Source organism: Rhodococcoides kroppenstedtii, from assembly GCF_900111805.1.
Classification (GTDB): Bacteria; Actinomycetota; Actinomycetes; order Mycobacteriales; family Mycobacteriaceae; genus Rhodococcoides; species Rhodococcoides kroppenstedtii.
Map to the genome: position 1 here is coordinate 1 of NZ_FOJN01000015.1, position 57,671 is coordinate 57,671.

A 57,671-nucleotide genomic window follows, 5' to 3' on the forward strand; every position below is an offset into this window, starting at 1 on the left:
TGGCGGGCCACCCTGCTGGTCCGCGAAACCGCCTGCCTCACCGCCGAGGACCGACGGCTCGTCGACGAACGCCTCTGCGCCGACCCCGCCACCCTCACCGGCCAGGGCGACAGCGCCGTCGCGGCGATGGCCGCACGGCTGGCCGCCGAACTCGACGCCGCCGCCGTCGCCCGCCGCAAGGCCCGCGCCGCCCAGCAGCGCCGCGTCACCGTCCGCCCCGCCCCGGAGTTCATGGGCCACCTCGGCGCCCTGCTGCCGATGGACCGCGCCGTGTGCCTCTGGGCCACCCTCCGCCGGGACGCCGACACCATTGTCGCCACCGGCGACGCCGACGGCCGCACCCGCGACCAGGTCATGGCGGACCTGCTGGTCGAGCGGACCATCGGTCTCGCCCCCACCATGAGCCCACCGGTGGCGGTGCAGGTGGTCCTCTCCGACGAGACCCTGCTCGGCGGCGGTGAGATCCCCGCCGAGGTCCACGGCTACGGGCCGATCCCCGCCCCCGCGGCACGGGCATGGATCCACGACGCCGTCGACACCGACACCGACACCGACACCGAGGTGACGCTCCGCAAGCTCTACGCCCGCCCCACCGACGGGCAGCTCACCGCCGTCGAATCCGTCGCCCGCTGCTTCCCCACCGGCCTCGCCCGGCTGATCGACCTGCGGGACCGCACCTGCCGCACCCCCTGGTGCGACGCCCCCATCCGCCACCACGACCACATCACCCCCCACGAGGACGGCGGCCCCACCACCGCCGACAACGGCCTCGGCCTCTGCGCCGCCTGCAACCACGCCAAACAAGGCGACGGCTGGACCACCACCAGAACCGAGAACCCCGACGGGACCGACGGGACCGACGTGCACAGCGTCGAGTTCCGCACCCCCACCGGCCACACCTACCGGTCGACCCCACCGCCGCAACCACTTCCGATGCGACACCGGAGAGCGGGGTGACGCGGGCGGTCAGCCCATCAGCGAGGCCGCGACGGTCGCACCCAGTTCCCAGCACGCCTCGAGGTCCTGTGCGGTGGGCTTGTTCGAGATCGCGACGTACTCGGCCGCCTTCGTCCACCCGAGTCCGGTGGTGATGGAGTCGATCGCACGTTCCGCGCCCTCGACTCCCTCGTTGCCGTGCAGGTAGAGCCCGAACGGACGGCCTCGGGTGGAGTCGAGAATCTGGTAGTAGGACCCGTCGAAGGCGTGCTTCAGGGCGCCGGAGATCGAGCCGAGGTTCGCGGGGCTACCCAGCACGTAGCCGTCCGCCGCGAGGAAGTCGCTCGCGGACACCGACAGCGCAGCACGCCGGACCACGTCGACACCCTCGATCTCGGGATCGGTGGCGCCGCGGAGCACGGCCTCGAACATGGCCTGGCAGTGCGGTGACGGGGTGTGGTGCACCACCAGGAGGGTGCTCACGCGCCCTCGGCTCGCTCGAGTTCCACGGCGCGGCGCATGATGTCGCGGGCACGCGACCGGTCACCGGCGTAGTCGTAGGCGCGAGCCAGCCGGTAGTTGGTGAGCCAACTGTCGGGTGCCGCTTCGTATTCCGCTTTGACGCGCGCGAACAGCTCGTCGGCGGCGTCACGCTGGATGCGCCCGGACGGCATCCGGGGAAGGTCGTCGACGTCGAGTTCGCGGCCCTCGTCACGGGCGCGCTGGGCCAGGTGCTGGTGGCGAAAGCCGGCCATCAGCGTGGCGCCGACGATCCAGAGTCCGATCAAGGGCAACAGCAGGACGCCGATGCCGAGCCCGATGCCCACGGGCGTGCCGAGTCGGATCAGCTCGATACCGCGACCACCGAGCAGGACGAAGTACACGCCGAGAACGACGACGAGCACCGCGATGACGGTGACGACGCGCGTGTTCTTGCTCATCGCAGGTCCATGAGCGGCTCGATGCCCAGGGTTAGGCCGGGGCGCGACGCGATGTTCCGGACGCCGAGCAGGACACCCGGGGTGAACGACGTCCGGTCCAGCGAGTCGTGCCGGATCGTGAGGGTTTCGCCCTGCGTTCCGAGCAGTACTTCCTGGTGCGCCACCAAGCCCGCCAGTCGCACGGAGTGCACCCGCACCCCGTCGACGTCGGCGCCGCGCGCTCCGTCGAGTTCGCTGCTGGTGGCGTCCGGGCTCGGCCCGACGCCGGCCGCGGCCCGCGCCTCCGCGATCAGCGCGGCCGTCCGGTACGCGGTGCCGGAGGGAGCGTCGGCCTTGTTCGGGTGGTGCAGTTCGACCACCTCCACGGAGTCGAAGAACCGCGCGGCCTGCTGCGCGAAAGCCATGCACAGGACGGCACCGATGGCGAAGTTCGGGGCGATCAGCACACCGGTGCCGGGGGACGCCTGGAGCCAGCCTCGTACGCGGTCGAGCCGCTCCTCGTCGAATCCGGTGGTGCCGACGACGGCGTGGATGCCTGCGCCGATGAGGTACTCGAGGTTGTCCATGACCACATCGGGGTGGGTGAAGTCGACGACCACCGACGCGCCCTGCTCGGCGAGCGATTCGAGGCGGTCGCCCTTGTCGACCCGGGCGACCAGGGTGGTGTCCGGGGCCGCGTCGACCGCCTCGCACACGGCGGTCCCCACCTTCCCGGCTGCTCCCAGAACTCCGACGGCGATGGTGTCAGCCACGTGGTATCGATCCCTTGCGTTGGTGAACGGTCGACGGTCAGCCTAGTGGCCGTCGGCGGCCGGGAACTCGATGACCTGCCGGATCGCGCGGCCGTCGGCCAGCTCGTCCATGCCCTCGTTGATCCGGTCCAGCGTGATCCGGGACGAGACGAGCTTCTCCACCGGCAAGCGCCCCTCGCGCCACATCCGTTCGTACAGGGGAATATCGCGTTCCGGCACCGCGGACCCGAGGTAGCTGCCCACGATCGTGCGGGCCTCGGCCACCATGGTCAGCGGTGACAGCGACGAACGCGCGTCGGGCGACGGCAGTCCCACCGTCACGGTGGTGCCGCCGGGAGCGGTCGCGGCGAACGCCGTCTCGAACGCGCGGGCGTTGCCCGCGGCCTCGACGACGATGTCGGCGCGAATCCCGGCCTCCGCCAGACGATCCGGGGTGTAGACGGCGGTGGCACCGAGCTCCGTGGCGGTCGTGAGCTTGTCCTCCATCGCATCCACGCCGATGACGTCACCGTGGCCGAGGGAGGCGGCCGTGAGCACGGCGGCCATACCGACTCCGCCCAGTCCGACCACCATGATCGACTTCCCCGGCGCCGGGTCCGCCGCGTTGAGGACGGCCCCGCCGCCGGTGAGCACGGCGCAGCCGAGCACCGCGGCCACGGCGGGTGGGACGTCGTCACCCACCGGCACCACCGACCGACGATCCACGACGGCGTGGGTGGCGAACCCGGAGACGCCCAGATGGTGAGCGACGGTCTTCCCGTCACGACGCAGCCGAACGTCGCCCGCGAGCAGGGTGCCGGCGTTGTTGGCCGCGCTGCCGGGAATGCACGGGGTGCGGCCGTCCGACCGGCACCCGGCGCACTCGCCGCACCGCGGCAGGAAGGTCATGACCACTCGGGTGCCGACGGCCAGGTCGACCCCGTCACCGACGTCCTCGACGATGCCCGCCGCCTCGTGCCCGAGCAGCATCGGCACCGGCCGGACACGGTTGCCGTCGACCACCGAGAGGTCGGAGTGACACAAGCCCGCGGCCTCGATCCGCACGAGGATCTCCCCGGCGCCGGGCGGGTCGAGTTCGAGACTCGAGACGGTCAGCGGACGGGACTCGGCGAACGGCCGGCTGCGGCCGATCTCCTCGAGGACGGCACCGTGGATCTGCATGGCGCCACCGTAATACGTATCCGCGCGGGGTCAGGCGGAACCGGTGGGCGGGGCCGGGACTCGCGGGTTGAGCAGGTGCGCCACCAGTGCCGTCCATCCGGTCTGGTGGCTCGCCCCCAGCCCCTCGCCGGTGTCGCCGTCGAAGAATTCGTTGAACGTCGGGTGTCCCGACCACAGCGGATCGGGCGACGACTCGATGCGATCGCCGTCCGCCGGACGACGCCCGTCGACGGGTCGGAACAGGTCGGTCAGCCCCGTCTCGATCACCGTCGCCGCCTCGGCCAGCGTGTGCGCCTGCCCCGATCCGGTGGGGATCTCGACGGTGAAGCTGTCACCGAAGTAGCGGCCGTACGCGCGCAGCTTGTCCGCGAGGAGCACGTTGACGGGGAACCACACGGGCCCACGCCAGTTCGAGTTGCCGCCGAACATCTCGGTTCGCGACTCCCCCGGTTCGTACTCGATGGACAGTGCCCGCCCGTCGACGTCCATCGACAGCCCGTCGCGATAGGACGCGGACAGCGAGCGAATCCCGTGCGGAGACAGGAACTCCGCGGGGTCGAACATGCGCTCGAGCATGCGTCGCAGCCGCACCGGATCGACCAGGGCGAGCAGCATGCGCCACCGTCCGGACTCGTCCCGTCGACTCATCATCGCGCTGGTCAGCCCCGGCCGACGATGCTGGAGCCACCGCAGGCGCGCCGCGAGGTCCGGGCATTCGCGTCCCACCCAGTCGGGTACCTCGGTCGCGCCCAGGATCGGCAGCAGTCCCACCATCGACCGCACCCGCAACGGGACCGGGTCGCCGTCGGGCGGGGCCAGGACGTCGTAGAAGAACCCGTCCTCCTCGTGCCACAGCGACAGTCGCGCGGAGCCGAAGGACCGCACCGCGTCCGCGATCGAGAGGAAGTGCGCGAAGAACTTGGTCGCGGCGTCGTCCCATGCGGAGTCGTACCTCGCCAGTTCGACGGCGATCTTGAACATCTGTTGGCAGTAGAACGCCATCCAGCTGGTGGCGTCGGACTGCTCGAGCCGGAACCCGGGCGGCAACGGTTCGGATCGGTTGAACAGCCCGATGTTGTCCATGCCCAGGAAGCCGCCCTCGAAGATGTTCGAGCCGTCGGCGTCCTTCCGGTTGACCCACCAGGAGAAGTTCAGCAACAGCTTGGTGAAGACGCGCACCAGGAACTCACGGTCGCGGTGACCGTCGATCCGGTAGACCTGCCACACCGCCCATGCATGGACGGGCGGATTGACGTCCCCGAACGCCCACTCGTAGGCGGGCAGTTGACCGTTGGGGTGCATCGCCCATTCGCGACACATCAACACCAGCTGTTCCTTGGCGAAGTCGGGGTCGACGTGCGCCAGCGGAATGGTGTGGAACGCCAGGTCCCAGGCGGCGAACCACGGGTACTCCCACTCGTCCGGCATGGACACGACGTCGGCGAGCGAGAAGTGCGACCACGCCGCGTTGCGGGCGGTGGGCGTTCGACGCGACTCGGGCGCGGGCGACCCCACCGGGTCACCCTCCGCCCAGTCGGCCACGTCGTAGCGGTAGAGCTGCTTGCACCAGAGCAAACCTGCGTAGGCGCGCCGCGCGACGTGCCGGTCCTCGTCCGAGAGCGCCGGTCCGATCACGTGGTCGTAGAACCGATCCGCCTCCGCACGGCGGTCCGCGCGCACCATCTCGAACGACGGGCCGAACGTCGCGGCGTCGGGAACGGACGTCGACAGGCGGAGGGCGACCCGCCGCGTCTCCCCCGGCGCGACGTCGTCCATCGGGTAGTGGAACGCGCACTTCGTCCCCACACCGTCGGGATTGACCGCATCGGCCTCGCCGCGAACGATCGCCCGGTCGATGCCGTCCTTGGTCCACCGCGACCGATTGCTGTCCGCGCCGAACAGACCCACCGCGTCGGTTTCGTTGTCGCAGAACAGCACTCGTGGCGAGCCTTCCGCCGCGAGGAAGTAACGACCGAGGAACTCGTGGTCCACGCGCACCGCGGCGAGCGCACCGGGGAGGACGTCCTCGGTCGCGTCGACGATGGACGCCGTACGATCGTCGCGGCCCCACGCCCAAGTGTTACGCAACCACACGTGCGGCAGCACGTCGACCGACGCCGCGTCCGGACCGTGGTTGGTCACCGAGATCACGATGCAGACGTCGTCGGGCGAGGCCTTCGCGTACTCGACCACGACGTCGAAGAACCGGTTCTCGTCCAACACCCCGGTGTCGGCGAGTTCGTACTCCCGCTCCATCCTCGTCCGCGCGGCGTTGACGGTGCGCAGCTGCTCGTACGGGTACTCGGCCTGCGGATACCGGTAGAGCCACGACATCCAACTGTGGGTGGGCGTGCCGTCGAGCGCCCACCAGTACTCCTTGGCGTCCTCGCCGTGATTGCCCTCGCCGTTGGTCAGACCGAACAGCCGTTCCTTCAGAATCGGATCCCGCCGATTCCACAGCGCGACAGCGACATTGAGGAACCCGAAGCGATCGCAGATGCCCCCGAGTCCGTCCTCGCCCCATCGATAGGCGCGCGATCGAGCATGGTCGAAGGGAAACGAGTTCCAGGCGTCGCCGTCCGCGGAGTAGTCCTCGCGGACGGTTCCCCACTGGCGACCCGCCAGGTACGGGCCCCACGTGCGCCACGCACCGCGGTCACCGGGCGATTCCGCGAGGCGCGCGTGCTCGGCGGTGGGATGCGTCGACTCCGTGGTCACGGGAGACAGTGTGCCCGGCGTCTCCGCCGGTTGTCAGTGCGCCGGAACCGTGATGTCGGCAACGGCGCGCTCGATCTCCCGCGCCACCGACTCGACGTGCGGTTCCCGCAACAGGTCGGTGTGCGATCCGGGTACGTCGGCGATGCTGATGCGCCCCGTGACCACCCGACTCCACACGCGGTCGTCCTGCTCGTTGCCCGCGGTGCGCAGCACGGTCACCGACCCCGGGTACGTCCGGGGCGTGTGCCCCTTCAGCATCCGGAGGCCCTTGTTGTAGAACAACATCCATTGCGTGATCGGCGCGAAGGTGACGTATCCGGCCACCATCATCTGCAGCCGGATCCGCAGGAGCGCCGGCAGCGAGAGGCGCAGCTTCTCGTACACCGCATCGGGATCGACACCCGCGCTCTCCGGTGCCTCCTCCGCTGCGGCGTCCACGCCGTCGAGCAGGGCGGTGGTCAGACGACTGTCCACCACGACCACCTCGACGACGTCCTTCCCCGCATCGTGCAGCATCGACGCCATCTCGAGTGCGACGATGCCACCCATCGAATGCCCGGCCAGTGCGTACGGTCCGGTGGGGCGGGCGCGACGGATCTGCTCGACGTACCGCCGAGCGGCCGCGCGCACGGTGCGGTCCGGCCGGGCCCTGGATTCGAGCCCGTGTGCCTGCAGTCCGTACACCGGCCGCTCCGGATCGAGCCGACGAACCAACGGGATGAGCGAGACGGCCGGCGCCCCGGCCCCGGTGACCACGAAGAGGGGCACGCCCGTCCCCGTCTCCCGCAACGGCACCAGCACCCCGGTGCGCCGTCGGCTGCGGGACCCGGCGCGGGTGGTCTCGTCGATCAGGTCGGCGATAGCGCGGACGGTCGGCTCGGCCGCGACCCTCGCGGGGTCGAGGTCGACGTGGAAGCGCTCGCGCACCATCGTCGCCATGCGCACGAACGACAGCGAATCGGCGCCCGCGGCCACCAGATCGTCGTCGAGATCCACCGTCACGCCGAGTGCCGTCCCGACCAACTCGGACGTGGCCACCACGGTCAGGGAGGACGACGTGCGGGTCCGTGCGGACGGCGTCGTCACCTTAGGGGCGGGCAGCGCGGCACGGTCGACCTTTCCGCGCGTGGTGCGCGGAATGCGCTCCAAGGGCACGACGAACCGCGGAATCATCCACTGCGGCAGTCGGTCTCCCGCGGACGCGCGAACGGCCCGCACGACCCGCTGCACGTCGTGGCCGCGAACGCACGCGACGTAGGCCACGAGCTCGGTACGGTCGTCCACCTCGGTGGAGGTCACGGCGACGTCGGCGACGCCCTCGACGCCGGCCACGGCGGCCGCCACCTCACCCGGCTCCACGAGGTAGCCGCGAATCTTCACTGCGTCGTCGAGGCGGCCGAGCAGATGCAACAGTCCCTCGTCGTCCACACGGCCTCGATCGCCCGTGCGGAAGAAAGGGACACCCTCGGCGTCGACACCGAACCGGTCCGACTCCCGGCCGAGGTAACCGACTGCGGGTCTCCCGCCCCGCACGATCACCTCGCCCGCGGATCCGGGAGCGACGGCGCGACCGTCCTCGCCCACGACGTCGAGACGGCGGCCCGGAACCGCGCGACCCGCGCGGACGCGTCCCTCGGGAACGTCGTCGGTCGGCGAGACGCGGGACCAGGCGACCACACCGCATTCCGTCACGGCGTACCAGTTCACGATGTCCGCTCGCGGCGCGAGAGCATCGCGGCATCGGACAACGTCGACGCCGAGCAGCGGCTCGCCGTAGGTCACCACGGCCCGCACGGTCTCGACGACCGGCCGTGGTCCGTCGGGCGCGGACAGCGATCGCACCAGGGCGACCGAGGCGTGCATCGTGGTGGCGCCGACGGCGCGGAGCCAGTCCCCGAGCGCCGCCGGGTCGGACACGCGCGGATCCCACAACGCCACCGTCGACCCGGACAGCAGCCCGGCGAGCAGGGCGGTCGTGCCTGCACCGAAGGACACGGGCAGCAGGCAACCGACGACGTCGGACGGCGTCAGACCGACGGCTGTGCGGAGATCGTCCGCCTTCCCCGCCACTCCCCCGTGGTCGAGCACCACGCCTTTCGGGTCACCGGTCGATCCGGACGTGAAGCACACCATGGCGGTCCGTCCCCGATCGACGCGGGTGACCGGCGGCGAGAGGACCTCGACCGCGGTACCCGACAGGGGACGGTCCGCGACAACAGCGCCGGCGGACGCGAGCACGGCGGCGCGCTTCTGTCGGGGAAGACGGTCGTCGACCAGGACGAGAGGATGCCCCGACGCCAGAACTGCGCACGCCGCGATCACGGTCTCGACCGACGAGTCCGCGATCACCGCGATCGGCACAGCGGTCGGACCACCCACACCGTGTGCGCTGCACAACGCCGCCGCGCCACGCCGGGCGGCGGCGACGAGTTCGCCGTAGGTGATCGACCGGGTCGACGTCGTGACGGCACGAGCGGCCGGATCGCGGCGGGCCACCCGCGCGAGGCGGGCGAACACCGATGGGTCCGTCTCCGCCGTGTCCGACACCCGCGAACCGGGCACTCTCGTGTCCGGCGTCGCCGCGGACCCGCTTCCGCCGCGGGCAACGTGAGCGCCGTCGAGACTCATGAGAACCACCGATCATCTGTCGATTCGACTCGAATGACCGGTTTATCGTACCGAAAGATTGTTTGTTACGTACTCGTTCGATCAGCGGCTTGTTTCAGGGCGCGAAACCAGCCGAGCCTTCGACGCGCAAATGGCCGTCAGCGGCATCTCACCGCGACTCGCGCCACCCGATCACCGTGGCGCCGGCGGCGAGTCCGGCGAACAGGGACACCAGTCCGGTGAGGGTGGCGGTCGACGCGGGCAGATCGAAGGCCGCGCCCGGTTGCAATGCGGCGCGCCGGGCGAGGTCGACGGCGGCCACGTGTATCTCCTCGTGCGTCCGCGCGCGGCCGGATCCGGCCGCGCCGACGACGGCGGCCGCACGCCACCAATCCAGCGGCGTCGGGGCCCCACCGCCGTCCTCGTCCGGCCCCCAGTGCACCTCGTCCCACCACATCGCGTGCGTGGCGACTCCGGAGTCCTCGTCCACCGACGTGGGGCCGAGCGGTACGGCGCCGTGCGAGGCCGCGACGGCGGCCCGCCCGGCCTGCGGCCAGGAGTCGTCGAGAATCAGCGCGACGTGGCCCGCGGACAGGACGGCGAGCAGATCGGCGAGAGCATCGACCGACGGATGGGCCGTGACGCACAGCGGCACGGACGGCGACGCGCCGTGTCGGCGTCGCACCTCGGCGGCGCGGCGGCGGACGAGGGCGAACAGTTCGCCGTAGGTGACGGCGTCGTCACCGTGGACGTAGGCGGTGGCGGACGCGTACCGACGCGCCGATGCGTGCAGCGACACCGTGGACGCGCCGACGCGCCGATGGACGGCCGCGCGGGTGGCGCCGTTCGTCGTGATGGACATGTGGTGGTCACTCTCGTCGTCCCGCGAACCGTCTCGAGGACGGTTCCGTGGTCGGCGAGTGTACTCACGGTTTGTTTCGATCGTCCAGGCTGCTGCGGAACCACTCCGCGCGCGGGGCGCCCGTGTGGGTCCACACGTGCTTGAGTTGCTGGTATTCGTGCAGACCGGACGGACCGAGTTCGCGGCCGTGCCCGGACCGGCCGAACCCGCCCCATTCCGCGGCCGGGGTGTACGGGCCGTAGTCGTTCACCCACACCGTGCCGTGCCGGAGTCCCCGCGCCAGGCGGTCGGCACGCGCGGGGTCCGCCGTCGCCACCCCGGCGGCGAGGCCGTAGCGGGTGTCGTTCGCCAGACGGAGCGCCTCGGCTTCGGTGGTGAACCGCTCCACCGTGAGAATCGGGCCGAACGTCTCCTCACGAACCACCGTCATCGTGCGATCGCACCCGTCGAGCACGGTCGGCGAGAAGAACGCACCGTCGCGCAGACTCTCGTCGCCGGGTGCGGCGCCGCCGCACCGCAGCACGGCGCCCTCGGTGATCGCCCCCTCCACGTACCGCTGCACCTTCTCGCGATGGGCCCGCGAGACCAGCGGGCCGGCCTCGCTCGAGGCGTCGAGTCCGGGCCCGAGCACGATGCGCCGCGCACGCCGGACCACCTCGTCCACCACACGCTCGGCCACCGTCTCCTCGACGATCAGCCGGGTGCCCGCGGAACAGACCTGACCGGAATGCAGGAAGGCCCCGGTGAGCACGCGGTCGACGGTGGCGTCGATCCGGTCGGGGGTGACCGCGTCGGCGAAGACCACGTGCGGGTTCTTGCCGCCGAGCTCGAGCGCCACCCTGGTCAGCAGCGGCGCCGTCGCCGTGAGAACGGCCGTGCCGGTCGCGGCCCCGCCGGTGAAACTCACCAGATCGACGTCCGGGTCCGTGGTCAGCGCGGTCCCGACGTCGGCGCCGGGTCCGTGTACCAGGTTCACGACGCCGTCGGGCACCCCCGCCTCCACCAGCGCCCGAACGAACAGCACGGTCGACAGCGGGGTGACCTCGCTGGGCTTGAGCACCACCGTGCACCCTGCGGCCAGCGCCGGCGCCACCTTCCAGGACATCTGCAGAAGGGGGTAGTTCCACGGAGCGATGGCCACGCAGACCCCGGCCGGTTCGCGGACCACCCGCGACAGCACGGCGGCATCGCCGACGTCGACCACCCGGTCCGAGGGCCGCTCCGCCAGGTCCGCGTAGTAGCGGAGCACCGACACCACGTCGTCGACGTCGACACGACTCTCGGCGAGGGTCTTCCCGGTGTCGAGCGTCTCCACCTCCGCAATGACCTCGCGGTCGCGCTGCAGCACGTCCGCGGTGCGGCGGAGCACCGAGCAGCGGCGAGCCTGCGCCGAGACCGCGGACCACTCGCCCGCGTCGAACGCCGTGCGCGCGGCACGGACCGCCGATCGGGCGTCCTCGACAGACGCGTCGTCGAGCTCGACCAAGGTGCGTCCGGAAGCCGGATCGACCACCGGACGAGCGCGGCCGGAGCTGCCGGAGAGCCACGTTCCGTCGACGAGGAGGGGCCGCGCGAACACAGCCAGGTCCAGGCGCCCGGCGGCGGCCTCGTGCGGGGTCGGGTCGATCACGCAGACCACTGTCGCAGCCCGACGACCCGGCGGCGAAATCGGGGACAGTCCCCGTTTCATCCGCTGTGACAAACCGACGGTGCGTTGACTGTGAGTGTTCGGAACAACCCCGCGGGTGCTCGTGGCAGTGACGACGGCTCGGTACCTTCGCGGGCATGACCGCCGAAACCCTGGCCGACGCACCCGCTCCGGAGGAGTACGACCCCGCGCAGCACGCGATGGACATGGTCGGCTACCACTACCGCGCGGACGACCACTACGAGGTCGGCCGCGAGAAGGTGCGCGAGTACGCGAAGGCCGTCCGGGACTTCCACCCCGTGCACTGGACGGAGGACGGTGCCGCCGAGCGCGGCTACGACGCCCTCATGGCCCCGCCCACCTTCTTCTCCCTGGTCGGGATCCTCGCGCAGCAGAAGCTGCTCGGCCGCATCGCCGCGGGGTACGACCTCACGCGCATGCTGCAGACGGACCAGTACGTGGAGTACTACGGCCCCGTCCTCGCCGGCGACCGCCTGACCTGCGACGTCTCGCTCGACTCGTTCCGCAAGGTCGCCGGGCGTGGCTCCATGGTGACCAAGACGGTCCTGACGAACCAGCGGAACGAACTCGCCCAGATCACCTACACCACGTTGCTCATCGACCGCCCGTCCGACGACGACCGGAGGATCGAGGACGCCGCGCGCGGGATGGTCATGGCCGGAATGTTCGGCCCAGACGCGGCGTCCGCCGACACCGAGACCAATCCGGACGGCGACGACCTCGAGGCGTCCTACGACCCGCCCGTCCGGGTGCCCTTCCGGGGTGCACCCACCCGTCGCTTCGAGGACGTCACCGTCGGCGAGGCCCTGCCGCAGCGTGTCGTCTCGCTCACCCGCGGCGACCTGATCAACTACGCCGGCGTGGTCGGCGACAACAACCCCGTGCACTGGAGCGATTCCTTCGCCGCCATGCTGGGCCTCGAGACCGTGGTGGCCCACGGCATGCTGACGATGGGCCTCGGCACGGGCTTCGTCTCGCAGTGGGTGGGCGACCCGGGTGCGCTCAAGGACAGCACCGTCCGCTTCACCAGCCCGGTGCTGGTGCCGCCGGTGGGCCACACCGAGGTGACCATCGACGGCGTGGTGAAGTCGCTCGATCCCGAGACCCGCACCGCCGTCGTGTCCATCGACGCGCGCTGCGCGGGCAAGCGCATCCTGGGCCACAAGGCCACCGCGACGGTGCATCTGGCCTGACGGCCGATCACCGCCGGCGTACTGCTCCCCGCACCGTCGCAGGGAGTTCCGACACACGGTCGTAGGGCCCGACGACGGCGGCCGCCATCGGCCGCCGGAGCAGGTCGGACGCGACGGCCCGTACGTCGTCCAGCGTGACCTCGTCGATACGCCGCAGCGTCTCCTCGACGGACCGGTGGTTGCCGTAGTTGAGTTCGCTGCGGCCGATCCGGTTCATCCGGGATCCCGAATCCTCCAGTCCGAGAACGAGACTCCCCCGCATCGATCCCTTCGCCCGCGCGCATTCCGCATCGGTGACGCCGTGGGCGGCGACGTCGGCGAGGACGTGCCGCACGGTCTCCGCCACCTCGGCGAGGTTCTCGGGCTGGCAACCGGCGTAGACCGAGAAGGCACCGGTGTCGGCGAACGTGTCCACCGACGAATACACGGAATACGCGAGTCCACGTTCCTCGCGAATGCTCTGGAACAGTCGAGAACTCAAGCCGCCGCCGATCGCGGTGTTGAGCACCGACAGGGCCCAGCGGTGGCCTTCGTACCGACCGTAAGCCTGCATGCCCAGGCACAGATGCGCCTGCTCGCTGTCGCGGGTGGTGAGGCTGAGGGTGGGGGTCGCGACCACCGGGCGACGAGCGTCCCGGCGGGGTGCCGGGTCGACGGGCACGTCGAGCCGCTCGCCGAACGCGCGGCGGACACCGGACACGACGTCCTCGTGGTCGACGTTGCCGGCCACGGCCACGACCATGCGGTCCGGGGTATAGCGCCGACTGTGGAACGAATGCAGCTGACGGCGGGTCATCGCCTCGATGGACTCTGTCGACCCGATCACCGGCCGACCGACCGGATGATCGCCGAACAGCGCCGTCAGGAACGCGTCACCGAGCAGATCCTCGGGGTCGTCGTCGCGCATCGCGATCTCCTCGAGCACCACCTGGCGCTCGACGTCGACGTCCGACGATCGGCACAGTCCCCGAAGCACCACGTCCGCGACGAGCTCGAGACCGAGGTGCAGATCCTCGTCGAGCACGTGCGCGTAGAAACAGGTGTTCTCCTTCGAGGTGAACGCGTTGAGTTCCCCACCCACGCCGTCCATCACCTGCGCGATGTCCAGCGCGGTGCGAGTGGGGGTGGCCTTGAACAGCAGATGCTCGAGGAAGTGGGCCGCACCGGCAACGGTGCGCCCCTCGTCGCGCGATCCCACCGCGACCCAGACACCGACCGACGCGGAGCGCACCCCGGGAACGAACTCGGTGACCACGCGGACACCGCCGGGCAGGACGGTGCGCTGGACGCCGAGCGTGGTGGAGACCGCAGAGCGGCGGCGCGGCCCGGAACCCGAGAGTTCCGTCGGCCGCGCCGCCGCGTTCGCGTACTTCTTACTCAGCGCCGACCTCGGTGGCCGACTCGGCCGAGTCGGCGGCCGGAGCAGCCGCAGCCGCTTCGTCCTCGACCGGCACCAGGCTGATCTTGCCGCGGTTGTCGATGTCGGCGATCTCCACGCGAAGCTTGGAGCCGACGTTCACGACGTCCTCGACCTTGTTGATGCGCTTGCCGCCGCCCAGCTTCGAGATGTGCACCAGGCCGTCGCGACCCGGCAGCAGCGAGACGAAGGCACCGAACGCCGTCGTCTTCACCACGGTGCCGAGGAAGCGCTCGCCGACCTTGGGCAGCTGCGGGTTCGCGATCGCGTTGATGCGATCGATCGCCGCCTGCGCGGACGGGCCGTCCGCAGCACCGACATAGACCGTGCCGTCGTCCTCGATGGAGATATTGGCGCCGGTCTCCTCGGTGATCGAGTTGATCATCTTGCCCTTGGGCCCGATGACCTCGCCGATCTTGTCGACGGGGACCTTGATCGCCGTCACGCGCGGGGCGTAGGGGCTCATCTCGTCCGGGCCGTCGATGGCCTCGGCCATGACGTCGAGGATGGTCACGCGGGCGTCCTTGGCCTGCGACAGCGCGCCGGCGAGAACCTGCGAGGGGATGCCGTCGAGCTTGGTGTCGAGCTGCAGAGCCGTGACGAACTCGCGGGTGCCGGCGACCTTGAAGTCCATGTCGCCGAACGCGTCCTCGGCACCGAGGATGTCGGTGAGGGCGACGTAGCGGGTCTCCCCGTCGACCTCGTCGGAGACGAGACCCATGGCGATGCCGGCGACCGGAGCCTTCAGCGGCACACCAGCGTTCAGCATGCCCAGCGTCGAGGCGCACACCGATCCCATGGAGGTCGAACCGTTGGAGCTCAGCGCCTCCGAGACCTGACGGATGGCGTAGGGGAACTCCTCCTGGCTCGGCAGCACGGGCAGCAGCGCGCGCTCGGCCAGCGCACCGTGGCCGATCTCGCGACGCTTCGGCGAGCCGACGCGACCGGTCTCACCGGTGGAGTACGGCGGGAAGTTGTAGTGGTGCATGTACCGCTTGCTGGTCTCGGGGCCCAGCGAATCGATCTGCTGCGCCATCTTGACCATGTCGAGCGTGGTCACACCCAGGATCTGGGTCTCGCCACGCTCGAACAGCGCGGAGCCGTGGGCACGCGGCACCACGGCCACCTCGGCAGAGAGATCGCGGATGTCGGTGATGCCGCGGCCGTCGATGCGGAACTGGTCACGCAGGATGCGCTGACGCACCGAACGCTTGGTCAGCGAGCGGAACGCCGCGCCGATCTCCTTCTCGCGCCCGGCGAAGCGGTCGCCGACGATGGTGAGAACCTGGTCCTTGACCTCGTCCAGCTTGGCCTCGCGCTCCGCCTTGCCGGCGATGGTGAGGGCCTCGGTCAGCGGGATCTGCGCCGCACCCTCGACCGCCTCGAAGACGTCCGACTGGTACGGGGGGAACAGCGGGAAATCGCCGGTCGGCTTCGCTGCGGCCTCGGCCAGCTGCTTCTGCGCCTCGCACAGCGACGCGATGAACGGCTTGGCCGCCTCGAGCCCCTCGGCGACGATCGCCTCGGTGGGAGCCTGCGCGCCGCCGTCGATCAGCGAGAGCACGTTCTCCGTCGCCTCGGCCTCGACCATCATGATTGCGACATCGGCGTCCGCACCCGAGCCGGAGACGATGCGGCCGGCGACGACCATGTTGAACACGGCCTGCTCGAGCTGCTCGTTGGTGGGGAACGCCACCCACTGCTTGTCGATCAGCGCCACGCGGACACCGCCGACGGGGCCGGTGAACGGCAGGCCGGCGAGTTGCGTGGAGGCCGACGCGGCGTTGATGGCAACGACGTCGTACAGATCCTTGGGATCGAGGCTCATCACGGTGATGACGACCTGGATCTCGTTGCGGAGCCCGTCGACGAACGTCGGGCGCAGCGGCCGGTCGATCAGGCGGCAGGTCAGGATCGCATCCGTGCTGGGACGTCCCTCACGACGGAAGAACGAGCCGGGGATGCGGCCCGCGGCGTACATGCGCTCCTCGACGTCCACCGTCAGGGGGAAGAAGTCGAAGTGGTCCTTGGGGTGCTTCGACGCGCTGGTGGCCGAGAGCAGCATGGTCTCGTCGTCGAGGTACGCGACGACCGAGCCCGCGGACTGCTTGGCCAGGCGGCCGGTCTCGAAGCGGATGGTGCGGGTGCCGAACGACCCGTTGTCGATGACGGCGGTGCTCTCGAAGACGCCCTCGTCGACCTCGGTCGCGGCGTCGGTGGTGGTGGAATCGGTCATGTCTGTCTTCATCGTCCTCTCGTCTTCGCCGTGCCCACCCGGGCGCGCCGGCGAACCCTCTGGTTCACCTGCGGCGTCGTCCGGTCGGCGTATCCGAGGCGGCCCACGATCGAAGCTCGTCGGCATGCGACATCCGACGAACCACTACCGAAGACCGACCCGACCGTCCGACCGGACGGCACACGGCTGCTTCTTCTCGCCCGCGTTCGGGCGACAAGTGAAAACCCTACCGTTCCGGCGGCGAACGACCGAACGGCCGACGAGGATCAGCCCACGGGGCTGCCTCGCCGGCTCGTTCGCGACGTACGACGGGGAACTTATCGACGCAGGCCCAGACGCTCGATGAGCGAGCGGTAGCGCGCGACGTCGACCTTCTGCACGTACTTCAGCAGGCGACGACGACGTCCCACGAGCAGCAGAAGGCCGCGGCGGGAGTGGTGGTCGTGCTTGTGCTGCTTGAGATGCTCGGTGAGGTCCGTGATGCGCTTGGTGAGCATCGCCACCTGCGCCTCCGGCGAACCGGTGTCGGTCTCGTGGAGGCCGTACTCGCCGAGAATCTGCTTCTTCTGTTCGGTGGTCAACGCCACTGGGGTCACTCCTGGAAATACCGTCCGCGCGTGAATGGGGCCGCGCGGCACGCCGCGCGGTGTTGCCGCCGCCGCGAACCGCAGCAGACAACGATCGACCAGATTACCAGGCCGCTACCCGGCGGCGAGAACCTCACGTGTTCGCACGACGTCGCGATCCATCTGGGCGACCAGCTCGTCCACGGACGCGAACGTCTCCATACCGCGCACCCGCTCGACGAAATCGACGGCCACGTGCTGCCCGTAGAGATCGGCGTCGCCGTCGAGCACGAACGCCTCCACCGTGCGGGTACGCCCCGAGAACGTGGGATTGGTGCCGACGGAGATCGCGGCCCGGCACCGCTCCCCCGGCGTCACCGTGCCCGTCACCGGCCCGGCCCCCAGCACGGTGAACCAGCCCGCGTAGACGCCGTCCGCCGGGATGGCCGCGTGCATGGGGGGTTTGACGTTGGCGGTGGGATAGCCGATGGTGCGTCCCCGCCCGTCCCCGTGCACGACGACGCCCTCGACGCGGTGCGGTCGGCCGAGCGCGGCCGCGGCCGCGGCGACGTCACCGGCATCGACGCACGAGCGAATGTAGGTGGAGGAGAACGTGACCGCGTCCTCCGCGAGTAGGCTCAGACCCTCGACCCCGAAGCCGAACTTGCGGCTGGCCTCGCGGAGCAGGTCGACGGTGCCGAGCGCTTTCTTGCCGAACGTGAAGTTCTCCCCCACCACCACGTCGACGACGTGCAGGCGGCCGACCAGGATGTCGTGGATGTAACTGTCCGGCGTGACCTTCATGAACTCGCGCGTGAAGGGCATGACGCAGAAGACGTCGATGCCGAGCTCCTCGGCCAGTTCGGCGCGCCGGGTGAGCGTGGTGAGTTGAGCGGGGTGGCTGCCGGGGCGCACCACCTCCATCGGGTGCGGATCGAACGTCATGAGCACGGCCGGCACCCCGCGCTTCGCCGCGAGCTCGACGGCGAGGCCGATCAGTTGTGCGTGACCACGGTGCACTCCGTCGAACACGCCGATGGTGAGAACACAGCGACCCCAGTCGGCCGGTACGTCTTCCAGACCACGCCATCTCTCCACAGCCGCCAAGCCTACGGCCCCGCGTGTGAGCGCGTCCCGGTGTGGCCCCGGCGCTAAGCTGTCTCGCGTGTCCGCCCCCGCCCTGTCCACGGTCGCGCAGGACTATCTCAAGACCATCTGGACCGCCGGCGAGTACTCCGAGGAACCGGTCAGCACCAAGCTGCTTGCGACGCGTCTGAACGTCTCGCCGTCCACGGTCTCCGAGGCGGTGCGCAAACTCGCCGATCAGGGTCTGGTCGACCACGCCCGGTACGGCGCGATCACGCTCACCGAGGACGGCCGCCGCGCCGCCGTCGCCATGGTGCGTCGGCATCGCCTCATCGAGACGTGGCTGGTCGACGAGATGGGCTACGGCTGGGACGAGGTCCACGACGAGGCGGAGGTGCTCGAACACGCCGTCTCGGACCTGTTGGTGGACCGCATCGACGCGAAACTCGGTCACCCGTCCCGCGATCCCCACGGCGATCCGATTCCCACCGTGGACGGCACCATTCCGGCCCCGCCCGCGGTCCCGCTCGCCGAGTTCGCCGCGGGTCGGGCGGGTCACGTCGCGCGCATCTCCGACTCCGACCCCGACATGTTGCGGTACTTCGAGAGCATCGGCATCGCCCTGGACCTGGTGATCACGATGGTCGAGCGTCGGGACTACGCCGGCACGGTGTCGGTCGCGCTCGGCGACGACGACACCACCGTCGAGCTGGGCACCGTGGCCGCGGAGGCGATCTGGATGACCGCCGACCTCGACCGCGGCTGAGCGCAGTTGCCGGACCGCGGTTGCCTAACCGCCGAGAGTCGCCGGGCGGACCACCATCACGGAGCCCGCGCGCTTGCCGCGCTCCTGCACCAGGGCCACCGTGCGCCCGTCCGGCCCCACCGCCGCGTAGACACCGGCCATCCCCACGGGGTCGAGCCACCGTCCCTGGCTGAGCGACTCCGCCTCCGCCGCCGAGATGTCGCGGCGCGGGAAGGCCGTCGCCACCGCGGCGTCGATGTCGAGACTCACGTGCGGATCCGCGCGCACCTCGTCCAGAGTGCGCGCGTGCTCGAGCGTGAACGGACCGACGCGGGTGCGCCGCAGGGCCGTCAGATGGCCGCCGACACCGAGCGCGGCACCGAGGTCACGGGCGAGGGCCCGCACGTACGTTCCCGACGAGCACTCCACGTGCACGTCGAGATCGATCGCCTCGTCGGACCGTCGACGTCGCAGGATCTCGAACCGCGAGACCGTGACGGGCCGAGCCGGGATGACGACGGTCTCGCCCTCCCGGACCAGCGCGTGCGCCCGACGCCCGTCGATCTTGATGGCACTGACGCTCGACGGCACCTGCTCGATGTCGCCGGTCAGCGCCGCCACGGCGTCGTCGACGGCGTCGTCGCGGACGGTGGCGACGTCACCGCGTGAGACGACGTCGCCCTCGGCGTCGTCCGTCGTGGTGGCGCTGCCGAGACGGATCGTCGCCGTGTACTCCTTCGTGGTGAGCGAGAGCAGGCCCAGGATCTTGGTCGCGCGCTCCACTCCGAGCACCAGCACCCCCGTCGCCATGGGATCGAGGGTCCCTGCATGACCGACTCGGCGGGTGCGCAACGCCTTGCGGCAGGCCGACACCACGTCGTGGCTGGTGACACCACCGGCCTTGTCGACGACGAGCAGGCCGGCACCGTCGAGTCCGGAGGGCGGTGGAGTGTGGTCGGGCACGAGCGAGAAGTGTGCCAGACGGGGTTCTCAGGTCACCGTGACCGCGGTGAGCACCAACCCGTCCGTGACGATCCACCGACCGCTCAGCGCCGTCAGCGGCGCACCGGAGGTGGTGTGACCGGGGACCAACAGTTCGGACCGGAAGGACCCGGTGGGTGCGCCCTCCTCGTCCTGACGCTCGAAGGTGATATGCGCGTCCTCGAAGCCGAGCCAGCGACCGGTCAGCGGGTACCAGGCCTTGTACGTCGCCTCCTTGGCACAGAAGAGCAGCTTGTCCCAGTGCACCTCGCCGTCGGTGCGGGTGGCCAGAACGTCACGCTCGGCGGCGATGCTCACCGCGTCGAGCACCCCGTCCGGCAACGGCTCGTGCGGCTCGGCGTCGATACCCACCGACCGCAACCGGAGGGCGTAGGACACCGCGGCGGCGCGATAGCCGTCGCAGTGGGTGAGGCTGCCCACCACCCCGTTAGGCCAGACCGGCGACCCCATGTCGCCGCGCAGGATGGGCGCCGGGTCGAGACCGAGACGGCCCAGGGCGAGACGGGCGCAGTGGCGAGCCGAGGTGAACTCCCGCTTCCGTTTGTCCACGGCCTTCTCGATCAGATGCGCCTCGCGTGGGTGCGGCTCGAGACCGGGCGGATCCTCGAACAGTTCCTCCGCGGCCACGCCGGTCGGCAGGATCGTGCCGAGGACCGCCTCGCTCATCGCCGCCTCCGATCCGTCATCTTCTCCACTTCCGCTTCCATCTCCGGCGTCACCGCGAAGTGGCCGCCCCACTTGTTCAGGCTGCCCGGCGGGTACTCGGGCACCGGCAGGATCTGTCGCAGCGGGTTGTCCGGCAGGCCACGGCGCTTCCATTCGCGCGGGTAGCCGACCGACACCTCCTCGAAGCGCACCCCGTCGTAGTACGTGGTTCGGGGGATGTGCAGGTGCCCGTACACCGAGCACACCGCGTGGTAGCGCAGATGCCAGTCCGCCGTCTCCGTCGTCCCGCACCACAGCGCGAACTCCGGGTAGAACAGCACGTCGGTGGGTTGCCGTACCAGCGGCCAGTGGTTGATCAGCACCGTGGGCGTGCCCGGCTCGAGATCGGCGAGGCGACCGCGGGTGTAGTCGAGCCGCGCGGCGCACCAGGCGTCCAGGGTCGCGTACGGGGTCGGAGTGATGAGGAACTCGTCCGTCGCGACCACGTTGCGCTCCCGGGCGAGGGCCAACCCGTCCGCCTTGGTCGACGTGCCCTCCGGCAGGAACGAGTAGTCGTAGAGCAGGAACATCGGCACCAGCGTGACGGGGCCGTCCGGCCCGGGCCACTGCGGGAACGGGTCCTCCGGCGTCAGCACGCCCAGCGACCGGCACAGGGTGACCAGGTAGTCGTACCGGGCCTGGCCGTGCATCTGCACGGGATCCTTGACGGTGGTCCACAGCTCGTGGTTTCCCGGGACCCAGATGACCGTGTGAAACCGGCTCGCCAGCAGCGACAGGGCCCACTCGATGTCGTCGGTCTTCTCCGACACGTCGCCGGCGACCATCAACCAGTCGTCGGGGGACGCGGGAACGATCGACTCCGTGACCTCGCGGTTGCCCCGATGCCCGACGTGGATGTCGCTGACCGCCCAGAGTGTCGGGGTCTTCTCTTCCACCTGCTGCGGCACCTGATCACGGTCCTTCGCTCGTCGTACGGTCGGCGCCCGTGACGGTCCACCGGCCGGACAGGGTCCGGTGGACCACCGCGGCGGCTCTCAGGGTAACGAACACGGCGAGGCCCACCCAGATTCCCGGCAGCCCCCAGTCGAGGACCAGGGCCAGCCAGATCATCGGGAGGAACCCGACCAGCGCGCTCAGCAGCGTCGCGGTCCGCAGGTACGCCGCGTCGCCGGCGCCGAGCAGCACGCCGTCGAGCGCGAACACCACCCCGGCGATCGGCACGATCGCCACGAAGATCCACCACACGGAGTCGATCGACGTCAGCACCGACTCGTCGGCGGTGAACACTCGCGGCAGCGGCCCCACGAGCCCGGCGAACACGGCTGCCAGCACGACGGCGAAGCCGACGGACCACGCCGTCACGTCGCGCGCAACACGCACTGCTGCCGCGCGCCGGGCCGCACCGAGAGCGGCCCCCACCAGCGACTGCGCAGCGATCGCCAGCGAATCGAGCATCAGCGCCGTCAGGTTCCACAGCTGCAGCACCACCTGATGCGCGCCGACCGCGCCCGCGCCGAAACGCGAGGCCACCGCGACGGCCGAGAGGAAACACGCCTGGAACGCCATCGACCGCAGGATCAGATCACGGCCGAGCACCAGTTGCTTCCGCACGATCGCGGCGTCGGGTCGGACCGAGCGAGTTCGCGGACCACGCACCAACGCCCCGACGAACGCCGCCGCCGACACGCTCTGCCCCACCACGTTGGCCACGGCGGAACCCTCGAGCCCCATCGGCGGTCCGACCACGCCGTGGACCAGGACCGGGCACAGCACCGCGGACAGACCCAGGCCCAGCACGACGTAGCGGAGCGGGCGCACCGTGTCCTGCACACCACGCATCCAGCCGTTGCCCGCCATCGTCACGAGGATGCACGGCACCCCCAGCACGGCGATGCGGAGCCAGGACTCGGCGCGGTCGGCGATCTCCCCGCCGCCCCCGAGCACCGACGTGATCGGCCCGGCGAGGACCTGCACGATCGCCACCAGGACCAGGCCGATACCCACGGCCAGCCAGGTGGCCTGCACACCCTCGTTCTTCGCGTCGTCGTCCCGACCGGCCCCGTGCAGACGCGCGGCGCGGGCGGTGGTGCCGTAGGAGAGGAACGTCAGCTGCGTGCTCACCTGCGCCAGCACGAGACCGCCGACGGCCAGGCCGGCCAACGGCACCGACCCCAGCCGACCGACGATCGCCGTGTCCAGCAGCAGATAGAGAGGCTCGGCGACCAGAACGCCCAACGCGGGAAAGGCGAGGCCGAAGAGCGTGCGCGCCGAGACCCGTCCGTCGGGCCGCGTCACTCCAGCGCGGCGACGAGCGCCGCCACGGCCTCGTCGACGTCGCCGGTGACCGTGTATCCGGCCGAGAAACGGTGGCCACCGCCGCCGAGCGTCGTCGCGGTGGTCGAGACGTCCACCACGGACTTCGAGCGCAACGACACCGACCACCCACGGTCGTTCTCCTTGAACACCGCGGCCACCTCGGCTTCGGCCGTGGTGCGGACGATGTCGACCACACTCTCGATCTCCTCGGACCGCAGCCCGCCGACATCCTCCAGCCGGACCACCGCGTAGACCAGCCCGCGGGCGCCCGCCGCGTCCGGCAGCAGCCGAGCCGAACCGAGAACGCGCCCGAGCATGGGCAGCCAGCCGAACGGGTGGGTGTCGAGCAGGGACCGCGTGATGGCCGCACCGTCGATCCCGGTGGCCAACAACCGTTCCGCGAGCAGGTGCGACCCCGGCCGAACCCAGCGGAAGGACCCGGTGTCGGTGACGAGCCCGGCGAACAGGCAGTGGGCCAGATCGCGGTCGACCGCGATGCCGGCCGCGTCGAACAGGGCCGCGACGACGGCGGTGGTCGACTCCGCCGACGCGTCGACGAGGTGGTGGGTGCCGTAGAACGTGTTGGACCGGTGGTGGTCGATCACCAGAGACACGGCGCCGTCGAGTCGGTCGCCAAGGGATCCCAGCCGCTCCCGGCTCCCGGCGTCCACCGTGACGACGAGGTCGACCTCGGTCCGCACCTCGTCGGGCGCGGTGACGAACTCGGTTCCGGGCAGACCCACCATGGAATCGGGGAGGCGGGACGGCGCAGCGAACGCGACCTGCACCGACGCGCCCCGGCGATCGAGCGCGAGAGCCAGCGCGAGACCGCTGCCGATGGTGTCAGCGTCCGGCTGGACGTGGCACAGCACCGTCACCGTCGACGCGGCATCGAGGACGTCGAGGGCCGCCCGGAGGTCCGCGACCGCGAGATCGGTCACCGTTCGTCGACGGTCGACGCGTCGTCGGTCCGCGGCGCCTTGTACGGATCGGCGTCTCCCGCCGGGGTGGCGCCGGCGGCGGCCGCGGCCACTTCGCTGTCGCTGCGACGAGCGCGTTCGAGCAACTCCTCGAGGTGGCGCGCCGCGTCCGGAACCGTGTCCGCCACGAAGGTCAGCGTGGGGGTGAAGCGGACTCCGGTGCCCGCCCCGACCTTCGTGCGCAGTGCGCCCTTGGCCTTCTCCAGACCGGCGGCGGCCGACGCGAAATCGGGCTCGGCGTCGAGGGTCTCGCCGCGCACGGTGTAGTACACCGTGGCGTCGTGCAGGTCCGGGGTCACCTTGGTGTCGGTGACGGTCACGAATGCGAGGCGAGGGTCCTTGATCTCGTGATCGATGGCCGTCGCCACGATGGCGCCGATGCGCTTGGCCAACTTACGAGCGCGGGCTTGGTCAACCACGACGCGCCTCCCTCTCGGTCAGTCCTCCGGCCCGAACACGCGGCGCCGGACGGCGAGTAATTGCAGCTCGGGCCGGCCGGCCACGTGCCGTTCGCAGGTGTCGAGCACCTGGTGAAGATGCGAGACGTCGGCCGTCGCGACGGCCACGCCCACCATGGAGCGACGGTAACGCTCCTGCTCCCCCGTCTCGGCCGCCGACACTCCGTAGCGCTGCAACGCCGCCACGACCGGCTTGATCACCGACCGCTTCTCCTTCAGCGAATGCACGTCACCGAGCAGGATGTCGAGCTCGAGGGCTCCCAGGAACATGTACGTCACCTCGTGTGTGCGGGACGGGCGTGGCCCGCGGCAATCACCGCGGGCCACGCCCGTGTCCGTCGATCGATCAGTCGCGCGGCTTCTCCCGCAACTCGTACGCCTCGATGATGTCCCCGACCTTGATGTCGGAGTACGTCACCGTCAGACCGCACTCGTACCCGTCGCGCACCTCGACCACGTCGTCCTTCTCCCGCCGGAGCGAGGAGATGGTGACCGTCTCGGCCACCACGACGTTGTCGCGCAGCAGGCGAGCCTTCGCGTTGCGGCGCACCACACCGGAGGTGACGAGGCAACCGGCGATGTTGCCGACCTTCGAGGAGCGGAACATCGCGCGAATCTCCGCCCGACCGAGGTCGACCTCCTCGTAGACCGGCTTGAGCAGGCCCTTGAGCGCCTTCTCGATCTCGTCGATCGCCTGGTAGATGACCGAGTAGTACCGGATGTCGACGCCCTCGCGGTTGGCCAGCTCGGTGGCCTTGCCCTCCGCACGGACGTTGAAGCCGATGATGATCGCGTTGGACGCCGACGCCAGGTTGACGTTGGTCTCGGTGACACCACCGACACCGCGGTCGATGACGCGCAGCTCCACCTCGTCGTCGATCTGGATCTGCAGCAGCGCCTCTTCCAGGGCCTCCACGGTGCCGGAGTTGTCGCCCTTGAGGATCAGGTTGAGCTGTGACGTCTCCTTCAGCGCGGCATCGAGATCGTCCAGGCTGATCCGCTTGCGGCTGCGGGCCGCCATCGCGTTGCGCTTGCGCGCATTGCGACGGTCCGCGATCTGGCGTGCGATGCGGTCCTCGTCGACCACGAGCAGGTTGTCACCGGCACCCGGCACGGAGGTGAAGCCCACCACCTGCACCGGCCGCGACGGCAGCGCCTCGGCGACGTCGTCGCCGTGCTCGTCGACCATGCGACGGACACGTCCGTACGCGTCGCCGGCGACGATCGAGTCGCCGACCCGCAGCGTTCCGCGCTGGATGAGCACGGTGGCCACCGGGCCACGGCCACGGTCGAGGTGCGCCTCGATGGCGACACCCTGCGCGTCCATGTCCGGGTTGGCCCGCAGGTCCAGCGAGGCGTCCGCCGTCAGCAGCACGGCCTCGAGCAGCGCATCGATGTTGGTGCCCTGCTTCGCCGAGATGTCGACGAACATGGTCTCGCCGCCGTACTCCTCGGCCACCAGCCCGTACTCGGTCAGCTGGCCACGGATCTTCGCCGGATCCGCGCCCTCCTTGTCGATCTTGTTGACCGCCACCACGATCGGCACGTCCGCGGCCTGCGCGTGGTTGATGGCCTCCACCGTCTGCGGCATGACGCCGTCGTCGGCCGCGACCACGAGGATCGCGATGTCGGTGGCCTTCGCACCACGGGCACGCATGGCGGTGAACGCCTCGTGACCGGGGGTGTCGATGAACGTGACCAGACGCTCGTTGCCCTCGAGCTCGGTGAGCACCTGGTACGCACCGATGTGCTGGGTGATGCCGCCGGCCTCGCCCTCGCGGACGTTCTCCTTGCGGATCGTGTCCAGCAGTCGGGTCTTGCCGTGGTCGACGTGACCCATGACCGTGACCACCGGCGGGCGGGACTCGAGGTCCTCCTCGCCGCCCTCGTCCTCGCCGTAGGTGAGGTCGAAGGAATCGAGCAGCTCGCGGTCCTCGTCCTCCGGGCTCACGACCTGGACGACGTAGTTCATCTCGCTGCCCAGCAGCTCGAGCGTCTCGTCGTTGACCGACTGCGTCGCCGTCACCATCTCGCCGAGGTTGAACAGCGCCTGGACCAGGGCGGCCGGGTTCGCGTCGATCTTGTCCGCGAAGTCCGAGAGCGACGCGCCACGAGCGAGCCGGATGGTCTCACCGTTGCCTCGCGGCAACCGCACGCCACCGACGGCCGGTGCCTGCATCGATTCGTACTCGGCGCGCTTCGCCCGCTTCGACTTGCGTCCACGACGCGGAGCGCCGCCGGGGCGACCGAACGCACCGGCCGCGGCACCGCGCTGACCCGGACGGCCACCGCCGCCGGGACGACCACGGAAACCGCCGGCCGCGGGAGCGCCGGCACCGGGAGCACCGCCGCCGCGGTAGCCACCGCCGCCGGGACGACCACCGGGCGCGCCGGGACGACCCGGACGGCCGGCACCGGGCGCCGGACGTGCGGCGCGGGACGGCATGGCACCCGGGTTCGGGCGCGGGGGCATCGAGCCGGGGTTCGGCCGGGGACCACCGGGACGCGGGCCACCCTGACCGGCCGGGGGACGACCGGCACCGCCCTGCGGAGCCGCACCGCCGGCAGGACGGGGACCACCCTGACCGGGAGCCGGACGCGGTGCGCCGGGACGCGGACCACCCTGACCGGGAGCCGGACGCGGTGCCGGACGCTCGGTCGGAGCGGAGGAGTACGGGTTGTTGCCGACGCGCGGCGCCTTCGGGCCGGGCTTCGGACCCGGAGCAGCCGGGCGCGCAGGAGCATCGGCGCGCGCGGCGGGCGCGGCCGGGGCCTGCGGAGCGGGAGCCGGTGCCGACGGGGCCGGCGCAGCCGGACGCTGCGGTGCCGGAGTCGGCGCCGATGCGGCCGGAGCCTGCGGAGCCGGGGTGGGTGCCGCCGGCGCGGCCGGTGCGGCCGGTGCCTGCGGAGCCGGCTTGGGGCCGGGACGCGGTGCACCCGGCTTGGGGGCGGATGCGCCGCCCGAGGTTCCGTTGCCACCGGACGCCGGTGCCGAGGCACCACCGTTGGCGGCGGGGAACGATTCACGCAGACGTCGCGCCACGGGTGCTTCCACCGTGGACGACGCCGACTTCACGAACTCGCCCTGCTCCTTCAAGCGAGCGAGTAGATCCTTGCTGGTGACACCGAGCTCTTTCGCCAGCTCGTGCACGCGGGCCTTGCCTGCCACTGCTCTCCTCACTGAGAGGTCGAGCGCGGCTCCGACCAGGAGCGCCCGCACGACCTCGGGTTATCTCGACACGATGTTCATCGTCGGTGCTTCACGGTGTGCTCATGAATTCGTGAACCTGTTCTCCTCGTGGCGCGGCGAGTTGCCGCGGCCGGTCGGCCGGTCGATCGTCGTCCGATCGCAGACCGTCGCGGACCGATCCAGAGGACCGGTGACGCGGAGCGCGCGACCGAGGGCGCGACGCTTCTCCGCCTGCTGGAAGCAGTCCGGATCGGGATGCAACCACGCGCCCCGACCGGGCAACCTCCGACGATGATCGACCACGGCCCGCGCACCGCCGTCCTCGTCGAGAACGACCGCGATACGAACCAGGGCGGACGGCGAATCGCGCCGTTTGCATCCTACGCACGTGCGAACCGGTCCCTGGGGAACGGGAGTACCTGCGCCGGATGCAGCGGAATCCACCGTGCGTCGAGCCGTGTCACAGTCTAACGCGGATTCCGGGTCGGTATTCCCACCGGTGTTGCCACCGCCCGGGGCCGGGCCGTCGACACCGCCCGGGGCCGGGCCGTCGACACCGCCCGGGGCCGGGCCGTCGACACCGCCCGGGGCCGGGCCGTCGTCACCGCCCGTCACGGGGTGCTGTCCACCGCCGCGTCGCTTCGGATGTCGATGCGCCATCCGGTGAGCCGCGCGGCAAGTCGGGCGTTCTGGCCCTCCTTGCCGATGGCCAGGGACAGCTGGTAGTCGGGCACGATCACCCGAGCGGCCCGCGCGGCCTCGTCGACCACGGTGACCGACACGACCTTCGACGGCGACAGAGCGTTGCCGACGAAGGTCGCCGGATCGTCGTCGTAGTCGATGATGTCGATCTTCTCGCCGGCGAGTTCGCTCATCACGTTGCGCACCCGCTGACCCATCGGGCCGATGCAGGCACCCTTCGCGTTGAGGCCCGCGACCGTCGACCGCACCGCGATCTTCGACCGGTGGCCGGACTCCCGCGCGACGGAGACGATCTCGACGGACCCGTCGGCGATCTCCGGCACTTCGAGGGCGAACACCTTGCGGACGAGGTTGGGGTGCGTCCGCGACAGCGTCACCTGAGGCCCACGCTGACCACGCGCCACGCCCACCACGTAGCACTTGATGCGATCACCGTGCTCGTAGGTCTCCCCCGGCACCTGCTCGGCCGGCGGGATCACCGCGTCGAGACCGCCCGCGTCGCTGCCCACCCGGACCACGACGGTCCCCCGCGCGTTCAGGCGAGCGTCCGCCTGGACCAGACCGCCGACGATCTCGCCCTCGTGTGTGGAGAACTCACCGAAGGACTTCTCGTTCTCGGCGTCGCGCAGCCGCTGCAGGATGACCTGACGAGCAGTGGTCGCCGCGATGCGACCGAACCCCTCCGGCGTGTCGTCGACCTCGGCGACGAAGTTGCCGTCCTCGTCGGTCTCGCGGACCATCACCCGCACCTGCCCGGTACGACGGTCGACGTCGATTCGCGCATCGGAGCGGTGCCCGGCGGTGTGCTTGTACGCGGTCAGCAGAGCGGTCTGCAGCGTCTCGATGACCGCCTCGGTGGTGATGCCCTTGTCCGCCTCGATCGCGCGGAGGGCCGTCATGTCGATGTTCACTGGTGTCGGCTTTCACTGGACTGGTCGGTGTCGGTGGCGCTGGCGGTGCCGGGATCGGCGTCCGGATCGGCATCGTCGTCGTGGACGTCGAGATCCGTCGGCTCGTCCGGGGGATCGAGCGGGTCGTAGCGGCCGGGGGTGACCCCACCCGCGAGTTCGAGTTCGGCCGGACTCGGCGGGGAGAACTCGACCCGCACCACCGCGGAGACGACGTCCGCCGCGCGAACGGTGCGCAGCTGCGGGCCGGACCGCGACTTGATCACCAGGTCGATCTCCCCCGCGTCCGGGCGGGCCTCTCCGACCCGGCCGTCGACGGTCTCCCCGACGCGCCCGTCGACGGTCTCACCGCCGAGCGTCACGGTGATCGCGCGCCCACGCGCCCGGCGCCAGTGTCGCGGCTCGGTCAGCGGACGATCGATGCCGGGAGTGGTCACCTCGAGCGTGTAGGGGCTGTCACCGAACTCGGTCGCGGCGTCGAGCACCTCGGAGATCTGTCGACTGATCGCGGCAAGAACGTCCAGTTCGAACCCGGCGTCGCGGTCCACGACGATCTTCACGACGCTGCGGCTGCCCGCTCGGGAGACCGTGACGTCCTCGACGTCGAACTCCCCCTCCGCGAACCCGGGGCTCGCGGCGTGCGCGGAGATCAGCTCGATCACCCTGTCTCTGGACGGCACCGGCATCGCGCGCAGGACTCCTCGTGAAGTTGTGGGGTGTACGCACGGATCGACCTCGACCCGTGTCACGGCAGGTGACCACGATACCGCGTGTCGACGCGGGCGACGGCACGGTGTGGTCGCCCGCGCCTACGGCACGGTGTGGTCGCCCGCGCCTACGGCACGGTGTGGTCGCCCGCGCCTCTGGCACGATGTGCGTCGTGCCCCCCGTCGACCGCACCCTCCGCTCCGGCACCCCGGCCGTCTCGCGCCGCACGGTTCTGCGGGCGTCGGCGACGCTGGGGGGCGCGGCGGTGCTCGCCGGAGTCACAGGATGCAGCAGCGCCGACGAGGCATCTCCGACCGAACCCGATCCCCTGCTGGCCGAGGCTCGACGGGCGCGTGCCGACGCAGCCTCCGCGCGGGCCGTGCTGGCCGATCGTCCGGACCTGGTGGACACCATGACCGTCATCGCGGATCAGCGCACCGCGCACGCCGACGCACTCGACGCGGAGATCGTGCGCGCGACCCCCGTCACCGCCACCACGACGCCGTCCACCACCGCCCCGGTCCAACCGAGCGACATCCCCACGCTCGCGCAACTGCGCGACGACCTGACGGAGTCCGCCCAGCGTGCGGCCACCCTGGCACGGTCGACGCAGGGATACCGCGGCGGGCTGCTCGGGTCGATCAGTGCGTCCTGCACTCTCGTCGCGGCAGCGGTCCAGGCATGACCGGCGGTGACCGGCGAAAGGCGACCTCGTGACCGACCTCGGACCCGAACAGCAGGCCCTCGTGGATGCTCTGGCCGCGGAACACGCGGCTGTCTTCGCCTATGGCGTGGTAGCGGCGTTCTCCAACCCCACCCGCGACCCGCTCGTCGCGCAGTACGCCGCCGACCACCGCGCTCGCCGGGACGCGACGATCGACGCACTGACCGCCGCCGACGTCGACGCGCCGCCCGCCGCGGCCGGCTACACGGTGCCGTTCCCGGTCACCGACGCCGTCGCCGCAGCGCGCCTGGCGCAACAGGTCGAGGAGGACACCGCCGTCGCGTGGCGGTCGGTCATCGAACGGGCGCGGTCGGCACCGACGCGGGAAGCCGCCGTCGTCGCCCTCACCGATGCCGCACGCCGGGCCGCGTCGTGGCGGGCCATTCTCGGCATCTTCCCGTCGACGGTCGCGTTCCCCGGCACACCCGCCTGACGCTCAGTCGGTGATGACGGCGAGCAGCAGCCCGTCGCGTCCGTGCACCCCGACCGTCTGGACCGCCGTGCCGTCCAGTCGCGGGTGTGCCGCCACCAGATTCAGCATGGCGCGCAGCGTGTCACCCGCCGGCCCGTCCGTGTCGACGGCGCCGTCGCCGACCACACCGTCCGCGATGAGAACGGTGCCGGGACGGCCGAGCACCAGGGCCCACTCCACGTACTGAGCGCCCGCGTCGACGGGCCCGTCGCGGGCGATACGACGGAGGTGGAGGTCGATCACGCCGAACAGCGAGTCGTCGTCCGCGCGAATACGGGCGAGCGTGGTCAGCGGCTCACCGACCATGAGGTCGACCCGCGCCGCCAGCTCCTCGTCGAGCGACGAGCGCACCGTGTCCGCGGCCGCCTCGGTGGCCACCAGGGTGACCACTCGCCCCCGTGGCCCGACGGCGCGGACGGCGTGCGCGGTGGACTCGCCGTCCACCGGATCGACGATGAGGACACGCTTGGCGCCGACGGTGCGGGCCATGACCGAGGCCAGCTTGTCACCCGCGGACCGCTCGTCGAACGTGCCGGCCAGCCTGGTCTCGGTGGCCGAGATGGGCCCCGGCGTCGTCACCGGCTGCCGCGCCCGGTCGCGGTGAGGATCTCGCTCACGGCGTCGTCGGCCGCGATCTCGCGCGTGGACCCGTCGAATCGGTTCTTGATCTCCACGGTGCCGTCCGCCCAGCCGCGGCCGACCACGAGGGTGAGCGGTACGCCGATCAGCTCGGAGTCCTTGAACTTGACGCCCGGCGACACCTTCGGCCGGTCGTCGAGCAGCACGTCGAGTCCACGCGCGTCGAGGTCGGCGGCGAGCGACTCGGCGCCGGCGCGCGCACCCTCGTCCTTGTTGGCGATGACGACGTGGACGTCCGCGGGGCTCACCGACGCGGGCCAGCGCAGCCCCTTGTCGTCGTGCATCTGCTCGGCGATCACCGCGACCAGGCGGGAGACGCCGACGCCGTAGGAACCCTGGATCATGCGGACCGGCTTGCCGTTCTCCCCCAGGACGTCGACGGCGAAGGCGTCGGTGTACTTGGTGCCGAGCTGGAAGATGTGGCCGATCTCGATGCCGCGGGCGGAGACCAGAGTGCCGCGGCCGTCGGGAGCGAGGTCGCCGTCGCGAACCTCGGCGGCCTCGATGGTGCCGTCGGGGGTGAAGTCGCGACCGACCACCAGGTCGATCACGTGCTTGCCCTGCTCGTCCGCGCCGGTGATCCAGGCGGTACCGGGCACGACCCGGGGGTCGACGAGGTACCGAACACCGTTGGCCAGCAGTGCCTTCGGGCCGATGTACCCACGCACCAGGAAGGGATTCGCGGCGAAATCGGCGTCCCCCAACAGCTCGAACTCCGCCGGCGCCAACGACGCCTCGAGGCGCTTGGCATCCACCTCGCGGTCACCGGGCACGCCGATGGCCAGCAGTTCCCACTCGCCGCCGGGGACACGGGTCTTCACCAGCACGTTCTTCAGGGTGTCCGCCGCGGTGACCGTCCGACCGAGGTCGGCCCCGTTGGCCCAGTCGACCAGGGTCGCGATGGTCGGGGTGGATCCCGTCTCGTGCACCACGGCCGCGGGGAGACCGTCGATCGGCCGCGACGGCGGCGCCGGAGTGACGACGGCCTCGACGTTGGCGGCGTACCCGCTCTCCGGGCTGCGGACGAACGTGTCCTCGCCGATCTCGGACTCGGCCAGGAACTCCTCGGACGCGCTGCCGCCCATCGCGCCGGACGTCGCGGCGACGACGACGTACGAGATGCCCAGCCGGTCGAAGATGCGCTGGTAGGCCTCACGGTGCGCGTGGTACGACGCCTTGGCGCCGGCCTCGTCGAGATCGAACGAGTACGAATCCTTCATGACGAACTCGCGGCCGCGCAGGATCCCCGCGCGCGGACGTTCCTCGTCGCGATATTTTGTCTGGATCTGATAGAGCGTGACCGGGAGATCCTTGTAGGACGAGTACTCGCCCTTGACCGTCAGCGCGAACAGTTCCTCGTGGGTCGGACCGAGGAGCATGTCGGCGCCCTTGCGGTCCTTCAGCCGGAACAGCCCGTCCCCGTACTCGGTCCAGCGGCCCGTCACCTCGTAGGGCTCGCGCGGCAGCAGCGCCGGCAGCGAGATCTCCTGCGCACCGATGGCGTTCATCTCCTCGCGCACAACCTGCTCCACCCGGCGCAGCACGGTCAGGCCGAGCGGCAGCCACGAGTAGACACCCGGGGCGACGCGGCGGACGTAACCGGCGCGCACGAGCAGCTTGTGGCTGGGCACCTCGGCGTCGGCCGGATCGTCGCGGAGGGTGCGCAGGAACAGGTGGGACAGGCGGGTGATCACAGCCGACGAGCCTAGTGGGTGAGGGCGTGTTTCCCTCTCGGTAGGGTTGCCGACCGTGCTGATCCTGCTGCCCCCGTCCGAGACGAAGTCCGACGGCGGCACCGGTGGCCCCCTCGACCTCGACTCCCTCGCGCTGCCCGAGCTGACGCCTGCCCGCGAGACCGTGGTCGACGCCGTCGTCGCTCTCGCCGACGATCCCGACGCCCCGCGCATTCTCGGACTCGGCGCCACAAAGGGCGCGGACGCCGTCCGCAACGGCGACCTCCGCACCGGACCGACGGCACCGGCACTCGAGCGTTACACCGGCGTGCTGTACGACGCGTTCGACGCGCCGTCACTCACCCGGGCCGGCCGGGCCCGCGCGGCCGAGCGCCTCTGGATCGGGTCCGCGCTCTTCGGCGCCGTCCGCGCGACCGACCTCGTGCCCTGGTACCGACTGTCCGGCGGCACCACCCTGCCGGGCCTCGGGACGCTCCGCTCGCACTGGAAGCCGCACCTCGGCGACGCGCTCGCCGCCGCCGCGCAGGGGGTGGTCGTCGACCTGCGGTCCGGCGCCTACCAGGACCTCGGGCCCGTGCCCCGAGCCGTGACCGCCACCGTGGTCACCGAGAAGCCCGACGGCACCCGCGCCGTGGTCAGCCACTTCAACAAGCACCACAAGGGCCTGCTCGCCCGCGCACTCACCACCACGCGCGCCGAGCCGAGCGACGTGCGCGGACTCGCTCGCGTCGCCCGCGCCGCCGGGCTGCGGGTGGAGGTCACCTCCCCGACACTGTTGACGGTGGTGACCTGATTCAGCCGCGAGCGGCTTCCTGGGCCGCCTTGGCGGACGCCACGTCCGCCGCGCTGTAGCGAATGAACAGGGCCGACACGGCCGCGACGGTCGCCAATCCGGCGCAACCGAGGAGCCCGAAGGTGTACCCCTCGCCCAGCACCCGCACCTGCTCCTCCGTCATGGACACCGCCGACCCCGTAACCCCGCCGAGGGACATCGTCTTCGCCGCCGCCATCGCGCTGACCACCGCCAGACCCAGCGGTCCACCGAGGTTCTGGGCCACCAGCGAGATCGCCGTCAGCGGTCCGATGTTCTCTGCGCGCACCTGAGCGATCGCGCAGAGCGGCAGCGCGATGACCGCGAGGCCGACGCCGAACCCGATGCCGCCGATCGGCAGGAAGAGATCGGACCAGTACGACGCGTCGACGTCGATGCGGGACGCGAAGATGAGGTATCCGACGGTGAGAACCGCACCGGTGAACACGATCCACCGCGGCGCGACGCGCGGCGCGAGCCACGAGGAGGTGACCGCGGCCAGGGCCATCCCGCCGCCGAACGGGATGAACGAGATGCCCGCGTGCAGCGGGCTGTAGCCGAGGACGTCCTGGACGAACACCGCCACGATCACGGTCATCGCGAACAGGGCGCCGCCGGAGAAGAAGATGGCCGCGAACGTCGCGACCCGGTCGCGGTCACGGAACAGCTCGAACGGCAGCAGGGGGTTGCTCGCGCGGCGCTCCACCACGAGGAACGCGCCGAGCAGCGCCAGTCCGATCAGAACGGATGCCACGGTGACGGCGTCGGTCCACCCCCGCTCTGGCCCCTCGACGATGCCGAACACCACGGCCGTCGAACCCAACGTCGCCAGGACCGCCCCCGGGACGTCCAGCGCGGTGCGCTCGGCCGCCGTCTCCACGAGTGCGCGGGCACCGACCACGAGGATGGCCAGACCGATCGGCACGTTGATGAGGAAGATCCAGCGCCAGGACACCTCGGTGAGCGCACCGCCGATGATGAGCCCCGAGAACGACCCCACCCCGGTCATGGCCGCGTAGATCGCGATCGCCTGGTTGCGCACCGGACCGGGCGCGAACGTCGTCGCCACCAGGGCGAACGCCGTGGGTGACGCGACGGCTGCACCGGCGCCCTGCACGATGCGCGCACCGACCAGCATGGCCTCGTTCTGGGCCAGGCCGCACACGGCGGAGGCCAGGGTGAACAGCGCGACGCCCGTGAGGAACATGCGCTTGCGGCCGAAGGAGTCACCCATCCGCCCACCGAGCAGCATGAGGCCACCGAAGGCCAGGACGTACGAGGACACCACCCAGTTGCGTCCGGCGTCCGAGAGGTTCAACTCCGCCTGCAGTGGAGCGAGGGCCAGATTGATGACGGTGCCGTCCAACACGGCCATCAACTGCATGCCGCCGAGGGCGACGATGGCCGGTCCGAACGCGCGGGTCGTCACCGGATACCCGATCGGCGCGACGTGTTGGGAGGCGGACATGGAGCGCCACTCTACTGCCCGGGAACGAGATCCCCGATCCGCGCCGGAAAACCCGCAACGGGCCCGACGACGATGATCGCCGGCGGTCGGACGTTCTCCTCGCGGACCCGGTCCGCGACGGTCTCGAGGTCGGCGTGGACGACGCGCTGCGACCGCGTCGTCCCCTCCTGGATCGCGACGACCGGGGTGTCGGCGGGCCGACCGTGCGCGATCAGCACCTCGGCGAACGAGTCGATCCGCTCGACGGCCATGAGCAGTACGAGGGTCCCGCGCAGGCGAGCGAGCGAGGGCCAGTCGATCAACGACTCGGGATGGTCGGGCCGCAGGTGCCCGCTGACGACGACGAATTCGTGCGTGACGCCCCGGTGGGTCACCGGCACCCCCGCGGCCGACGGGACCGAGATCGCACTGGTGATGCCGGGGACGACGGTGACGGGCACACCCGCCGCCGTGCAGGCCTCGAGCTCCTCGTAGCCGCGTCCGAACACGTAGGGATCGCCGCCCTTGAGCCGCACGACGAACTTGCCGGCCTTGCCGTGGGTGATCAGGGCGTCGTTGATGGCCTCCTGCGCCATGAAGCGCCCGTACGGGATCTTCGAGGCGTCGATCACCTGCACGTGGGGGCCGAGTTCGGCCAGCAGCTCGGGCGGAGCGAGCCGGTCCGCGACCACGACGTCGGCGCGGGCCAGCAGCCGTCGACCGCGCACGGTGATGAGATCCGGATCGCCCGGGCCGCCGCCGACGAGTGCGACGCCGGCCACCTCGGGCTCCGCCGCGTCCGCGATTGCGCCCGACTGCAGTCCGTCGAGCACCGCGTTGCGGACCGCGGCGGACCGACGATGCTCGCCGCCGGCGAGGACTCCCACGGTGAGACCGTCGTACTCCGCGCTGGCGGGCGTGACGGCGGTGCCGTCGCGGGCGACGTCGGCCCGCACGCAGAAGATTCGATCCCGCTCGGCCTCCGCCACGATCGCGGCGTTGGTGTCGGCCTCGTCCGTGCAGGCGATGGCGTACCAGGCACCGGCGAGGTCGCCGTCGCGGTAGTCACGCACCTCGAGCTCGATCTGCCCGAAATCGGCGAGGGCATCGACGGCCGGTGTCGCCTCCCGCGCGATCACGGTCACCTTCGCGCCGCACGAGATCAGCAACGGCAGTCGGCGCTGCGCGACACTGCCGCCGCCGACGACCACGACGCGGCGACCGGCCAGGTTCAGCCCCACCAAGTAGGGGGAATCGGTCGCATCCACGTCGCGGAACCCTACTGCAGCACCGCGTGACCGGCCGGGCGACCGGGGACCCGGGACGGGCTCAGCGGCGGCGTGCGCCCGACGGCGTGAGGTCGAATTCCGCGGTGGTGCGCAAGGTCTGTCGCCCGTCGGCGACCGCCGCGTGGTCGACGCGCAGAAGCAACGCCTGCGAGTCGGTGGTGAGCGACATCACGCCGTTGTCGAACCACGGACCGGCCTCGGTCTCCCAGCGCGCGTGCACGGGTTCCACTTTCGCGCGGCGCGCGAGCCGTTCGAGCGCCCGCGCCACGGGTTGGCGGATCGCGAGGCGGTTCACGGCTCGAATCGGCAGATCCAGCGGGTTCCGGAACGGCGACATCGTCAGCTGATAGAGCGCGGTGGACGTCGGCACGCGGGTCTCCGCTCGGGCCACGTAGGAGCAGTGCACGTCACCCGAGAGCCACACGAGCGAACGCGGGGCCTGCGGCCCGGTGACCAGCTCGTCGACCAGATCGACCATGTCCGCGAACGACGTGCCGAACGCCGCCCAGTGCTCGAGGTCGAGGGCGATCCGCAGCTTCTCCCCCACCGCGGCCGCTCGACGACCCCACGCGCCCTGCGCGACCGCCTCGTTCCACTGCTCGATGTTGTGCAGGCCCGGCAGCATGAGGAACGGCAACGACGAGCCGAGCAGGACGTGCTCGGTGTCCGCCGACAGTGCCTTCTCCCGGACCCAGGCCCACTCGGTGTCGTCGACCATCGCCCGCCGCTCCGGCCTCAGGTCCCGCGAGCACCGCGAGTCGATCATGATCAGTCGGGTGTTGCCCATGTCACGGTGGTAGCTCCACCGTGCCGACGACGGCTCGCTGTCGGCCCGCAGCGCGAACTCCGCGAGCAGTTTTTCCCGCTCGGCGTCCGATGTCGCCGCCCGCACCGCGGCGTACATCTCGTCCTGTTCGAGCTCCTGCGGGGACAGATTGCCCAGGTGTTGGTAGACCCAGTACGACGAGAAGGCGCCGATGACCCGGTCCTCCCACCAGGGGGCCCGCGTGACCTCCGCCCGCCAGTCGGCGGAGGAGTTCCAGTCGTCCCGCAGGTCGTGGTCGTCGAGGATCATGCACGTGGGCACGGTGGCCAGGAGCTCGCGAACACGGAGATCCCCCCAGGACTCCTGGTAGAGCCAGGTGTACTCCTCGAAGTCGCAGATCTCGTCCTCGACCTCCTCCGACCGTGCACCGGCCACCCGTTCCCCGGCTGCCCGGCGGGCGTGGAGGCGGTCGACGATCTCCGGCGAGGGATCGTCGGCGTAGACCTGGTCGCCGAGGAAGACCAGCAGATCCGGCCAGAGCGAGGACTCCTGGTCCCGCACGCGATCGGCCAGCCCCACCAGGGCGTCCGCGCCGATGCGCGTCAGCGCCTCCTCGCTGTAGGTGTCCCCTCGACGGCAGGATCCGAAGGCCACCGTGATCGGACCGTCGGATCGCTGCGTGTGCACGACGGCACGACGCCCGGCCGCGGGCCACACCTGGTCACCGTCGATCGAGACCGTGTAGTCGACGACGGAGTCCGCGGGCAGGCCCTCCACGGCGACGAGGGCGTAGTGATGGCCGTGCAGGCCCCAGGTGGGTTCCTCGACGCGCCTCGTCTCGCCCGAGTCGGCCCGCGTCTGCACCGCCACCGTGCAGGCGCGATCGGTCTCGACCCAGAACGTGGCGCGGTCGCAGTCGACGTAGCGCACCAGGGGGCCGAGGAGGAGTCGGCCGTCGATGTCCGTCATTCCGTCCAGAGTGCCACTCCCGGCGGGGATGGCGAGCGACCCGGAGGAATTCGGGGGATTCACCCGAAGCGGACGGACCGAGCGGCCCCGACGAAGCGCGTCAGCGCCGACGCCGTCGCCACCGGATGGGTGTGCAGGTAGGACGCATGCACGCGTCCCGAGACGCTGACCGCACCCTCGCGTACCGTCACTCCGTCCCGCCGCCATCCCCACGCCGGGGCGTGGTCGCCGGCGCGCACGACGCGCGTGCGATGGAACTCGTGACCCGTCACTCTGGTCCCGGCGTCGAAGAGCACGGAGTCGGTCAGCGCGACGGCGTCGCGGTAGCCGAGAGTCAGACCCGACCCGAACTCCGCGTCCAGATCGAACACCCCCGCCATCGCGTGGCCGTCCAGGGCGGCGGCGAGGTAGAGCAGCCCGGCGCACTCGCCGTGGATCGGCGCGCCGCGGTCGGCGAGGGCACGGACGTCCGTCGACAACCCCTCGTTCGCGGCGAGGTCCTCCGCGTGCAGTTCGGGGAAACCGCCCGGCACCACCAGGCCCGCGACACCGTCGGGCAGCCGGTCGTGGCGCGGGTCGATCGTCACCACGTCGGCACCCGCGGCGACGAGCACCTCCTGGTGCTCGGTGTAGCCGAAGGTGAACGCGGGCCCACCTGCCACGGCGATCGTCGGACCCGGGCCGGAGGGGACCTCGCCGACGGCGGCGTCGGGCGACCAGGGCGTCGCCGCCGGAACGGACGCCGTGCGCCCTAGCCGGACCACCGCGTCGAGATCGACGTGTCGGGCCACCAGCGCCGCCATCGCGTCGACCGCGGCCACCGCCGCCGTCCCGTGCTCGGCAGCGGTCACCAGGCCGAGGTGGCGGGAGGGCACGTCGAGGGCGCCGGACCGCGGGATCGCGCCGATCACGGGCACGCCCACCCGCTCGCACGCCTGCCGGAGCACGGCCTCGTGACGCGCGCTGCCGACCTTGTTGAGGACCACTCCGCCCAGGCGCACGCCGGGGTCGTGCGTCGCGAAGCCGTGCACCACCGCGCCGACGCTCTGGCTCTGTCCGCGGGCGTCGATCACGAGGATCACCGGCGCCCCGATCGTCGTCGCCACCGCGGCGGTGGATCCCTCCGCGGCCGGACCGACGGCGGCGGTGTCGTCGGGCGCGATCCGCCCGTCGAACAGCCCCATCACGCCCTCGACCACCGCGATATCGCAGTCCCGCGCTCCCCACCGCACCATCGGGACCAGGGCGTCGACGCCGACCATCACCGCGTCGAGATTGCGCCCGGGGCGCCCGGCCGCCACCGCGTGATAGCCGGGGTCGATGTAGTCCGGTCCCACCTTGAACGGGGCGACCCGATGCCCGGCCCGGCGGAGCGCGCCCATGATGCCCGTGGCGATCGTGGTCTTGCCGCTTCCCGACGACGGAGCGGCCACCACGACGGCCGCCAGGGACTCGGTCACCACTCGATACCGCGCTGGCCCTTGCGGCCGGCGTCCATGGGGTGCTTGACCTTCGCCATCTCGGTCACCAGATCGGCGGCGTCCATCAACGCGGCCGGCGCGTTGCGACCGGTGATCACGACGTGCTGATTCCCCGGCCGGGAGGTGAGCGTCTGCACCACCTCGTCGACGTCGATCCACCCCCAGTGCAGCGGGTAGGTGAACTCGTCGAGGACGTAGAAACGGTGCCGTTCCTCCGCGATGCGCGTCGCGATCTCACGCCAGCCCTCGCGGGCGTCCTCGGCGTGGTCGACCTCGTCGCCCTGCTTGCGCGACCAGGACCAACCGGACCCCATCTTGTGCCACTCGACCGCGCCGCCGGCACCGGTACTCGTGTGCAGGTCACCGAGCGTGCGGAAGACCGATTCCTCGCCGACTTTCCACTTCGCGCTCTTGACGAACTGGAAGACCGCGACGTCGAAACCCTGGTTCCACGCCCGCAACGCCATCCCGAAGGCGGCGGTCGACTTGCCCTTCCCGGCGCCGGTGTGGACGGCGAGGACGGGCTGGTTGCGACGCTGCCGGGTGGTCAGACCGTCGTCGGGAACGCTGCCGGGCAGCGGCACACCTCGGGGCACGGGGACTTCTCTCGCGTCAGGCCGCGGCGGCGCGGACCACGCCCGCGACACTCGCCGACGACAGTTCGGGCAGGGTGACATGCGTTCCGCGCAGCGCCCGCGCCAGGTCCCGGGCGAGACCGAGCCGCACCATGCCGGTCTCGCAGTCGACCACGACGGACGCGACCGAGTCGGACGCCAGCGCGGCCGCGGCGCGCCGAGCGCGGTCGACGGGGTCGGGGCCACCGGTGGCGCGGCCGTCGGTGACCGTGACCACGAGAGCACGACGGCCGGGCTCGCGCACCCGCTCCCGCGCCACGACCTCGCGCGCGGTGAGGAAGCCGGACGCCAGTGGCGTGCGGCCGCCGGTGCGCGCGCGGCGCAGCCGAGTGACGGCGACGTCCACCGAGCGCGTGGGCGGCACCAGGATCTCGGCGTCGGTACCACGCACGGAGACGACGGCGACCCGATCGCGACGCTGGTAGGCGTCACGCAACAGTGAGACGACGGCACCGGTCACGGCCTCGAGCCGGTCCCGTGCCGCCATGGACCCGGAGGCGTCGACGACGAAGACGATGGTGTTGCCCTCGCGGCCCTCGCGCTCCGCGCCCCGCAGGTCCGCACCCGCGATGGACAGTCGACCCGACGCCGTGGGGCTCCGACGCTCGGCCGCGCGCAGCAGCGTGCCCACCAGATGCAAGCTGCCTCCGGCGAACTCGGTGGCGCGCACGGTGCGTCCGCTGGTGGTGCGGGCCCGTGATCGCCGTCCCGGCGACCCCTCGCCCACCCCGTCGATCTGCAGCAGTCGGGTGTCGAAGCTCGCGCCGATGGACGCCGGGTTCGTTCCGCTGGGGGTGCGGCGGTCGGTGGACTCGTCGGACTGCTCGGGCGTTGCCGGCGACGGATCCGTCGCGTCGGGCGAGTCCGTCGGATCGGGCGCACCGCCCCCGCCGTCGGGTCCGTCGCCGTCGGGATCGGGATCCGGGTCCGGTTCGTGCTCGGCGACGGACTCGGCCGCCTTGTCCATGGCGTCGTCGACGGCGCCGTCGTCGAGCCCGGGAGCGTCGAACGGGTCGCGCCGACGTCGGTGCGGCAGCGCGAGTTCGACCGCCACGCGGACGTCGTCCTCGCTGACCTCGTCCGCGCCCAGCCACGCAGCGTGGGCAACGGCCGTGCGGGCGACGACGAGGTCCCCCCGCATGCCGTCGACGTCGAACGCCGCACAGACGGCGGCGATCCGCCGCAGTTCGGTCTCGGGCAACACGACGGAGTCCAGTCGAGCTCGAGCGTCGGCGATGCGCTCGGCCACGGCGGCGTCGGCGTCGGCGTACCGCTGACCGAACGCGACGGGATCGAGCTCGAAGTCCAGGCGTCGACGGACGACGTCCATCCGGGTGTCGACGTCGCGCGATGCGGCGACGTCGACCGCCAGTCCGAACCGGTCGAGCAACTGCGGGCGGAGCTCGCCCTCCTCCGGGTTCATGGTGCCGACCAGGACGAACCTCGACGGATAGGAGCGTGAGATGCCGTCGCGCTCCACGTGGACCCGGCCCATGGCCGCCGCGTCGAGCAGGAGGTCGACCAGATGGTCGTGGAGGAGGTTGACCTCGTCGACGTAGAGGATGCCGCGATCCGCCGACGCGAGAAGGCCGGGCGTGAACGCACGCGTGCCGTCCTGCACGATCCGCTCGAAGTCGATGGACCCGACGACGCGGTCCTCGGTGGCGCCGACGGGCAGTTCGACAAGACGGGCGGGGCGCTCGCCGTCGTCGTCACGCACGGGCGGCAGCAACGCCGCCAGAGCACGGACGGCCGTGGACTTCGCGGTGCCCTTCTCGCCGCGCACGACCACGCCGCCGATGCCGGGGTGCACGGCACAGAGCGTGAGAGCGAGCAGCAGGCGATCCTGGCCGACCACGGCCGAGAAGGGATAGCCGACGGTCACTTGTCCTGCCACGGGCTCCCGCCGCCGCGGCGCATCGGGGTGTGCGGGATGCCGTCCTCGAGCACCTCTTCGCCGTCGGGGACGAAACCGTGTTTGGCGTACATCTCCACCAGGTAGCTCTGGGCGTTGATGCGGCAGGGCGCCGAGCCGACCTCGGCCAACGCGGCGCGCAGCAGCCGGGTGGTGTGACCCTGGCCGCGGGAGGAGCGGTGCGTGCAGAGGCGTCCGATGCGGAAGGACGTCGAGCCGTCGTCGTGCTCCTCGAGCAGGCGGAGAGTGCAGACCACCTCACCGTCTCGCTCGAGCCAGAAGTGCCGCGTGTCGGACAGCAGGTCCTTGCCGTCGAGCTCGGGATAAGCGCAGGCCTGCTCGACCACGAACACCTCGACACGCAGCTTCAGCAGCTCGTAGAGGGTGCGATTCGACAGGTCCTGTGCCCAGGAACGCTTGAGTGCTGCAGTCGCTGTGACCATGTCAGAGTGCTACCACACCATCCGCGGCCGAAGCGACTCCGCGGTCCGCGGCACTCCGGTCCAGATGCAGCACACGCGTGGTGTGGGCCCAGACCTCGTCGAACAGGCGCGGGTTCTCGGCGAGCTTGGTCCCGAGGGAGGGCACCATGTCCGTCAGCGTCGGCTTCCAGGACTCGTAGCGGTCGGCGAAGCACCGCTGCATCACCTCGAGCATCGCGGGCACCGCGGTGGACGCACCCGGAGAGGCACCGAGGAGGCCCGCGATGGTGCCGTCGCCGGCGTTCACCACGGCCGTGCCGAACTCCAGCACCCCGCCCTTGCCCTTGCGGCGGATGACCTGGACACGCTGACCGGCGGTGACGAGCTCGAAGTCCTCGCCCTTGGCCCGCGGCATGAACTCGCGAAGCGTGTCGACGCGGTCGTCCTCGGACTGGAGGAGCTCGCCGATGAGGTACTTGGTGAGGGCCATCTCGGTCATGCCGACGCCGAGCATGGAGAAGAGGTTGTTCGGCTTGACCGAGCCGATGAGGTCGGTCATCTTGCCGTTCTTGAGGAACTTCGGCGACCACCCGGCGTAGGGACCGAACAGCAGACCCGGCTTGCCGGCGATCACGCGGGTGTCGAGGTGCGGCACGGACATCGGCGGCGCACCCACGGACGCCTTGCCGTAGACCTTCGCCGAATGCTGCTGCACCAGTGCGGGATTGGTGCACCGCAACCACTCACCGCTGACCGGGAAGCCGCCGAAGCCCTTGGCCTCGGAGATGCCCGACTTCTGCAGCAACGGCAGGGCGCCGCCACCGGCACCCACGAAGACGAACTTGGCGACGATGGTGCGCGTCGCCCCGGTGCGGCCGTTGCGCACCTTGACCGTCCACGACCCGTCGGAATTCTTGGACAGGTCCCGGACCTCGTGCCCGAAGTCGATCGACGCGCCGACCGCACCCAGGTTGTTGAGCAGCTGCTTGGTGAGGGCGCCGAAATCGACGTCGGTGCCGCCGTCGGACCAGTTCAGCGCAATCGGGTCGGAGAAGTCGCGGCCCGCCGCCATCAGTGGGAGTCGACGCGAGAACTCGTCCGCGTCGTCGATGTACTCCATGTCGGGGAACAGCGGGTTGGTCGCGAGCGCGTCGTACCGGGCGCGGAGGTACTTCACGTTGTCCGCGCCGTGGACGAAGCTCACGTGCGGAATGGGGTTGATGAAGTTCTCGGGGTCGTTCAACACCCCGGTCTCGACGGCGTGGGCCCACCACTGCCGCGACACCTGGAACTGCTCGTTCACGGTGAGCGCCTTGGTGATGTCGACCGAGCCGTCCTTCTGCTGCGGCGTGTAGTTCAGCTCGCACAGAGCCGAGTGCCCGGTCCCGGCGTTGTTCCACGGATCGGAGCTCTCGGCCGCGGCGGCGTCGAGGCGCTCGAACAACCCGATCGACCAGGTCGGCTCCACCTGGTGCAGCAAAGTGCCCAGCGTGGCACTCATGATGCCGGCGCCGATGAGCACGACGTCGAGCTTCTCCGACGACGCGGACTGCGGGTTCTGCTTGTGTTCGGCCACGGCTGGATCGACTTCCTTCGCCTCGAGTTCTGTCCACGGCACGCGCCGCGCCCCGCGTCGCGCCACCGGCGTGTACCCGATTGTGCCCCTCGCGACCCCCGTCTCACGCCATCTACTGTGTGAGGGTGACTACATGGGCGCCCGACGTACTCGGTGACGACTACGAGCAACTGACCATACCGCTCGGCCCCGACCCCGACGGCGAGGGACAGGTCCGGGCCACCCTCGTCCGGTCGCGACGGTCGCCGTCCGGACCCCGCGGCGCCGTGCTCTACGTCCACGGGTTCACCGACTACTTCTTCCAGCGCCACCTCGCCGAGCACTTCGTCGACCGCGGCTACGCCTTCTACGCCCTCGATCTACGCAAGTGCGGCCGCTCCCTGGACGACGGACAGTCGCCGCACTTCGTCTCCGACCTCGAGCTGTACGACGCGGAACTGTCCCGCGCGCTCGACATCGTCCGCGAGGAGACCGGAGCACCGGTGCTGCTCGCGGCCCACTCGACGGGTGGGCTGATCGTGCCGCTGTGGCTGGACCGGCTCGAGCACGCCGGCGGCAGCGCCGCCGCGGGAGTGTCCGGACTCGTACTGAACAGCCCGTGGTTCGACCTGCAGGGGCCGCCGTTGGCGCGGAGTGTGGGCACCGTCGCCCTCGGGGTACTGGGCAAGCTCGCACCCAAGCGTGATCTGCCGGGCGCCGGACTGGACACCTACGGCTCGTCGATCAGCGCGCAGGCGCAGGGCGACTGGAGCTACGACCTGTCCTGGAAGCCCCTGGCGGGCTTCCCCATCAAGCTGGGATGGATCCGCGCGGTGCGGCGTGGCCACGCGCGACTGCATCGAGGACTCGACATCGGCGTGCCGTCGTTGATCCTGCGGTCCAAGGTGACCCGCTTCTCCAAGAAATACATCCCCGACGTCGACGCCGCGGACGCCGTGCTCGACGTGCGCCAGATCGCGCGGTGGGCCGGCTGCCTCGGTAACCGCACCACGGTCGTGCCCGTCGAGGGCGCGCGGCACGACGTCTTCCTCTCCACCGACGAGCCTCTCGCGCAGGCGTTCCGTGAGCTCGACGCGTGGCTCGACGATCACGAGGCCCGAGCGGCCGGGACCACCGGAGACCGTGCAGGGGCCGCGATCGGCGGCGACCACGCCGAGATGGCGACCGGCGCATGAGCGCGAACGAGCAGCACGTCGACGTCGCGATCATCGGCTCCGGATCCGCCAACACCATCCTCGACGAGCGGTTCGACGGTCTGTCCGTCGCCATGTTCGAGGAGTCGATCTTCGGCGGCACCTGCATCAACGTCGGCTGCATCCCCACCAAGATGTTCGTCTACGCCGCCGAGGTCGCGAACACCGTGCGCCGCGCGGAGCGCTACGGCATCGACGCCCGCATCGAGCGGGTCCGCTGGCAGGACATCGTCGACCGAGTCTTCGGTCGTATCGACCCCATCGCCGAGGGCGGCGAGAACTACCGCCGCGGCGACGGCTCCCCCAACGTCACGCTGTACTCCTCGCACGCCACGTTCGTCGGGCCGCGGCGGATCGACGCCGGCGACGGGCGCATCGTCACGGCGGACCGCGTCGTCGTCGGCGCCGGCTCCCGCCCGGTGATCCCCGAGGCCATCGCCGCCAGCGGCGTGCGGTATCACACCAACGACGACATCATGCGGCTGCCGGAGCTGCCGGAACACCTGATCGTCGTCGGGTCGGGCTACATCGCGGCCGAGTTCGCGCACGTGTTCTCCGCCCTCGGCTCCCGCGTCACCGTGCTCGTCCGCAAGGACCGCATGTTGCGCAAATCCGACGAGGAGATCTCCGCCCACTTCACCGACCTCGCCGCCGCCAAGTGGGACGTGCGGTGCGGAGTCGAGGCCGTGGACGCGCGCGAGGACGGCACCAGCGTCGTCGTGACGCTGTCCGACGGCACCGAGGTCACCGGCGACGCACTCCTCGTCGCCGCGGGACGAACCCCCAACGGCGACCGCATCGGTGCCGACGTCGCCGGTATCGAGTTACACGACGACGGCCGCATCCGCGTCGACGAATTCGGCCGCACCACCGCCGAGGGCGTCTTCGCCCTGGGTGACGTGTCGTCGCCCTACCAGCTCAAACACGTCGCCAACGCCGAGGCACGCGTCGTACAGGAGAACGTGCTGCGGCCCGACTGGACCGACACCGCGGGATGGGCGACGTTCGACCACCGCTACGTCCCGTCGGCGATCTTCACCGACCCGATGATCGCCGAGGTCGGCCTCACCGAGCGCGACGCCCGCGACCAGGGCTACGACGTCGCCGTCAAGGTTCAGAAGTACGCCGACGTCGCCTACGGCTGGGCCATGGAGGACCGCGAGGGGCTGTGCAAGGTCGTCGCGGACCGCTCCACCGGGCGTCTGCTCGGCGCGCACATCATCGGCGAGCAGGCCCCGACGGTGATTCAGCCCCTCATCCAGGCCATCACGTTCGGGCAGACCGTCCGAGAGATCGCCCGCGGCCAGTACTGGATCCACCCCGCCCTCCCCGAGGTGGTGGAGAACGCACTCCTGGGCCTCGACCTCTAGCCGGGGGCCGGATCCGCGCCGGTTCCAGCGATCCGCGTCGGCTGCAGCAGCAGCGGCTGACTGGAACTCGCGCGGATCGAGCCGCACCCCTAGCGCAGCACTTGCCCACCGGCCTGAACCCAGTGCTCCGGCCCCGCACCCCGATCCGCGCCGGTTCCAGCAATCCGTGTCGACTGCAGCAGCAGCGGCTGACTGGAACTCGCGCGGATCCAGCTGCACCCCTAGCGCAGCACTTGCCCACCGGTCTCAGCCCAGTGCTCCGGCCCCGACTCCGATCCGCGTCGGTTCCAGCGATCCGCGTGGGCTGCAGTAGCAGCGGATGACTGGAACTCGCGCGGATTCAGCGGCTACCCGATCCCGCAGCAGCGGATGACTGGAACCGCCGCGGATCGAGCTGCACCCGATTCCCTGCACTTACCCGCCGGTCTCAGCCCCGCGCTACGGCCCCCGCACCCGATCCGCGCCGATTCCAGCGATCCGCGTCGGCTGCAGCAACGGCGGATGACTGCAACAGACGCGAATCGCGCAGCAGCTCTACCAGGCGCTGGTCCGCATGACGATCTCCGTGGCCAGGGCGGCGGCCGCAGCGGAGGGGTCGGTGGTGTCGAGCGGCATCACCCGGTAGTCGCCGTAGACGTAGCGGCTGCTGGCGGAGGCATCGTCCTGCGCGGACGGGTCGGTCACCACCATCGTGGTGCGCAGTTCGACTGCGGGACAGGACGTGTCGCCGTGAACGGCGGGGTGTCCGCGGTCGATCACCACCAGACTGGACACGCGGCCGAAGGTACGGGCGGCCAGTGACCAGGCCCGGTCGGCGCCGTCCCCGCGGCCGACCAGGTTGACCCAGGGCAGCCCGAGGGCGTCGAGCAGCGCGATCAGGTCGCTGTCCCCGAGAGCGACGCCCGGCTCGACCACGAAGGTACGCAGATCGGATGTCGTGAGCCGGGATGCGGTGTCGTCGAACGAGTCCGGCGCTCCGGTCGATCCCGGGAGGAGCAGGACGGCGTGTCCGCTGTCGGGACCGTCGACTCGCACCTCGACGTCTCCGGCGGGCACCGACACGGTCTGCTTCTGCATGGTCAGCGACGCTACCCGAGCGAAGCCTTGCACCGCCGCCTGCAAGCTTCTATGGTTAGTTACATGAGTAATGAACCACCTAACCAATGGACCCGGTGGTCATCGTGATCGACGACGGTCGCCCGATCTTCCTGCAGATCGCCGAGATGATCGAGAACTCGATCATCGACGGATCACTGGCCGAGGAAGCGCAAGTGCCGTCGACCAACGAACTGGCCGCGTTCCACCGCATCAATCCCGCCACCGCCGGCAAGGGGCTCGGACATCTCGTCGCGGACGGCATCCTCTACAAGAAGCGAGGTATCGGAATGTTCGTCACCACGGGCGCACGCGACGCGCTGCGCTTCCGGCGCCGTGAGCGATTCGCCGACCAGTACGTCACTCCGTTGGTCGCCGAGGCGCGCAAGCTCGGCCTCGGTCCCGACGAGATCATGACCATGATCGCCGACCGCGCGGCCGCACCGGCTCCGGCATCCGGGGAGGGAGCACGATGAGCGCCCCGGTGGTGTCGGTCCGCAACCTGCGCAAGAGCTTTCGGGACGTCGGCTCCCGACGAAACATCGATGCCCTCGTCGACGTGTCCTTCGACGTGCACGAGCACGGCATCCACGGCCTCCTGGGCCGCAACGGCGCCGGCAAGACCACGCTCCTGCAGATCCTCACGGGGCAGCAGTGGGCGGACGACGGAGAGGTGTCGGTGTTCGGTGGCAGCCCCTTCGAGAACGCGACGGTCCTGCGTGACGTCTGCTTCGTCAAGGAGAGTCAGCGGTACCCGGACGACTTCCGCGTGAGTCAGGTGCTCGACGCCGCGGCCGCGATCCTGCCGCGGTGGGACGAGGCCCTCGCGCGGGATCTCATGGCGGACTTCGATCTTCCCCGCCGACGCAAGGTCAAGAAGCTCTCCCGCGGCATGACGTCGGCACTGGGTGTGGTGGTGGGCCTCGCGTCCCGCGCCCCACTCACCCTGTTCGACGAGCCCTACCTCGGTCTCGACGCGGTCTCCCGGCAGCTGTTCTACGACCGACTCCTGGCCGACTACGCGGAGCACCCCCGCACAGTGGTTCTCTCGACCCACCTGATCGACGAGGTCGCCGATCTGGTGGACCGCGTCGTGGTGGTCGACGGGGGCCGGGTGGTGGTCGACGACGACGCCGAGCAGCTCCGTGGCCGCGCGGTGACCGTCAGCGGGAACGCGGACGGTGTCGCCGACTTCACCATCGAACACACTGTGCTGCAGCACGAGTCGATGGGATCGATGGCCCGCACCACCATCGACGGCCCCCTCTCGCCGGAGTCGCTCGCCGCCGCCCGCGCTGCCGGCCTCCACGTCGATTCGGTGTCCCTCCAGCAATTCGTGGTCGCCAGCACCACCCGTCGGAAGGTGTCCTCGTGAGTACCGCTCTCGCTCCCGCCCCGTCCCGCCTCACGGCCGTCGCCCGGGTGCACGCCCAGAACTGGCAGATCGCGTTCCTGTGGCCGATCGGCATCCTGGCGGTCATCGCCGGCATCACGTGGACCGTGCTCGCGCTGGTCCCCCGAGGCAGCGCGGAGGTCAACACCGGCGGCGCGTCGTTCGTGTTCTTCTTCGGTCTCGTGTTGTTCGCGCAATCGGTGAACCAGTTCTTCCCGTTCGTCTCCGGCCTCGGCGTCACGCGCTGGGAGTTCTTCCGGGCCACCGCCGCCGTGGTCGGTGTCCACGCGCTGCTGTTCGGCACCCTGATGATCGCGCTGTCGCTCGTCGAGCGCACCACCGACGGTTTCGGAGTCGGCATGCGACTGTTCTCGCTCACGGCGCCCGTCGCCGGATCGGTCGTCGTCGAATTTCTGTTCTTCGTCACCCTGATCGCACTGGCGAACACCCTCGGCGTCCTGGCCGGGGCGATCTACCTCCGATGGCGGGCCGTAGGACTGTGGGCCACCGGCCTTCTCCTGACGGTGCTCCTCGGCGTGGTCGTGGTGGTCTTCACCTGGCAGAGCTGGTGGGTGCCGGTGGGCTCGGCCATCGCCGACTCGCCCCGACCGGTCACGATGGTCCTGCTCCCGCTGGCCCTCACCGCGCCGGCCGCGCCCGGCGTGTGGGCGGTGCTGCGGCGGACCACCGTCTGAGTCACCGCACGGCGAGAACCGGCAGACCCGCGGGAACTCCCTCGGCGAGAAGCGCCGTCACGGCCTCCACGTCGAGGGAGTTCTCCACGAGATCGGCCAGCAGGTCCACCTGGGCAGTACGCAGCGCGTCGACGTCGGTATCGGGGGCCGCGACGAACCCGCGCCGACCGGCCCGCGCGGCGACCTCCGTCAGCCAGTCCCGCCGGAACGCGTCGTTCTCGAGCAGCCCGTGCCAGTGGGTGCCCCACACGGCGTTCCGGGCACTGCCCTCGCCCCCACCGTCCGCACCGTCGATCCACGCGGGATCGGTCGACCGCGCGACGCGGCCGTGGTGAATCTCGTAACCGCGCAACCCCGTCGGCGACTGCACCCGGCGCAACACCTTGTCCGGTCGGAACTCGATGTCGAGGTCGAGCACGCCGAGGCCGGCCACGGCACCGGATCCCGACTCCACGTCGTCGACGATGCGCCGGCCGAGCATCTGATATCCGCCGCAGATGCCGAGAACCGGACCGCCGCGCTCGGCTCGCCGCGTGATTTCGTCGTCAATTCCGGTGCGGCGCAACCACTCCAGATCGTGGACCGTCGCTTTCGAGCCGGGCAGGACCACCAGATCGGCGTCCGCCAGCCGCGACGGGTCCGTCGCCCACTGGACGCTGACCCCTGGTTCGCACGCGAGCGCCTCGACGTCGGTCGAGTTGGAGACGCGCGGCAGGCGCACCGCCGCCACCCGCAGCCACTGCGTCCCGACGGGCCGGCCGGGCCGTCCCACAGGCGAATCGGCCGTCGTGCCGAGGGAGTCCTCCGCGTCGAGCCACAGGGCGTCGTCGAACGGCACCACGCCGTAGGTCGGCCGACCCGTCCGATCCTGCAGCGTGTCGAGCCCCGGCTGCAACAGCGCCGGATCTCCCCGGAACTTGTTGACGACGAAGCCCGCGATCAGCGCTTGATCGTCCGGATCGAGAATCGCCAGAGTGCCGAAGAAGTGCGCGAGCACTCCCCCACGATCGATGTCGCCCACCACGATCACCGGCAGGTCCGCCGCCCGGGCGAGACCGAGGTTGGCCAGATCCGTCGCGCGCAGGTTGATCTCGGCGGGCGACCCGGCGCCCTCGCAGATCACGACGTCGAACTCGGCGCGGAGCGACGCCAGGTCCTCGGCGACGACGGCGCGCAGCGCTTCACGGTGCGCCATGTAGTCGCGCGCGCCGACCGACCCGGTGGCCCGGCCGCGGACCACCAGTTGCGACGTCCGATCCCCGCCGGGCTTGAGCAGCACCGGGTTGAAGCGCACGCTGGGTTCGAGGCCGCACGCCCGCGCCTGCAGTGCCTGAGCGCGGCCGATCTCACCGCCGTCGAGCGTCACCACCGAGTTGTTGGACATGTTCTGCGCCTTGAACGGCGCCACGCGCACCCCTCGTCGCGCGAGCAATCGGCAGAGACCCGCGACGAGAACGCTCTTCCCCGCGTCCGACGTGGTGCCCGCCACGAGCAGCGCGCCGGCGAGCGGCGAGGAGGTCACGGCAGGGTGAGGATCTCGGCGCCGGTGTCGGTGACGACGAGGGTGTGCTCGAACTGGGCGGTCCAGCGGCGGTCCTTGGTGACGACGGTCCACCCGTCGTTCCACTGCTCCCAGTCGATGCCGCCGAGGTTGATCATCGGCTCGATGGTGAAGGTCATGCCCGGCTCGATGACCGTGTCGACACTCGGCTCGTCGTAGTGCAGCACCACCAGACCGTTGTGGAACGTCGTCCCCACCCCGTGACCGGTGAAGTCGCGGACGACGCCGTAGCCGAACCGGTTCGCGTAGGACTCGATGACGCGGCCCACGACGTTCAGTGCGCGGCCCGGCTTGACCGCCTTGATGGCCCGCATCGTCGCCTCGTGCGTCCGCTCCACGAGCAGCCGCGCCTCCTCGGACACCTCACCGGCTAGGAAGGTCGCGTTGGTGTCGCCGTGGACTCCGTCGACGTACGCGGTGACGTCGATGTTGACGATGTCCCCGTCCTGGATCACCGTCGAGTCGGGGATGCCGTGGCAGATGACCTCGTTCAGCGAGGTACAGCAGGACTTCGGAAAACCCTTGTAGCCCAACGTCGACGGGTACGCACCGTGGTCGATCATGTACTCGTGCGCGATGCGGTCGAGCGCATCGGTGGTCACGCCCGGCGCCACCGCGTTGCCCGCCTCGCGCAGCGCCTGCGCCGCGATGCGCGACGCCACCCGCATCTTCTCGATGGTCTCGGGCGTCTGCACCCACGGCTCCGACCCCTCGCGGGCGGTCTTCTTCCAGGCGTACTCCGGCCGCTCGATGTGCTTGGGGACGGGAAGCACGTCGGAGACGGTGCCGGGTTCGAGAACAGTGCGAACAGCCATGCCCCCGAGCGTAGTCCGTGGTCAGTAGCCCTCGGGCAGCGCCGTGAACATATCCCTCGTCACGGCCACCGCGTTGTCGGAGCTGCCGCCGCGCACGACGAGCGTGGCGAAGGCCAGGTCACCGCGATAGCCGACGAACCACGCATGCGAGCCGCCGTCGACCTCGGCCTCGCCGGTCTTGCCGTAGACCTCGCCCTGATCGGCGATTCGGTCGGCGGTTCCGCTGGTGACCACCGACCGCATCATGCCGCGCAACCCGTCGACGACAGCGGGGTCGACCGTCGGCCGGTCCCCCTCGACGGCGGTCTCCTCGCCCTGGATCAACCGCGGCGTCGGGGTGCTGCCGTGCGCCACGGTGGCGGCGGCGAGGGCCATGCCGAACGTGGACACGAGCACCTTGCCCTGGCCGAACCCGTCCTCGGTCCGCTGCACCAGATCGGGCGCCGGGGGCACGGATCCGGACTCGGTGGGCAGGCCCGTCACCGTGTACTCGGGGCCGATGCCGAACATGGCGGCCGCGCTCGTCAGGTCGTCGGGTCCCATCTCGCTGGCGAGCTTGGCGAAGGAGGTGTTGCAGGACCGCGTGAACGCCGTGCTCATCGAGACGTCGCCGAGCGAGAACTCGTTGTAGTTGGGCACGCTGCGCTCCCCGATGACGATGCGCCCCGGACACGGCACCGTGCTGCCGGGCGTCGCAAGCCCCTCCGCGATGGCCGCCCCCGCCGTGACGATCTTGAACGTCGACCCCGGCGGGTACAGACCGGTGGACGCCACCGGTCCGTCCCGGTCCGCGGCCTCGTTCTGCGCAACGGCCAGGATGTCCCCCGTCGAGGGTTGGATCACCACCATCATCGCTTGATCGCGGGAGACGTTCACCGCGTTCTGCGCGGCCACCTGGATCGGCCGGTCGAGGCTGATGCTGATGGACGGCACCGGTTCCGGCGCCGTTTCGGTCAGCACCCCGACGTCGGCCCCGTTGGCGTTGACGGCGACGACGCTCCACCCGGCCTCGCCGTCGACGCGGTCCATGACGGTCTTCTTGACCTGGCTCACCAGATCGGGCGCGAAGGATCGATCGGTCGAGACCAGATCCGACTCCTCGGTGACGGTGACGCCGGGCAGGGCCGACAGCTCGGCCGACACCGTGTCGTAGTCCTCCTCCCGCAGTGTCACCACGCGGTAGGCGCCCCGCGCGGCCGTGGCGGACTCGACCGTCGATTGCGCGGTGATGGAGTCGTCGAACGGACGCAGGAGCCGTTCCAGCGCGCGGGCCGTCGAGACGATCCGGTCGGACGTCAGCTCCGCGACGGTCCACGAGACGCCGAAGACCGTGCCCGGAACCAGGACGTCCGACCCGGCGTGTTCGTTGACCCGGGCACGCGGAGCGGCCATGGACCGGAGCACCATCGACTGCGTGTCGCCGAGCGTCGGATGCAGGTCGGTGGAGTTCCACCGCACCACCCAGTCACCGCCGCGCCGACCCATCCGCAACGACCCGTCGTACGTCCACGTCCGGTCCCGCGGCAGGTGCCAGGTGTAGGTGTAGTCGACGGTCGCGGTGTCGCCGTTCACCGTCACGGCACCGGTGCTCGCCTCGAGCGATTCCGCCTGCAGTCCGTCCCACGCGGTGTCGATCGCCCCGGCCGCGAGGTCCGGCCGGTCCGTTCCGGCGGCCGCCTCGGCGCTGTCCCGACTCGCCAGCGCGGCCACGAACGCATCGGCGGCGGATTCGGGGCCCTGCGGTTTCGGGGTGCACGCGACCGAGGCGACGGCGAGCAGGACGGCGAGCGCCGCGGCGACGGAACGGGAGATCATCGACTGTCATCGTAGGACCGGGGTGTGGCCCGGGTCCGTCCCGACACGCAGGGCCGGGACGTCAGTCCAGCAGCACCGTGGCGAAGGTCCCGACCTGCCGGAACCCGATGCGCTCGTACGCACGACGAGCCGGAACGTTGTAGCTGTTCACGTAGAGACTGGCAGTCCGGCCGCCGTCGATCACGGCCGCGGCCACGGCCGCCGTCCCGACGGACCCCAACCCGCGGCCGCGGCACAGCGGGTGGACCCACACTCCCTGGATCTGCCCGACGTCCCGCGAGAGCGACCCTACCTCGGCCTTGAAGACCACCTGACCGTCCTCGAATCGCGCCCACGCGCGCCCGGCCGCGATCAGATCGGCGATGCGCCGGCGGTATCCCCGACCGCCGTCACCGGCCCGCGGGTCGACGCCCACCTCCTCGATGAACATCGCGACGGCCGCCGTCAGGTACACGTCGATCTCGTCGGCGGTGACCCGGCGCACGGCCGGGTCGGCCGTGTCCGGCCGCACGACGAGCGCGAGAAGAGGTTGGTCGGCCCGCACCTCGCGGGCGGATCCCCACTCAGGCTCGAGCATCGACCAGATCGGCAGGGTCAGCTCCGCGCGCCCGACCAACGACGAACACAGCCGCGGACCGCGCAGGGCCCGGTCGGCGAAACTCCGCAGATCGTCGACCTCGCCGCGGAGCGGCACCAGGTTGGCCCCGGAGAAGCAGAGCGACGACGACGGACCGCCACGAGACCACAGTTCGCCGTGGTTCACCCGCGGCTCGATGCCCGACTCCTCGATGCGCGACGCGACCATGCACGACGCGACGGGGTCCGACCGCAGCACGCGGAGGACCTCGTCGGTGTCACGTCGGGTCAGCGCCTTCGCGCCGAGGAGCTTGAGCATCGGTGTCTCGCCGCGGGTCAGCCGACGGACACCACCGGCGAGGAACCGGCGTCGGCGTCGCCCTCGAAGGTCTCCGCGATCCGCATGGCCTCCTCGATCAACGTCTCGACGATCTGCGCCTCCGGCACGGTCTTGATGACCTCGCCCTTGACGAAGATCTGGCCCTTGCCGTTGCCCGACGCGACACCGAGGTCCGCGTCCCGCGCCTCACCGGGGCCGTTGACGACGCAGCCCATGACGGCCACGCGCAGCGGGATCTCCATGCCCTCCAGGCCGGCCGTGACCTGGTCGGCCAGGGTGTAGACGTCGACCTGAGCGCGTCCGCAGGACGGGCAGGACACGATCTCGAGCTTGCGGGGCCGCAGGTTCAGGGACTGCAGGATCTGCGTCCCGACCTTGATTTCCTCGTTCGGCGGCGCCGAGAGCGAGACGCGGATGGTGTCCCCGATTCCGTCTGCGAGCAGCGACCCGAAGGCGACGGCGGACTTGATGGTGCCCTGGAAGGCGGGGCCGGCCTCGGTCACCCCGAGGTGCAGCGGGTAGTCGCACTGCGCCGCGAGCTGGCGGTAGGCCTCCACCATCACCACGGGGTCGTTGTGCTTGACCGAGATCTTGATGTCACCGAAGCCGTGCTCCTCGAACAGCGACGCCTCCCACAGCGCGGACTCGACGAGGGCCTCGGGCGTGGCCTTGCCGTACTTCTGCATGAGCCGCGGATCGAGCGAACCCGCGTTGACGCCGATTCGGATCGGGATGCCGGCGTCGCCTGCCGCCTTGGCGACCTCCTTGACGCGGCCGTCGAACTCCTTGATGTTGCCGGGGTTCACGCGCACGGCGGCACACCCGGCGTCGATGGCCGCGAAGATGTAGCGCGGCTGGAAGTGGATGTCGGCGATGACGGGGATCTGCGACTTGCGCGCGATCGTCGCCAGCGCGTCGGCGTCCTCCTGCCGCGGGCACGCGACGCGCACGATGTCGCAGCCCGACGCGGTGAGCTCCGCGATCTGCTGCAGGGTCGAGTTGATGTCGTGGGTCTTGGTGGTGCACATCGACTGCACCGAGATGGGATGGTCGCTCCCGACGCCCACGCTGCCCACCTGCAACTGCCGGGTCTTGCGACGCGGAGCCAGCACGGGGGGCGGTCCGGCCGGTATGCCCAGTCCTACGGTCACTTCAGTCCTTTCGTCGCCTGCCGGTGGTCACCGGCCGACTGCACACCAGTCTAGTTACCGAACAGGTCGATGGGATTGACGATGTCCGCGGTCAACGTCAGCAGCATGAACGCGCCGCCGATGGCGATGACCACGTACGTCAACGGCATCAGTTTGAGGTAGTTCACCGGGTCGCCGCGACCCAGACCGCGCAGTGCACGAATCCGATTGCGGATGCCCTCGTAGATCGTCACCGCGATGTGTCCGCCGTCGAGCGGCAGCAGCGGCAACAGGTTGAACACACCGAGGAAGAAGTTCAGGGTCGCGAGCAGTCCGATGAACAGCTCCCACAGTCCGCGCTCGGCCGCCTGGCCGCCGATGACGCTGGCCCCGACGACGGAGATCGGGGTGTCGGCGGACCGCTCGCCGCCGGTGATCGACGTCCACAGGGCCCCGACCTTCTGCGGCAGGTCCGCGATGGCCTTGACCGTCTCCACACCGGTGTAGCCGGCGAACGAGATCGCGCCCGGTACGGCCGACAGGGCGTCGTACTGAATGGTGAGCGGAGTCCGCGCGACGCCGATCGCGCCGGTGGTGCGCAGTTCGGTCGCGTTCGGATCGTCCGCGGTCGCCGTGGAGAACAGGCGCTCGGTCCGCTGCACCGTGACGGGCAGCGTCAGGGCCTCGCCGGCGCGGTCGACCGTCACCTCGACGGTGCCCTGCGCGTTCTGGACGGCGGCGACGACGTCCGCGAACGTCGCCGTCGGCGTCCCGTCCACCGCGGTGACGACGTCACCGGCACGGATGCCGGCCGCCCCCGCCGGTCCGGGACCGGTGCAGGGCGCGATATCGCCGTCCGCGTCCTGCGGTGCGACGCACTGGGTCCCGGCGACGGTCGCCGACGTGTCGCGGTTCGGTAGCCCCCACCCGAGAGCCAGGGTGTAGAGCAGCGCGAAGCCGAGCACGAAGTTCATCGCGATCCCGCCGAACATCACGGCGAGGCGCTTCCAGGTCTTCTGCTTGTACATC

51 protein-coding genes (1 of these 51 running past the window's edge) are annotated in these 57,671 nt (G+C 70.7%); 11 read left to right on the top strand and 40 right to left on the bottom strand.

The genetic code is table 11. The features are described 5' to 3' along the window. Window positions 1-957: HNH endonuclease (locus BMZ18_RS19790; protein WP_074922301.1), on the top strand; the 957-nt coding region annotated here is incomplete at its 5' end. Between the two features lie 9 nt (window positions 958-966). On the opposite strand, the gene BMZ18_RS15960 is transcribed toward BMZ18_RS19790, so the two are convergent. The 8 genes from BMZ18_RS15960 to BMZ18_RS15995 all read right to left on the bottom strand — a co-directional run bounded on the left by BMZ18_RS15960 (window position 967) and on the right by BMZ18_RS15995 (window position 11,568). Further along, window positions 967-1,419 carry a flavodoxin family protein gene (locus tag BMZ18_RS15960; RefSeq protein WP_068364631.1) on the bottom strand — a complete coding sequence of 151 codons (453 nt, stop codon included), beginning with the start codon at window positions 1,417-1,419 and terminating at the stop codon, window positions 967-969. Further along, entirely contained in the window at window positions 1,416-1,877 is a 462-nt protein-coding gene (locus BMZ18_RS15965; protein ID WP_068364629.1) for a hypothetical protein, read from the bottom strand. Before BMZ18_RS15965 ends, BMZ18_RS15960 begins: the two co-directional genes overlap by 4 nt. Then, window positions 1,874-2,629 carry a 4-hydroxy-tetrahydrodipicolinate reductase gene (dapB, locus tag BMZ18_RS15970; RefSeq protein ID WP_068364626.1) on the bottom strand — a complete coding sequence of 252 codons (756 nt, stop codon included), beginning with the start codon at window positions 2,627-2,629 and terminating at the stop codon, window positions 1,874-1,876. The genes BMZ18_RS15965 and dapB overlap by 4 nt, the downstream gene beginning before the upstream one ends. A 42-nt stretch (window positions 2,630-2,671) precedes the next feature. Then, a complete protein-coding gene (locus BMZ18_RS15975) occupies window positions 2,672-3,790 on the bottom strand; it encodes an alcohol dehydrogenase catalytic domain-containing protein (protein ID WP_068364623.1) in 1,119 nt (372 codons plus the stop codon). Window positions 3,791-3,820: 30 nt separating this feature from the next. Next, window positions 3,821-6,508, bottom strand: coding sequence for an MGH1-like glycoside hydrolase domain-containing protein (locus BMZ18_RS15980; protein ID WP_068100747.1), 2,688 nt, complete (start codon window positions 6,506-6,508; stop codon window positions 3,821-3,823). A 33-nt stretch (window positions 6,509-6,541) separates the two neighbouring features. Beyond that, window positions 6,542-9,025 (bottom strand): AMP-binding protein, encoded by a 2,484-nt coding sequence (locus tag BMZ18_RS15985; RefSeq protein WP_169817738.1) that lies wholly within the window; start codon window positions 9,023-9,025, stop codon window positions 6,542-6,544. Window positions 9,026-9,284: 259 nt separating this feature from the next. Beyond that, window positions 9,285-9,977, bottom strand: a complete 693-nt coding sequence (locus BMZ18_RS15990; RefSeq protein WP_068364617.1) for an AMP-binding protein — start codon at window positions 9,975-9,977, stop codon at window positions 9,285-9,287. Window positions 9,978-10,041: 64 nt separating this feature from the next. Next, the gene (locus tag BMZ18_RS15995) at window positions 10,042-11,568 is read right to left on the bottom strand and encodes an aldehyde dehydrogenase family protein (protein WP_068364677.1); all 1,527 of its coding nucleotides are present in this window, start codon (window positions 11,566-11,568) and stop codon (window positions 10,042-10,044) included. Window positions 11,569-11,762: 194 nt separating this feature from the next. Here BMZ18_RS15995 and BMZ18_RS16000 point away from each other — a divergent pair, with 194 nt between their 5' ends. Beyond that, window positions 11,763-12,839 (top strand): fused (3R)-hydroxyacyl-ACP dehydratase subunits HadA/HadB, encoded by a 1,077-nt coding sequence (locus tag BMZ18_RS16000; RefSeq protein ID WP_068364614.1) that lies wholly within the window; start codon window positions 11,763-11,765, stop codon window positions 12,837-12,839. 7 nt (window positions 12,840-12,846) lie between these two features. Here the strand turns inward: BMZ18_RS16000 and BMZ18_RS16005 are convergent, their stop codons facing one another. From BMZ18_RS16005 to BMZ18_RS16020, 4 genes are all read right to left on the bottom strand, one after another. Next, window positions 12,847-14,112, bottom strand: a complete 1,266-nt coding sequence (locus BMZ18_RS16005) for a M16 family metallopeptidase (RefSeq protein ID WP_244516573.1) — start codon at window positions 14,110-14,112, stop codon at window positions 12,847-12,849. Window positions 14,113-14,212: 100 nt separating this feature from the next. Continuing rightward, window positions 14,213-16,492 carry a polyribonucleotide nucleotidyltransferase gene (locus tag BMZ18_RS16010; protein WP_068100739.1) on the bottom strand — a complete coding sequence of 760 codons (2,280 nt, stop codon included), beginning with the start codon at window positions 16,490-16,492 and terminating at the stop codon, window positions 14,213-14,215. Between the two features lie 317 nt (window positions 16,493-16,809). Further along, a complete protein-coding gene (rpsO, locus tag BMZ18_RS16015) occupies window positions 16,810-17,079 on the bottom strand; it encodes a 30S ribosomal protein S15 (protein ID WP_068100737.1) in 270 nt (89 codons plus the stop codon). A 114-nt stretch (window positions 17,080-17,193) separates the two neighbouring features. Continuing rightward, entirely contained in the window at window positions 17,194-18,156 is a 963-nt protein-coding gene (locus BMZ18_RS16020; RefSeq protein WP_074922304.1) for a bifunctional riboflavin kinase/FAD synthetase, read from the bottom strand. Here BMZ18_RS16020 and BMZ18_RS16025 point away from each other — a divergent pair. Beyond that, window positions 18,095-18,910, top strand: coding sequence for a metal-dependent transcriptional regulator (locus BMZ18_RS16025; protein WP_082895115.1), 816 nt, complete (start codon window positions 18,095-18,097; stop codon window positions 18,908-18,910). The genes BMZ18_RS16020 and BMZ18_RS16025 overlap by 62 nt on opposite strands. 24 nt (window positions 18,911-18,934) lie before the next feature. On the opposite strand, the gene truB is transcribed toward BMZ18_RS16025, so the two are convergent. The 11 genes from truB to rimP all read right to left on the bottom strand — a co-directional run bounded on the left by truB (window position 18,935) and on the right by rimP (window position 29,797). After that, complete coding sequence (truB, locus tag BMZ18_RS16030) at window positions 18,935-19,852, bottom strand: tRNA pseudouridine(55) synthase TruB (protein ID WP_068364605.1); 918 nt, start codon at window positions 19,850-19,852, stop codon at window positions 18,935-18,937. A 27-nt stretch (window positions 19,853-19,879) separates the two neighbouring features. Next, window positions 19,880-20,557 carry a 4'-phosphopantetheinyl transferase family protein gene (locus tag BMZ18_RS16035; protein ID WP_068100729.1) on the bottom strand — a complete coding sequence of 226 codons (678 nt, stop codon included), beginning with the start codon at window positions 20,555-20,557 and terminating at the stop codon, window positions 19,880-19,882. Then, window positions 20,554-21,504, bottom strand: a complete 951-nt coding sequence (locus BMZ18_RS16040) for a metallophosphoesterase family protein (RefSeq protein WP_371828512.1) — start codon at window positions 21,502-21,504, stop codon at window positions 20,554-20,556. Before BMZ18_RS16040 ends, BMZ18_RS16035 begins: the two co-directional genes overlap by 4 nt. Before the next feature lie 4 nt (window positions 21,505-21,508). After that, entirely contained in the window at window positions 21,509-22,852 is a 1,344-nt protein-coding gene (locus BMZ18_RS16045) for an MATE family efflux transporter (RefSeq protein WP_068364602.1), read from the bottom strand. Next, window positions 22,849-23,814 carry a DHH family phosphoesterase gene (locus BMZ18_RS16050; RefSeq protein ID WP_068364598.1) on the bottom strand — a complete coding sequence of 322 codons (966 nt, stop codon included), beginning with the start codon at window positions 23,812-23,814 and terminating at the stop codon, window positions 22,849-22,851. The genes BMZ18_RS16045 and BMZ18_RS16050 overlap by 4 nt, the downstream gene beginning before the upstream one ends. Beyond that, the gene (gene rbfA / locus BMZ18_RS16055; protein WP_068364595.1) at window positions 23,811-24,272 is read right to left on the bottom strand and encodes a 30S ribosome-binding factor RbfA; all 462 of its coding nucleotides are present in this window, start codon (window positions 24,270-24,272) and stop codon (window positions 23,811-23,813) included. The genes BMZ18_RS16050 and rbfA overlap by 4 nt, the downstream gene beginning before the upstream one ends. An 18-nt stretch (window positions 24,273-24,290) precedes the next feature. Continuing rightward, a complete protein-coding gene (locus tag BMZ18_RS16060) occupies window positions 24,291-24,581 on the bottom strand; it encodes a DUF503 domain-containing protein (protein WP_068105508.1) in 291 nt (96 codons plus the stop codon). 76 nt (window positions 24,582-24,657) lie between these two features. Next, complete coding sequence (infB, locus tag BMZ18_RS16065; protein WP_068364588.1) at window positions 24,658-27,480, bottom strand: translation initiation factor IF-2; 2,823 nt, start codon at window positions 27,478-27,480, stop codon at window positions 24,658-24,660. Window positions 27,481-27,582: 102 nt separating this feature from the next. After that, entirely contained in the window at window positions 27,583-28,161 is a 579-nt protein-coding gene (locus BMZ18_RS20340; protein ID WP_371828513.1) for a YlxR family protein, read from the bottom strand. Next, window positions 28,113-29,114: a transcription termination factor NusA gene (gene nusA / locus BMZ18_RS16075; RefSeq protein ID WP_068364583.1), complete on the bottom strand. Its 1,002-nt coding sequence runs from the start codon at window positions 29,112-29,114 to the stop codon at window positions 28,113-28,115. The genes BMZ18_RS20340 and nusA overlap by 49 nt, the downstream gene beginning before the upstream one ends. Then, window positions 29,111-29,797: a ribosome maturation factor RimP gene (gene rimP, locus BMZ18_RS16080; RefSeq protein WP_068364580.1), complete on the bottom strand. Its 687-nt coding sequence runs from the start codon at window positions 29,795-29,797 to the stop codon at window positions 29,111-29,113. The genes nusA and rimP overlap by 4 nt, the downstream gene beginning before the upstream one ends. A gap of 185 nt (window positions 29,798-29,982) precedes the next feature. On the opposite strand from rimP, the gene BMZ18_RS16085 reads away from it, so the two are divergent. Beyond that, complete coding sequence (locus BMZ18_RS16085) at window positions 29,983-30,504, top strand: hypothetical protein (RefSeq protein WP_068364577.1); 522 nt, start codon at window positions 29,983-29,985, stop codon at window positions 30,502-30,504. Window positions 30,505-30,532: 28 nt separating this feature from the next. Beyond that, window positions 30,533-30,976, top strand: coding sequence for a ferritin-like domain-containing protein (locus BMZ18_RS16090; protein ID WP_068100715.1), 444 nt, complete (start codon window positions 30,533-30,535; stop codon window positions 30,974-30,976). 3 nt (window positions 30,977-30,979) lie between these two features. On the opposite strand, the gene BMZ18_RS16095 is transcribed toward BMZ18_RS16090, so the two are convergent. Beyond that, window positions 30,980-31,594, bottom strand: coding sequence for an O-methyltransferase (locus BMZ18_RS16095; RefSeq protein WP_068364569.1), 615 nt, complete (start codon window positions 31,592-31,594; stop codon window positions 30,980-30,982). After that, window positions 31,591-33,348 (bottom strand): proline--tRNA ligase, encoded by a 1,758-nt coding sequence (locus BMZ18_RS16100; RefSeq protein WP_068364566.1) that lies wholly within the window; start codon window positions 33,346-33,348, stop codon window positions 31,591-31,593. Before BMZ18_RS16100 ends, BMZ18_RS16095 begins: the two co-directional genes overlap by 4 nt. Window positions 33,349-33,403: 55 nt before the next feature. Here BMZ18_RS16100 and yaaA point away from each other — a divergent pair, with 55 nt between their 5' ends. Then, window positions 33,404-34,141, top strand: coding sequence for a peroxide stress protein YaaA (gene yaaA / locus BMZ18_RS16105; protein ID WP_068364563.1), 738 nt, complete (start codon window positions 33,404-33,406; stop codon window positions 34,139-34,141). Window position 34,142: 1 nt separating this feature from the next. Here the strand turns inward: yaaA and BMZ18_RS16110 are convergent, their stop codons facing one another. The 8 genes from BMZ18_RS16110 to mqo all read right to left on the bottom strand — a co-directional run bounded on the left by BMZ18_RS16110 (window position 34,143) and on the right by mqo (window position 44,659). Next, window positions 34,143-35,627, bottom strand: coding sequence for an MFS transporter (locus BMZ18_RS16110; protein WP_068364557.1), 1,485 nt, complete (start codon window positions 35,625-35,627; stop codon window positions 34,143-34,145). A gap of 11 nt (window positions 35,628-35,638) precedes the next feature. Further along, complete coding sequence (gene cobA, locus BMZ18_RS16115; protein ID WP_068364553.1) at window positions 35,639-36,874, bottom strand: uroporphyrinogen-III C-methyltransferase; 1,236 nt, start codon at window positions 36,872-36,874, stop codon at window positions 35,639-35,641. 61 nt (window positions 36,875-36,935) lie between these two features. Further along, a complete protein-coding gene (locus BMZ18_RS16120) occupies window positions 36,936-38,630 on the bottom strand; it encodes a DUF7800 domain-containing protein (protein WP_068364670.1) in 1,695 nt (564 codons plus the stop codon). Between the two features lie 59 nt (window positions 38,631-38,689). Next, the gene (locus BMZ18_RS16125; RefSeq protein ID WP_068364550.1) at window positions 38,690-40,090 is read right to left on the bottom strand and encodes a cobyrinic acid a,c-diamide synthase CobB; all 1,401 of its coding nucleotides are present in this window, start codon (window positions 40,088-40,090) and stop codon (window positions 38,690-38,692) included. Then, complete coding sequence (gene cobO / locus BMZ18_RS16130) at window positions 40,087-40,707, bottom strand: cob(I)yrinic acid a,c-diamide adenosyltransferase (protein ID WP_068100701.1); 621 nt, start codon at window positions 40,705-40,707, stop codon at window positions 40,087-40,089. The genes BMZ18_RS16125 and cobO overlap by 4 nt, the downstream gene beginning before the upstream one ends. A 16-nt stretch (window positions 40,708-40,723) precedes the next feature. After that, complete coding sequence (locus BMZ18_RS16135; protein WP_068364548.1) at window positions 40,724-42,643, bottom strand: VWA domain-containing protein; 1,920 nt, start codon at window positions 42,641-42,643, stop codon at window positions 40,724-40,726. Continuing rightward, window positions 42,628-43,104 (bottom strand): GNAT family N-acetyltransferase, encoded by a 477-nt coding sequence (locus BMZ18_RS16140; RefSeq protein WP_068100697.1) that lies wholly within the window; start codon window positions 43,102-43,104, stop codon window positions 42,628-42,630. Before BMZ18_RS16140 ends, BMZ18_RS16135 begins: the two co-directional genes overlap by 16 nt. A 1-nt stretch (window position 43,105) precedes the next feature. After that, on the bottom strand, window positions 43,106-44,659 hold the full coding sequence (gene mqo, locus BMZ18_RS16145) for a malate dehydrogenase (quinone) (RefSeq protein WP_074922306.1): 1,554 nt from the start codon (window positions 44,657-44,659) through the stop codon (window positions 43,106-43,108). Between the two features lie 125 nt (window positions 44,660-44,784). Here mqo and BMZ18_RS16150 point away from each other — a divergent pair, with 125 nt between their 5' ends. Then, window positions 44,785-45,834: an alpha/beta hydrolase gene (locus BMZ18_RS16150; RefSeq protein ID WP_068364546.1), complete on the top strand. Its 1,050-nt coding sequence runs from the start codon at window positions 44,785-44,787 to the stop codon at window positions 45,832-45,834. Beyond that, entirely contained in the window at window positions 45,831-47,222 is a 1,392-nt protein-coding gene (mtr, locus tag BMZ18_RS16155; RefSeq protein ID WP_068364543.1) for a mycothione reductase, read from the top strand. Before BMZ18_RS16150 ends, mtr begins: the two co-directional genes overlap by 4 nt. A 534-nt stretch (window positions 47,223-47,756) precedes the next feature. On the opposite strand, the gene BMZ18_RS16160 is transcribed toward mtr, so the two are convergent. Next, the gene (locus BMZ18_RS16160) at window positions 47,757-48,299 is read right to left on the bottom strand and encodes an alpha/beta fold hydrolase (RefSeq protein ID WP_068364541.1); all 543 of its coding nucleotides are present in this window, start codon (window positions 48,297-48,299) and stop codon (window positions 47,757-47,759) included. A gap of 104 nt (window positions 48,300-48,403) precedes the next feature. Between BMZ18_RS16160 and BMZ18_RS16165 the strand changes: the two genes are divergently transcribed. From BMZ18_RS16165 to BMZ18_RS16175, 3 genes are read left to right on the top strand one after another with little or no spacing between them, the layout of a single operon-like run. Continuing rightward, window positions 48,404-48,793 (top strand): GntR family transcriptional regulator, encoded by a 390-nt coding sequence (locus BMZ18_RS16165; protein WP_068364664.1) that lies wholly within the window; start codon window positions 48,404-48,406, stop codon window positions 48,791-48,793. Then, window positions 48,790-49,692, top strand: coding sequence for an ATP-binding cassette domain-containing protein (locus BMZ18_RS16170; protein WP_068364538.1), 903 nt, complete (start codon window positions 48,790-48,792; stop codon window positions 49,690-49,692). Before BMZ18_RS16165 ends, BMZ18_RS16170 begins: the two co-directional genes overlap by 4 nt. Then, window positions 49,689-50,405: a hypothetical protein gene (locus BMZ18_RS16175; RefSeq protein ID WP_068364535.1), complete on the top strand. Its 717-nt coding sequence runs from the start codon at window positions 49,689-49,691 to the stop codon at window positions 50,403-50,405. Before BMZ18_RS16170 ends, BMZ18_RS16175 begins: the two co-directional genes overlap by 4 nt. Window position 50,406: 1 nt before the next feature. Here the strand turns inward: BMZ18_RS16175 and BMZ18_RS16180 are convergent, their stop codons facing one another. The 6 genes from BMZ18_RS16180 to BMZ18_RS16205 all read right to left on the bottom strand — a co-directional run. Further along, entirely contained in the window at window positions 50,407-51,927 is a 1,521-nt protein-coding gene (locus BMZ18_RS16180) for a cobyric acid synthase (protein WP_068364531.1), read from the bottom strand. Then, a complete protein-coding gene (map, locus tag BMZ18_RS16185; RefSeq protein WP_068100685.1) occupies window positions 51,924-52,781 on the bottom strand; it encodes a type I methionyl aminopeptidase in 858 nt (285 codons plus the stop codon). The genes BMZ18_RS16180 and map overlap by 4 nt, the downstream gene beginning before the upstream one ends. Before the next feature lie 21 nt (window positions 52,782-52,802). Then, a complete protein-coding gene (locus tag BMZ18_RS16190) occupies window positions 52,803-54,596 on the bottom strand; it encodes a penicillin-binding transpeptidase domain-containing protein (RefSeq protein ID WP_068364529.1) in 1,794 nt (597 codons plus the stop codon). A gap of 61 nt (window positions 54,597-54,657) precedes the next feature. Continuing rightward, entirely contained in the window at window positions 54,658-55,491 is an 834-nt protein-coding gene (locus BMZ18_RS16195; RefSeq protein WP_068100681.1) for a GNAT family N-acetyltransferase, read from the bottom strand. 17 nt (window positions 55,492-55,508) lie between these two features. Next, window positions 55,509-56,663 carry a flavodoxin-dependent (E)-4-hydroxy-3-methylbut-2-enyl-diphosphate synthase gene (gene ispG, locus BMZ18_RS16200; RefSeq protein WP_068100678.1) on the bottom strand — a complete coding sequence of 385 codons (1,155 nt, stop codon included), beginning with the start codon at window positions 56,661-56,663 and terminating at the stop codon, window positions 55,509-55,511. 50 nt (window positions 56,664-56,713) lie between these two features. Further along, a protein-coding gene (locus tag BMZ18_RS16205) for a M50 family metallopeptidase (protein WP_068364527.1) crosses the window boundary here: on the bottom strand, window positions 56,714-57,671 show its 3' portion. 260 nt of this gene lie beyond the right edge of the window; 958 of the gene's 1,218 nt are visible here — the last part of the coding sequence; its start codon lies beyond the right edge, outside the window; the stop codon is at window positions 56,714-56,716.

What these genes read in the sequence shown, in the direction of transcription:
- BMZ18_RS15965 (WP_068364629.1), bottom strand. Translation starts at nt 1,877, where the DNA reads ATGAGCAAGAACACGCGCGTCGTCACCGTCATCGCGGTGCTCGTCGTC.
- BMZ18_RS15975 (WP_068364623.1), bottom strand. Translation starts at nt 3,790, where the DNA reads ATGCAGATCCACGGTGCCGTCCTCGAGGAGATCGGCCGCAGCCGGCCG.
- BMZ18_RS15990 (WP_068364617.1), bottom strand. Translation starts at nt 9,977, where the DNA reads ATGTCCATCACGACGAACGGCGCCACCCGCGCGGCCGTCCATCGGCGC.
- BMZ18_RS16000 (WP_068364614.1), top strand. Translation starts at nt 11,763, where the DNA reads ATGACCGCCGAAACCCTGGCCGACGCACCCGCTCCGGAGGAGTACGAC.
- BMZ18_RS16010 (WP_068100739.1), bottom strand. Translation starts at nt 16,492, where the DNA reads ATGACCGATTCCACCACCACCGACGCCGCGACCGAGGTCGACGAGGGC.
- BMZ18_RS16025 (WP_082895115.1), top strand. Translation starts at nt 18,095, where the DNA reads ATGGTGAGAACACAGCGACCCCAGTCGGCCGGTACGTCTTCCAGACCA.
- BMZ18_RS16035 (WP_068100729.1), bottom strand. Translation starts at nt 20,557, where the DNA reads ATGAGCGAGGCGGTCCTCGGCACGATCCTGCCGACCGGCGTGGCCGCG.
- BMZ18_RS16060 (WP_068105508.1), bottom strand. Translation starts at nt 24,581, where the DNA reads ATGTTCCTGGGAGCCCTCGAGCTCGACATCCTGCTCGGTGACGTGCAT.
- BMZ18_RS20340 (WP_371828513.1), bottom strand. Translation starts at nt 28,161, where the DNA reads ATGGCGCATCGACATCCGAAGCGACGCGGCGGTGGACAGCACCCCGTG.
- rimP (WP_068364580.1), bottom strand. Translation starts at nt 29,797, where the DNA reads ATGCCGGTGCCGTCCAGAGACAGGGTGATCGAGCTGATCTCCGCGCAC.
- BMZ18_RS16085 (WP_068364577.1), top strand. Translation starts at nt 29,983, where the DNA reads ATGTGCGTCGTGCCCCCCGTCGACCGCACCCTCCGCTCCGGCACCCCG.
- BMZ18_RS16110 (WP_068364557.1), bottom strand. Translation starts at nt 35,627, where the DNA reads ATGTCCGCCTCCCAACACGTCGCGCCGATCGGGTATCCGGTGACGACC.
- BMZ18_RS16120 (WP_068364670.1), bottom strand. Translation starts at nt 38,630, where the DNA reads ATGACGGACATCGACGGCCGACTCCTCCTCGGCCCCCTGGTGCGCTAC.
- BMZ18_RS16140 (WP_068100697.1), bottom strand. Translation starts at nt 43,104, where the DNA reads ATGGTCACAGCGACTGCAGCACTCAAGCGTTCCTGGGCACAGGACCTG.
- mtr (WP_068364543.1), top strand. Translation starts at nt 45,831, where the DNA reads ATGAGCGCGAACGAGCAGCACGTCGACGTCGCGATCATCGGCTCCGGA.
- BMZ18_RS16160 (WP_068364541.1), bottom strand. Translation starts at nt 48,299, where the DNA reads ATGCAGAAGCAGACCGTGTCGGTGCCCGCCGGAGACGTCGAGGTGCGA.
- BMZ18_RS16170 (WP_068364538.1), top strand. Translation starts at nt 48,790, where the DNA reads ATGAGCGCCCCGGTGGTGTCGGTCCGCAACCTGCGCAAGAGCTTTCGG.
- map (WP_068100685.1), bottom strand. Translation starts at nt 52,781, where the DNA reads ATGGCTGTTCGCACTGTTCTCGAACCCGGCACCGTCTCCGACGTGCTT.
- BMZ18_RS16190 (WP_068364529.1), bottom strand. Translation starts at nt 54,596, where the DNA reads ATGATCTCCCGTTCCGTCGCCGCGGCGCTCGCCGTCCTGCTCGCCGTC.
- BMZ18_RS16195 (WP_068100681.1), bottom strand. Translation starts at nt 55,491, where the DNA reads ATGCTCAAGCTCCTCGGCGCGAAGGCGCTGACCCGACGTGACACCGAC.